Origin of the sequence: Dermabacter hominis NBRC 106157, from assembly GCF_001570785.1 — a bacterium.
GTDB classification, from domain to species: domain Bacteria; phylum Actinomycetota; class Actinomycetes; order Actinomycetales; family Dermabacteraceae; genus Dermabacter; species Dermabacter hominis.
Genome location: NZ_BCSI01000010.1, coordinates 1 through 57,671, shown reverse-complemented (window position 1 = coordinate 57,671; position 57,671 = coordinate 1). Strand labels below are relative to the sequence as shown.

General features: G+C 64.1%; 48 protein-coding genes and 1 tRNA gene. 22 read left to right on the top strand and 27 right to left on the bottom strand.

All coding sequences use genetic code 11. The annotated features are described in order from the left end of the window. Positions 1-125: 125 nt before the first annotated feature. The 5 genes from DEHOM01_RS10315 to DEHOM01_RS08345 form a co-directional block, all read right to left on the bottom strand. Complete coding sequence (locus tag DEHOM01_RS10315; RefSeq protein ID WP_061212355.1) at positions 126-1,718, bottom strand: NAD(P)/FAD-dependent oxidoreductase; 1,593 nt, start codon at positions 1,716-1,718, stop codon at positions 126-128. A gap of 7 nt (positions 1,719-1,725) precedes the next feature. After that, complete coding sequence (locus tag DEHOM01_RS10310; protein WP_061212354.1) at positions 1,726-2,091, bottom strand: oxidoreductase; 366 nt, start codon at positions 2,089-2,091, stop codon at positions 1,726-1,728. Positions 2,092-2,289: 198 nt separating this feature from the next. Further along, a tRNA-Thr gene (locus DEHOM01_RS08355) sits at positions 2,290-2,365 on the bottom strand. Between the two features lie 38 nt (positions 2,366-2,403). Beyond that, a complete protein-coding gene (locus tag DEHOM01_RS08350) occupies positions 2,404-3,216 on the bottom strand; it encodes a DsbA family protein (RefSeq protein ID WP_061212353.1) in 813 nt (270 codons plus the stop codon). A 76-nt stretch (positions 3,217-3,292) separates the two neighbouring features. After that, positions 3,293-5,353, bottom strand: a complete 2,061-nt coding sequence (locus DEHOM01_RS08345) for a protein kinase domain-containing protein (protein WP_167346669.1) — start codon at positions 5,351-5,353, stop codon at positions 3,293-3,295. A gap of 136 nt (positions 5,354-5,489) precedes the next feature. Between DEHOM01_RS08345 and DEHOM01_RS08340 the strand changes: the two genes are divergently transcribed. The 4 genes from DEHOM01_RS08340 to DEHOM01_RS08325 all read left to right on the top strand — a co-directional run bounded on the left by DEHOM01_RS08340 (position 5,490) and on the right by DEHOM01_RS08325 (position 10,507). Then, positions 5,490-5,711, top strand: a complete 222-nt coding sequence (locus DEHOM01_RS08340; protein ID WP_061212351.1) for a heavy-metal-associated domain-containing protein — start codon at positions 5,490-5,492, stop codon at positions 5,709-5,711. Between the two features lie 52 nt (positions 5,712-5,763). Beyond that, the gene (locus DEHOM01_RS08335; RefSeq protein ID WP_061212350.1) at positions 5,764-8,085 is read left to right on the top strand and encodes a heavy metal translocating P-type ATPase; all 2,322 of its coding nucleotides are present in this window, start codon (positions 5,764-5,766) and stop codon (positions 8,083-8,085) included. A gap of 61 nt (positions 8,086-8,146) precedes the next feature. After that, positions 8,147-8,812: an AIM24 family protein gene (locus DEHOM01_RS08330; RefSeq protein WP_061212349.1), complete on the top strand. Its 666-nt coding sequence runs from the start codon at positions 8,147-8,149 to the stop codon at positions 8,810-8,812. Between the two features lie 201 nt (positions 8,813-9,013). After that, the gene (locus DEHOM01_RS08325) at positions 9,014-10,507 is read left to right on the top strand and encodes an FAD-dependent oxidoreductase (RefSeq protein ID WP_061212348.1); all 1,494 of its coding nucleotides are present in this window, start codon (positions 9,014-9,016) and stop codon (positions 10,505-10,507) included. Positions 10,508-10,525: 18 nt separating this feature from the next. Here the strand turns inward: DEHOM01_RS08325 and DEHOM01_RS08320 are convergent, their stop codons facing one another. After that, a complete protein-coding gene (locus tag DEHOM01_RS08320) occupies positions 10,526-11,737 on the bottom strand; it encodes a pyridoxal phosphate-dependent aminotransferase (protein WP_061212347.1) in 1,212 nt (403 codons plus the stop codon). 197 nt (positions 11,738-11,934) lie between these two features. Between DEHOM01_RS08320 and DEHOM01_RS08315 the strand changes: the two genes are divergently transcribed. Together DEHOM01_RS08315 and DEHOM01_RS08310 are read left to right on the top strand one after the other, a co-directional pair. Further along, entirely contained in the window at positions 11,935-14,253 is a 2,319-nt protein-coding gene (locus DEHOM01_RS08315) for an alpha-galactosidase (protein ID WP_082738811.1), read from the top strand. Positions 14,254-14,383: 130 nt separating this feature from the next. Then, on the top strand, positions 14,384-16,429 hold the full coding sequence (locus DEHOM01_RS08310; RefSeq protein WP_061212346.1) for a M3 family metallopeptidase: 2,046 nt from the start codon (positions 14,384-14,386) through the stop codon (positions 16,427-16,429). Positions 16,430-16,432: 3 nt separating this feature from the next. Here DEHOM01_RS08310 and DEHOM01_RS08305 read toward each other — a convergent pair whose 3' ends face one another. Further along, positions 16,433-17,041, bottom strand: coding sequence for a DUF4126 domain-containing protein (locus DEHOM01_RS08305; RefSeq protein ID WP_061212345.1), 609 nt, complete (start codon positions 17,039-17,041; stop codon positions 16,433-16,435). 109 nt (positions 17,042-17,150) lie between these two features. On the opposite strand from DEHOM01_RS08305, the gene DEHOM01_RS08300 reads away from it, so the two are divergent. The 6 genes from DEHOM01_RS08300 to DEHOM01_RS10010 all read left to right on the top strand — a co-directional run bounded on the left by DEHOM01_RS08300 (position 17,151) and on the right by DEHOM01_RS10010 (position 23,934). Beyond that, complete coding sequence (locus DEHOM01_RS08300) at positions 17,151-17,798, top strand: hypothetical protein (protein WP_061212344.1); 648 nt, start codon at positions 17,151-17,153, stop codon at positions 17,796-17,798. Between the two features lie 209 nt (positions 17,799-18,007). Beyond that, positions 18,008-18,637, top strand: coding sequence for a DUF47 domain-containing protein (locus tag DEHOM01_RS08295; protein WP_061212343.1), 630 nt, complete (start codon positions 18,008-18,010; stop codon positions 18,635-18,637). Continuing rightward, positions 18,637-19,704, top strand: a complete 1,068-nt coding sequence (locus DEHOM01_RS08290) for an inorganic phosphate transporter (protein ID WP_061212342.1) — start codon at positions 18,637-18,639, stop codon at positions 19,702-19,704. Before DEHOM01_RS08295 ends, DEHOM01_RS08290 begins: the two co-directional genes overlap by 1 nt. Positions 19,705-19,812: 108 nt before the next feature. Further along, entirely contained in the window at positions 19,813-20,658 is an 846-nt protein-coding gene (locus DEHOM01_RS08285; RefSeq protein WP_061212341.1) for a hypothetical protein, read from the top strand. A 39-nt stretch (positions 20,659-20,697) separates the two neighbouring features. Continuing rightward, the gene (gene pgm, locus DEHOM01_RS08280) at positions 20,698-22,338 is read left to right on the top strand and encodes a phosphoglucomutase (alpha-D-glucose-1,6-bisphosphate-dependent) (RefSeq protein ID WP_061212340.1); all 1,641 of its coding nucleotides are present in this window, start codon (positions 20,698-20,700) and stop codon (positions 22,336-22,338) included. 228 nt (positions 22,339-22,566) lie between these two features. Continuing rightward, complete coding sequence (locus DEHOM01_RS10010; RefSeq protein WP_156468334.1) at positions 22,567-23,934, top strand: hypothetical protein; 1,368 nt, start codon at positions 22,567-22,569, stop codon at positions 23,932-23,934. A 46-nt stretch (positions 23,935-23,980) separates the two neighbouring features. On the opposite strand, the gene DEHOM01_RS08270 is transcribed toward DEHOM01_RS10010, so the two are convergent. Beyond that, positions 23,981-24,508, bottom strand: coding sequence for an arsenate reductase/protein-tyrosine-phosphatase family protein (locus DEHOM01_RS08270; RefSeq protein ID WP_245630694.1), 528 nt, complete (start codon positions 24,506-24,508; stop codon positions 23,981-23,983). A gap of 119 nt (positions 24,509-24,627) precedes the next feature. Between DEHOM01_RS08270 and DEHOM01_RS08265 the strand changes: the two genes are divergently transcribed. Next, a complete protein-coding gene (locus DEHOM01_RS08265; RefSeq protein ID WP_061212337.1) occupies positions 24,628-25,872 on the top strand; it encodes an App1 family protein phosphatidate phosphatase in 1,245 nt (414 codons plus the stop codon). 25 nt (positions 25,873-25,897) lie between these two features. Further along, positions 25,898-26,497, top strand: coding sequence for a hypothetical protein (locus DEHOM01_RS08260; protein WP_061212336.1), 600 nt, complete (start codon positions 25,898-25,900; stop codon positions 26,495-26,497). Between the two features lie 53 nt (positions 26,498-26,550). Here DEHOM01_RS08260 and DEHOM01_RS08255 read toward each other — a convergent pair whose 3' ends face one another. From DEHOM01_RS08255 to DEHOM01_RS08245, 3 genes are read right to left on the bottom strand one after another with little or no spacing between them, the layout of a single operon-like run. Next, complete coding sequence (locus DEHOM01_RS08255) at positions 26,551-27,333, bottom strand: amino acid ABC transporter ATP-binding protein (protein WP_061212335.1); 783 nt, start codon at positions 27,331-27,333, stop codon at positions 26,551-26,553. A 50-nt stretch (positions 27,334-27,383) separates the two neighbouring features. Beyond that, entirely contained in the window at positions 27,384-28,337 is a 954-nt protein-coding gene (locus tag DEHOM01_RS08250) for an amino acid ABC transporter permease (protein ID WP_061212334.1), read from the bottom strand. Beyond that, positions 28,334-29,296: an ABC transporter substrate-binding protein gene (locus tag DEHOM01_RS08245; RefSeq protein WP_061212333.1), complete on the bottom strand. Its 963-nt coding sequence runs from the start codon at positions 29,294-29,296 to the stop codon at positions 28,334-28,336. The genes DEHOM01_RS08250 and DEHOM01_RS08245 overlap by 4 nt, the downstream gene beginning before the upstream one ends. Positions 29,297-29,423: 127 nt before the next feature. On the opposite strand from DEHOM01_RS08245, the gene DEHOM01_RS08240 reads away from it, so the two are divergent. Next, a complete protein-coding gene (locus DEHOM01_RS08240) occupies positions 29,424-30,545 on the top strand; it encodes an aldo/keto reductase (RefSeq protein WP_061212332.1) in 1,122 nt (373 codons plus the stop codon). A 4-nt stretch (positions 30,546-30,549) separates the two neighbouring features. Here the strand turns inward: DEHOM01_RS08240 and DEHOM01_RS08235 are convergent, their stop codons facing one another. Both DEHOM01_RS08235 and DEHOM01_RS08230 read right to left on the bottom strand, forming a co-directional pair. Continuing rightward, entirely contained in the window at positions 30,550-32,544 is a 1,995-nt protein-coding gene (locus DEHOM01_RS08235) for an ABC transporter ATP-binding protein (protein WP_061212331.1), read from the bottom strand. Continuing rightward, on the bottom strand, positions 32,541-34,274 hold the full coding sequence (locus tag DEHOM01_RS08230) for an ABC transporter ATP-binding protein (protein ID WP_061212362.1): 1,734 nt from the start codon (positions 34,272-34,274) through the stop codon (positions 32,541-32,543). The genes DEHOM01_RS08235 and DEHOM01_RS08230 overlap by 4 nt, the downstream gene beginning before the upstream one ends. Positions 34,275-34,473: 199 nt before the next feature. Here DEHOM01_RS08230 and DEHOM01_RS08225 point away from each other — a divergent pair, with 199 nt between their 5' ends. Beyond that, positions 34,474-35,103, top strand: a complete 630-nt coding sequence (locus tag DEHOM01_RS08225) for a DUF6318 family protein (protein ID WP_061212330.1) — start codon at positions 34,474-34,476, stop codon at positions 35,101-35,103. 9 nt (positions 35,104-35,112) lie between these two features. Here the strand turns inward: DEHOM01_RS08225 and DEHOM01_RS08220 are convergent, their stop codons facing one another. Continuing rightward, the gene (locus DEHOM01_RS08220; protein WP_061212329.1) at positions 35,113-35,946 is read right to left on the bottom strand and encodes a class I SAM-dependent methyltransferase; all 834 of its coding nucleotides are present in this window, start codon (positions 35,944-35,946) and stop codon (positions 35,113-35,115) included. A gap of 131 nt (positions 35,947-36,077) precedes the next feature. Beyond that, complete coding sequence (locus DEHOM01_RS08215; protein WP_061212328.1) at positions 36,078-36,443, bottom strand: VOC family protein; 366 nt, start codon at positions 36,441-36,443, stop codon at positions 36,078-36,080. 88 nt (positions 36,444-36,531) lie between these two features. Between DEHOM01_RS08215 and DEHOM01_RS08210 the strand changes: the two genes are divergently transcribed. Next, the gene (locus DEHOM01_RS08210; protein WP_061212327.1) at positions 36,532-37,515 is read left to right on the top strand and encodes a helix-turn-helix transcriptional regulator; all 984 of its coding nucleotides are present in this window, start codon (positions 36,532-36,534) and stop codon (positions 37,513-37,515) included. Here the strand turns inward: DEHOM01_RS08210 and DEHOM01_RS08205 are convergent. From DEHOM01_RS08205 to DEHOM01_RS08195, 3 genes are all read right to left on the bottom strand, one after another. Continuing rightward, entirely contained in the window at positions 37,512-38,018 is a 507-nt protein-coding gene (locus DEHOM01_RS08205; protein WP_061212326.1) for a DUF456 domain-containing protein, read from the bottom strand. The genes DEHOM01_RS08210 and DEHOM01_RS08205 overlap by 4 nt on opposite strands. A gap of 91 nt (positions 38,019-38,109) precedes the next feature. Continuing rightward, entirely contained in the window at positions 38,110-41,223 is a 3,114-nt protein-coding gene (locus tag DEHOM01_RS08200; RefSeq protein ID WP_167346668.1) for an AAA family ATPase, read from the bottom strand. 4 nt (positions 41,224-41,227) lie between these two features. Beyond that, positions 41,228-42,421, bottom strand: coding sequence for an exonuclease SbcCD subunit D (locus tag DEHOM01_RS08195; protein WP_061212324.1), 1,194 nt, complete (start codon positions 42,419-42,421; stop codon positions 41,228-41,230). A 42-nt stretch (positions 42,422-42,463) separates the two neighbouring features. Between DEHOM01_RS08195 and DEHOM01_RS08190 the strand changes: the two genes are divergently transcribed. From DEHOM01_RS08190 to DEHOM01_RS10005, 3 genes are all read left to right on the top strand, one after another. Continuing rightward, positions 42,464-42,934, top strand: coding sequence for a VanZ family protein (locus DEHOM01_RS08190; RefSeq protein WP_061212323.1), 471 nt, complete (start codon positions 42,464-42,466; stop codon positions 42,932-42,934). 130 nt (positions 42,935-43,064) lie between these two features. After that, entirely contained in the window at positions 43,065-44,474 is a 1,410-nt protein-coding gene (locus tag DEHOM01_RS08185; RefSeq protein ID WP_061212322.1) for an NAD(P)/FAD-dependent oxidoreductase, read from the top strand. Between the two features lie 137 nt (positions 44,475-44,611). Further along, positions 44,612-45,802 carry a hypothetical protein gene (locus DEHOM01_RS10005; RefSeq protein WP_061212321.1) on the top strand — a complete coding sequence of 397 codons (1,191 nt, stop codon included), beginning with the start codon at positions 44,612-44,614 and terminating at the stop codon, positions 45,800-45,802. Here DEHOM01_RS10005 and DEHOM01_RS08175 read toward each other — a convergent pair. From DEHOM01_RS08175 to recR, 9 genes are all read right to left on the bottom strand, one after another. Continuing rightward, positions 45,799-46,704, bottom strand: a complete 906-nt coding sequence (locus DEHOM01_RS08175) for an SDR family oxidoreductase (RefSeq protein WP_061212320.1) — start codon at positions 46,702-46,704, stop codon at positions 45,799-45,801. The genes DEHOM01_RS10005 and DEHOM01_RS08175 overlap by 4 nt on opposite strands. A gap of 9 nt (positions 46,705-46,713) precedes the next feature. Next, positions 46,714-47,730, bottom strand: a complete 1,017-nt coding sequence (rfbB, locus tag DEHOM01_RS08170; protein WP_061212319.1) for a dTDP-glucose 4,6-dehydratase — start codon at positions 47,728-47,730, stop codon at positions 46,714-46,716. Positions 47,731-47,766: 36 nt separating this feature from the next. Continuing rightward, positions 47,767-49,101, bottom strand: coding sequence for a UDP-glucose dehydrogenase family protein (locus tag DEHOM01_RS08165; protein ID WP_061212318.1), 1,335 nt, complete (start codon positions 49,099-49,101; stop codon positions 47,767-47,769). Positions 49,102-49,292: 191 nt separating this feature from the next. Beyond that, the gene (locus DEHOM01_RS08160) at positions 49,293-49,637 is read right to left on the bottom strand and encodes a PRC-barrel domain-containing protein (RefSeq protein ID WP_061212317.1); all 345 of its coding nucleotides are present in this window, start codon (positions 49,635-49,637) and stop codon (positions 49,293-49,295) included. Between the two features lie 5 nt (positions 49,638-49,642). After that, entirely contained in the window at positions 49,643-50,311 is a 669-nt protein-coding gene (locus DEHOM01_RS08155) for a TetR/AcrR family transcriptional regulator (protein ID WP_061212316.1), read from the bottom strand. Positions 50,312-50,497: 186 nt separating this feature from the next. After that, on the bottom strand, positions 50,498-51,568 hold the full coding sequence (locus tag DEHOM01_RS08150; RefSeq protein ID WP_082738806.1) for an aspartate-semialdehyde dehydrogenase: 1,071 nt from the start codon (positions 51,566-51,568) through the stop codon (positions 50,498-50,500). Positions 51,569-51,590: 22 nt separating this feature from the next. Further along, complete coding sequence (locus DEHOM01_RS08145; RefSeq protein WP_061212315.1) at positions 51,591-52,955, bottom strand: aspartate kinase; 1,365 nt, start codon at positions 52,953-52,955, stop codon at positions 51,591-51,593. Positions 52,956-53,065: 110 nt separating this feature from the next. After that, positions 53,066-54,769, bottom strand: coding sequence for a hypothetical protein (locus tag DEHOM01_RS08140; RefSeq protein ID WP_061212314.1), 1,704 nt, complete (start codon positions 54,767-54,769; stop codon positions 53,066-53,068). 9 nt (positions 54,770-54,778) lie between these two features. Continuing rightward, complete coding sequence (recR, locus tag DEHOM01_RS08135) at positions 54,779-55,372, bottom strand: recombination mediator RecR (RefSeq protein WP_061212313.1); 594 nt, start codon at positions 55,370-55,372, stop codon at positions 54,779-54,781. A 78-nt stretch (positions 55,373-55,450) separates the two neighbouring features. Here recR and DEHOM01_RS08130 point away from each other — a divergent pair, with 78 nt between their 5' ends. Then, the gene (locus tag DEHOM01_RS08130; RefSeq protein WP_061212312.1) at positions 55,451-56,026 is read left to right on the top strand and encodes a GyrI-like domain-containing protein; all 576 of its coding nucleotides are present in this window, start codon (positions 55,451-55,453) and stop codon (positions 56,024-56,026) included. Between the two features lie 9 nt (positions 56,027-56,035). After that, complete coding sequence (locus DEHOM01_RS08125) at positions 56,036-57,544, top strand: amidase (RefSeq protein WP_061212311.1); 1,509 nt, start codon at positions 56,036-56,038, stop codon at positions 57,542-57,544. Positions 57,545-57,671 lie beyond the last annotated feature (127 nt).

The window sequence follows — 57,671 nt, the reverse complement described above, 5'->3', positions numbered from 1 at the left end:
GGCGAAAACGGGGGGATCCGCAGGCCCTACTAGGTGCAGCCAACAAGGGGCGCCGCCTCAGCAGCGCCCCCATCGTTGAGCGAATCGCCCGGGCCCCATGAAATAGGTCCCGGGGCAGCAGCGAATCAGGCCTCGAGGCCCACGCGGTACCCCGTAGCCACCGCCTGAGCAACCTTCGCCACCTTCGACACGTCACCCGCGGTACGGAACTCGATTCCCGCAGCCTCAAGCTCGGAGGCGAGTCTATTCTCGCTGCGCATGCCGATCGCGAGCACGACCGTGTCGGCATCGACGGTGAGCTGGGAACCGTCGGCCTCGAACACCGCGCCCGAGCCGGTCACCTCCACGAGACGGTGCCCCGTGTTCATGGGGACGCCGGCCTTCTTGAGCTTCGAGGTGACCGAGATGAGGTTCATGTGGAACGCGCCAGCTCCGAGCTCCGGCGCCATCTCGTACACGGCGACCTCGCCACCGTTTGCCGCAATCAGCTCAGCGGTTTCGAGGCCGGTCATGCCGGACCCCACTACAATCGCGCGGCCCGCGACCTCGCGAGTACCACCCAGAACATCGATCGCATCCACCACATTGTCGCCATCGATGCCCGGAATGTTCGGCACAACCGGGGCTGCGCCGGTCGCGACGATCACGGCGTCAGCACCGAACGCGCGCACGTCCTCAACCCCGAAACGAGTCGACAGCCGCACGTCAACGCCGGCCTTCTCAAGACGGTGGGTGTAGTTCTCGACGAGCCAGCCCATCGGGCCCTTGCCGGGCGGGTTGGTGCCGGGCACGACCTGGCCGCCGAGGGTATCCATCGCCTCGACGAGGGTGACTTTCGCGCCGCGCTTCGCGAGTGTTTCGGCAGCTTCGCAGCCCGCGGGGCCACCACCGATCACGAGAGCCGTGCGACCTTCGGCGTTGCGCTCGGGCTCGAGCGGGAACTCCGATTCGAACCCACAGCGCGGGTTGACGGCGCATTCGATGTGGCCGCCAGAGAAGAGCGCCTCGAAGCAGTACATGCAGCCAATGCAGCGCGTGATGTCAGCGTCGCGGCCCTCGATGGCCTTGATTCCCCACTGCGGGTCGGCGAGCCACGAGCGGCCCATCGCGATGAGGTCCACGAGGCCGTCGTTGAGCATTTTTTCGGCCTGCTCGGGTTCGCGGATGATCGATACGCCCATGACAGGGATGCTCACGGTGTCGCGAACGGCGCGAATGATCGGGTCGCGCCAGTTGCGCGGGGTGTTGACGGGCTCGATGACGGTGATGCCCGTTTCATAGGTGCCGGTGGACACCGAGATCAGGTCGGCGCCGTGCTCCTCGCCGACCTTCGCGATGCGCACACCGTCGGCGACTTCGTTGCCTTCGCCGGGCAGGCCGATAAGGTCGTAGCACTGCGATACCGAAAGGCGCACCGAGATCGGGAAATCGGGGCCCACGACTTCGCGCACGCCGTCGAGGATCTCGACGAGGAAGCGGCAGCGGTTCTCGAATGAGCCGCCATATTCATCCTCACGCTTGTTGGTGTGCGGAGAAAGGAATTCGTCAATGAGGTAGCCGTGGGCGCCGTGGATCTCCACGCCGTCCGCTCCGGCCTCTTTAGCGCGGCGCGCGCCGTTGATGAAGTCCTGCACGAGGCTCTTGACCTCGTCATTCTCGAGGGCGCGCACGGGGGCCTTGGTGAGCTGAGATTGAACGGCGGAAGGTCCGACGGTCACCTGCCCTTTATTGAGCTGCGGAATGCCCTTGGTTGCCGGGATGCTGGAGCTGCAGGAAGATCTTTGTGCCGCGCGCATGGACCGCCTCGATGGCTTCCGCGAGCTGCGGGACCAGTTCGTCGCGCGTGACGGACAGCTGGTTGGGAGTTCCGGGGCCGTGCTCGTCGTTGATGCGCGTGACCTCGCTGATGAGGAGGCCGCAGCCTCCTTCGGCGCGTTCGAGCCAGTACTTGAGAAGGCGCGGGCCAACCGTGCCGTCGGGATTTGCGAGGTCGCTGCCCATGGGGGTCATGACAAGGCGGTTGGGGATCTCGACGGTGTTGATCGTGAAGGGGGTGGCGAGTGTGCGCGCGGTCTGCGGTGCGGCGGTCATGGGATTCCTTCGCTGTGTGTTGAGAACCACTACTTACTTGTGACCCACACTACGCCCCTACATTTTTAGGGGCGGGGACCTTCGGAGGCTTCGCGCGCTCTCGAGTATGTCCTGGCCCCGCTCACAGTCGTTATGGCCAGAGCACACGAAAAAATCCCAGGCCTGACGACTCGAAGTCGCCCCGACCTGGGATTTTCTTGGAGCTGAAGATGGGGCTCGAACCCACGACCTGCTGTTTACAAGACAGCTGCTCTACCAACTGAGCTACTTCAGCATTGCGGCGCTCGCACTAGTGTAACGTGCGCCGCGAGTTTAGTTACCCGAATCGCTTGCGCCACCGGCATCGCTCGCACCGGGCGTGCCCGAAGCGGCCACGGCTTTCTTAAGCGCACCGGGGGTCTGCCAGGCGCCGTCGGATCCCCATTCCTTGCCGTTGATGAGCACGGCCGGGGTTGCCGGCGAGAGTTTCGCGCCGGCGGGTTCGAGCACGTCTGTCGCGTAGCGGCGGAATTTCTGGTCCTTGATGCACGACAGGGTGCTGTCCTTCGCTCCGGCCTGTTTGGCGTACGTGACGAGCTCTCTGTCGCTCAGGCCGGGGCCGCCCTCGGCCGGTTGGTTGGCGAAGAGGAGTTCGTGGAACTTCAGGAACACCTCGGGGGAATCTTCAAAGGTGCACACTGCGGCTCCGCCGGCGCGTGCGGAGTACTCCGTTGTGGACATCTTCTTGGAGAGGAAAGTGCGCACGTGGAAGTTCACGGTCGCATCGCCGCTCTCGATCATCTCGTGGAGGTCGGCGCTGTTGATCTGTTCGAAGTTGCCACAGAACGGGCACATGTAGTCGAACACGACGTCGACGACGGGTTTCGTGTCGTCTGCTTTGAAGGACAGCACGGGCTCCTCTTTGCTGATAGAGGAGGGCTGCTTGAGCGGCAGTTCAGGCTCAGGCGCGTTCGCCTTGTAGATCAGGAGGCCGATGCCGGCGACGAGTGCGAGTGCCACGACGACGATGGCAGCGATGATCGCCATGCGGGCGCGCTTGTGGCGCCTCAGCTCTTTTTCGCGCTGCTTGCGAAGCTCGATACGCTGCGCTTCGCGCACGTCCTGCGCTGACGGCTTCTCGGCCATGAATCCTCCGGAGGTGTCGAATGCGGTAAGCGGCGAATCGCCGCGTGCCAGCTTAGAGGATACGCGCGTGGATGCCTCATTTCCTCCAGGGCGAGATGTCTTCGAGGCGGAATTCACCCACGTAGGGGAAGTAGTCGATGTGTCCGCCGCGCGAGGCAATCGTGAAGCACACGGCTGCGATGAGCACGAGGAGAAGGGCGGCGAAGATCGCGGTCCACAGCCCGCTCGGTGTGGCTGCGTGCAAAAGGCGGTGGCTGCCGTAGCGCGTTGTGCGTGAGCCGATACCCCACCACAGCGACAGGGTCGTAACGCCCACGAGCACTCCCGCGTACACGGCGTAGTGCACCTCGAAGCGCGCGAGCCACACGAGTAGGGCATCGGTCGCGAGCAGAACGCCGGCCGTGACGATTACGGGGATGAGCGCTTGAAGGAGCGCCTCGAGAAGGGCACCGAAGAATCGCGGTACTGCCAAGAGCGCTATCGAAGCGGTGATCCCACCCGAGCCTTTCCCTCTGTCCTGGCCTTTTTCCTGCGCGATCCATGAACGCTGCCACGTTCTTGCAAGGGCTGTCATCAGCACGAGCAGGATGAGCGCAGCGAGCGGCACGAGTGCGCCGAAGGCGGTGAAGAGCGCCATACCGAGCAGCACGAGCGCTGTGCGGCGCTTGGGCTCGCGCAAGTGGTAGGGCAGGGGCTGCAACGGCATCGCGTACGGCTGCGCGCCGTAGGCCGGAGGGTACGGCGCCTCGGCGTAGGGGCCCTGCGGGCCGGGGGCTGCCATGGGCGCCTGCGGCGCCGGTGCCGACGGTTGCCACGTCGGCGCCGCACCCGCGTGTGGCGCGACGGGCGGTGCGGCAGGGGTCGAGATGGGGGCGAATCGGGCCGTGGGAGTTTCGTCGAGAACAGGCATGACTTGAGTGGGTTCCTCGTTGGAGACATCCCATTCATCCGTGTCGTCCCATTCATCGGTGGCGTCGTGAATTACGCCGGTGCTCTCCTCCTCTCCCCCTCCTGGCCTCGGGGGGCTGTACGGAGGTAGGGGCGCCGTTGCCTCAGCTGCGCGAGCTGCTGCAGCCGATGGTGCCGCGGCGCTCGAGCCTGCCGCTCCGGCGCCGATTGGGCCATCGAGTGTGCTGCTTTCACCTGTCTCAATCCGAGAAGTCGGGAGCTCGGCGGGGGTGGAAGGGGAAGACGGGGACGAGGAGGTTGGGTCGTAGTTCCCATACACCCATGCATCCACATCGTGCTCGAGTGCCTCGATGAGCTTCTCCGGCGGCGTGCGATCGCCAGGCTCAGGGGCAAACGCGCCCTTGAACCATTCAATGCACGGCTCCGGCAGCCCCTCGAGGTCGGGGCCAGCCATCGTGGCGAGGTTGTAGACCGTGCCGAGTCGCCCTTTGCCGAAGGGCGGGAAGCCGGTCGCGGCGTGGGCGAGCATTGCGGCCCAGGCCCACCAGTCGGCAGCGGCGTCGACGATGTTGTTGCTGATCACCTCGGGGGCAAGGTAGGAGATCGTGCCCATCATGAGCCCCGTCGAGGTCATGCGGGACTCTTCGGCGGCTTGGGCGATGCCGAAGTCGATAATGACCGGATCGACTGGATCGATGTCGAAGTCGAAGTGCGAGCCGTTCCCGGTGCGAAGCATGATGTTGCTTGGTTTGAGGTCGCGGTGCACGATCCCCTTCTCGTGAACGTCAAGAAGGGCCTTGCCGAGCGGCAAGCCGATTTCGCGTACGCATCGCAGCGGGAGGTGCCCCCAGTCGTCAATGACTTTCTGGAACGTGGGGCCCGAGATGTACTCGGTGACGAGGAAGGCGACATCGAGGTCGAATTCGGCATCGAGCACGCGAGAGACGTTCGGGTGATTGACGCGCTGAAGCGCGCGCATCTCTCGGCTCAGTCGGGCGCGGGCACGCTCGTCGCCGGCGATTTCAGGCCGAAGCACCTTGAGGGCAACGTCGAGTCCGGCCGCGTCGGTTGCGCGGTAGACGATCCCCATGCCGCCGCTACCGATGCGCTCGTGAATGGCGTATCCGGAGTCGACGAGCATTTCACGAAGGTGCGATTCGTAGAAACTGGGGCGGCGCTGGGGTGTGCGCGCGCCGAAGTTGCCACCTGAATTCGTGGGGGTACTCATGCGCCCCATGCTACCGATCCCTGAAGGCGCAGCCCTGAAGCGACCTCTCACCCCTTGAAAGATATACCCCAGGGGGGTATGTTGGTGTGTGGGGCGCACCCTGCGCTCACGAATACCCACAAATTAAGGAGCACCAATGACTACCTCCACCTTCTTCATCACGGGCCTCACGTGCGACCACTGCGTCAATGCCATCAAGGAAGAAGTCGGCGAAATCGCCGGCGTCACGAACATCGAGGTCGAACTCGTGAAGGGTGGCAAATCGACCCTCACGATCGAGGCTGACCGCCCCCTCACGAAGATCGATATCGCCTCGGAGATCGAGGAAGCTAGCGAGAGCTACGCCATCGTCGACTAACCCACCCCGCACTCACCCCACAACCGCACGCCCACTAGCCCGGAAGGACCTCATGACGAGCCCCAACCCCCGCACCGTGACCCTCGACGTGACAGGTATGACGTGCGCGAGCTGCGTCGCGCGAGTCGAAAAGAAGTTGCGGCGGGTGGGCAATGTCGACGCAGTCGTCAATCTCGCGCTCGAGCGTGCGAGCGTGCAGGTGAGCGACCCGTCGATCACCGACGCCCAGCTCGTCGAAGCCGTCGAAAAGGGCGGCTATGGGGCGCACGTACGAGAGGCGGCACCCGGGGCCACCGAAGCGGCCAGCGTTGACACGGGCGCCGAAGAACGCGCCGCGCGCGACAAGCGCGACACGCTAATCCGCATGGTCCTCGCAGCCATCCTCTCGGCGCCAATTTTCCTCATCTCAATGATCCCGGCGTTGCAGTTCCCCGGCTGGCAGTGGGCGATGCTCATTCTCGCGACGCCGGTCGTGTTCTACTGCGGCGCGCCATTCCACCGCGCTACCTGGGTGAACATCAAGCACGGCGGCTTCACGATGGACACGCTCGTCACGATGGGAACGTTTGCCGCGTACCTGTGGTCACTCTGGGCGCTCGTCTTCGGCGGCGCCGGCGAGATCGGGATGCGCATGGACATGAGTCTCGGCGCCGCCTTCAGCCGCAATCACCACGGCGCTCACGAAATCTACTTCGAGTCGGCGGCGGTCATCACGACCCTCGTGCTCGTGGGGCGCTATGCGCAGGCCCGCGCCATCCACCTGTCGAGCGCAGCTATCCGTTCGCTGCTTGACCTCGGCGCGAAGAATGCCACCATCGTCGAACTTCAGTCCGACGGCAGCACCGCCGAAGTCGAGGTTCCCATCGGCGCGGTGCGGGTCGGCGATGTTTTCGTCGTGAGGCCCGGGGAGAAGGTCGCGACAGACGGCGTGATCCTCGAGGGCTCCTCCGCCATCGACCGCTCGATGCTCACGGGCGAAAGCATCCCCGAGGACGTCGCCCCCGGAACCGAGGTCACGGGCGCCACCGTCAACACTACAGGCCGGCTCCTTGTGCGCGCCACGCGCGTGGGCGCCGACACCGAGCTTGCCCACATCGCGAAAATGGTCGAGGACGCGCAAGCTTCCAAAGCTCCCGTGCAGCAGCTCGTCGACAAGGTCGCGAGCATCTTCGTTCCCATCGTCATCGTGCTCGCGATCCTCACGCTCGTCGCGTGGCTCGCACTCGGGGGCACCACGGAACAGGCCTTCACCGCGGCCGTCGCCGTCCTCATCATCGCATGCCCGTGTGCGCTCGGCCTCGCGACCCCCACGGCCATCATGGTGGGCACGGGCCGCGGAGCCGAACTCGGCATCCTCATTCGCTCCGCAAGCACACTCGAGGCTTCGCGCGACATCGCGTCGATCGTTCTCGACAAGACCGGCACGCTCACGAGCGGCGCGATGCGCGTGCATTCCGTGACACCCGCCGAAGGCTGGAGCGAAGCAAACGTCCGCGCGCTTGCGGGGGCCGCCGAATCCGGTTCGGAGCATCCGATCGCGCGGGCAATCGTGGAAGCGGCTGGCAGCAGCAGCGATGCCCTCACGCTCGAGGACGCCCAGGCGCACGTCGGTCGGGGGCTCACGGCGCGCGTGAGCGGGACGCTCGATGAGAACAAGGGGCCGTGGGAGGTCGAGATTACTGCGGTGTCCGACGCTCGCCAGGCCACCGTCGGAGGTGAAAAGCCCGCCCCGGAAAGCCTGCCCGCCCCTCTCGCCGCTTCCCTCCGCGAAGCCGAGCAGGCGGGTCACACGACCTCCCTCGTGCGCGTCAACGGCGAGGTTGCGGGGCTCGTGCGCGTGAGCGACACCGTGAAGCCCGAAGCGACGAAGGTCGTTGAGGAGATTCGCGCGCTCGGCATCGAGCCCGTCATGGCGACCGGCGACAACCCTGCCGCGGCCGAGCACATTGCGCGCGAAGTCGGCATCGAGAAGGTTCACGCCTCGCTTACCCCCGCGGCAAAACTCGACCTCGTGAAGTCTCTTCGCGGCGAAGGGGCAAGCGTCGCGATGGTGGGCGACGGCATCAACGACACCGCAGCGCTCGCCGAGGCGGACCTCGGCTTCGCCATGGGTACGGGCACCGATGCCGCGATGAACTCGGGCGACATCGTGCTCACGGGCGGCGATATCGCGCAGATTCCCACCGCGATTCGGCTTTCGCGCGCGAGCGTGCGCACGATTCGCTGGAACTTGTTCTGGGCGTTCATCTACAACGTCATCGCGATCCCGCTCGCGATGGTCGGCCTCCTCGGCCCCGTGATCGCGGCCGCGGCGATGGCGTTTTCAAGCGTTTTCGTGGTGAGCAATTCGCTGCAGCTCAAGCGGTTCCAATAACAATTGTTCTGTTCTCATGATCTCCAGGAAAATAGGAGCCAGCTCACCCTAGGGTGAAGCCATGAGATCTGAACTCTTTTCACCCGAACACCAGGAAGTCCAGACCAACGACCGCTGGGCCCTTCAGTCCAAGCGAATGCTGCGCTGCCGCCTCGATCCCGGCGCACCCGAAATCGTCTCCTCCGCCGGCGCCATGGTCGCCTACCAGGGCGAGATGAAGTTCAAGTACCAGGGCTCGGGCGGCGGCATGAAGCTCGTCAAGAAGCTGGCCACCGGCGAGGGCGCCAACATGATGCGCACCACCGGCAACGGCGAAATCTTCTTCGCCAAGAATGGCTCGCAGATCTTCCTCATCCAGCTCGAGGGAGAAGCCCTCTCCCTCAACACCTCGAAGATGCTCGCTTTCGACTCGAGCATCGAGTGGGACATCAAGATGATCGGCGGCGGCCTCGGCGCGGGCCTCGTCGCGGGCGGCTTCACGAACCTGTTCCTCCAGGGGCACGGCATGGTCGCGATCGCCTCGCACGGTGAGCCGCTCCTGCTCGACTGCTCGCAGCAGCCCACGTACGTGGATCCGCAGGCTGTCGTGTGCTGGTCGGCAAACCTCCAGCCGCAGATCAAGAACGATTTTAACGCCGGTGCACTCATTGGCCGCGGCTCGGGCGAAGCCTTCCAGCTCGCGTTCCACGGTCCCGGCTTTGTGATTGTGCAGCCGGCCGAATACTAAAAACACCATCCACTCTTGAGGGTGTAGAAAGGCGGCTCGGTGCCCCCGCAGCGGGGCGTGCCGAGCCGCCTTTCTACACCCTCGGTTTTCCTTCGTGGAGGTTCCGACGGCACCTGAGCGTTCGTCGGGCCGCACGCTGCTCACACTTTCTCGCCCAGGGCGAGCTTTAACGCTAGGCTCGAGTATCGAAAAGCCCGAAGCATGAACACGCACCGGGCGTACCCGCCAAGCTCAAGGACCTCCGTGACCAGCACCTTCACCGACATCCCGTTCCGCATCGCCGTGATTGGCTCCGGCCCGGCCGGCGTGTATGCGGCGGAGACGTTCAACAAGACGCCGCACGTCAAGAAGGGCCGGCTCGCAATCGAGGTCGATATTTTCGATGCGCTACCCACGCCGTTCGGCCTCATTCGCTACGGAGTCGCCCCCGACCATCCGCGCATCAAGGGCATCACGACAGCACTTCACCGCATCCTCGACCGTCGCGACATGCGCTTCTTCGGCAACGTCGCGTTCGGCACGGATCTGACCCTCGAGGACCTGCGCGAACGCTACGACGCGATCATTTTCGCCACGGGAGCACTCAAGGACGCCCAACTCGACATCCCCGGGATCGACCTCGAGGGCAGCTTCGGCGCTGCCGACTTCGTCGCGTGGTACGACTCGAACCCCGACTATCCGCGCGAATGGCGACTCGATGCCGAATCCGTTGCCGTGATCGGTAACGGCAACGTCGCGCTCGATGTCTCGCGAATGCTCGCCAAAAGCGCCGACGAGCTCCTTGCGACCGAGATCGCCGACAACGTCTACGAAGGCCTCAAAGCCTCACGGATCACCGACGTACATGTCTTTGGCCGCCGCGGCCCCGCCCAGGCGAAGTTCTCCCCGCTCGAAACGCGCGAGCTCGCCCACCCGAAAGGCGTGCAGGTGATCCTCGACGAGCGCGATTTCGCGCAGATCAGCGACGAGGAATGGGAGCGCATCCGCGCCGATAAGCGCATCGATCAGGTCGTGAGCACGTTCGAGGGCTGGCTCGAAGCTCAGAAGGAGCTCGAGGCGAGCGGCGCTGAGCCCACGGACCGCGATGGCGGCGAGGTCAAGCGTCGGCTCCACCTCCATTTCTGGCACCGGCCCACCGAGGTGCTCGGCGAGGACGGCCGCGTGACGGGCATGCGATTCGAGCGCACCCGGCTCGCCGACGACGGCACACTCGAGGGCACAGGCGAGGTGGTCGAGTATGACGTCCAGCAGGTCTACCGCGCCGTCGGCTATTTCGGCTCGGAGTTGCCCGGGGTTCCCTATGACCCGGTGCGCGGCGTTATCCACAACGACGAGGGCCGTGTCACGACCGCCGAGGGCGCTGTTGTGCCCGCGTGCTATGCGAACGGCTGGATCAAGCGTGGGCCCGTTGGGCTGATCGGTGCAACGAAATCGGACGCAATCGAGACCGTCACCCACATGATCGAAGACATCGAGGAAGGCGTGCTCGAGCCGTGCCCGGATCGCGACCCCGACTCGATTGTTCGCCTGCTCGATGAGCGCGGCATCCGCTACGTCGATTGGGACGGGTGGCTGCGCCTTCACGACCACGAGATCCAGGCGGGTGCGAAGCGGAAGGATTCCGACGGTAACGCACGCCCATCGCTCAAGGAGATCGACCGCGAGCAGATGATCCGGATCGCGCGCGGCGAATAAGCGGCGCGCCACACGCCGCTAGCGGCGGATGCTCGCGAGGTAGTCGGCGATTCGGTCGATCGCGTTCTCGAGCACGTCCACGTCGGGCAGGGTCACGACGCGGAAGTGGTCGTGTGTGGGGATGTTGAATCCCGTGCCTTTTGTGATGAGGATTTTCTTCTGGCGAAGCAGGCCGAGCGCGAATTCCTCGTCGTCCTCGATCTTGTACATGTCGAGGTCGACCTTCGGGAACATGTAGAGCGCCCCCCTCGCCTTGTTGACGCTTACGCCGGGGATCCGTGCGAGGGCCTCATAGGCGACATCGCGCTGCTCACGCAGCCGACCACCCGGGGCCACGAGGTCATTGATCGTTTGATAGCCGCCGAGCGCCGTGGGGATCACGTGCTGCGCGGGGGCGTTGGCGCATAGCCGCATGTTCGAGAGCATGTCGAGGCCTTCGATGAAGCCTTTGGCATGGTCTTTCGGCCCGTACAGCACCATCCAGCCGGCACGGAAACCCGCAACCCGGTAGGCCTTGGACAGGCCGTTGTAGGTGATCGTGAAGAGGTCGGGGGCGAGCGAGGCGATCGAGGTGTGGGTCGCGTCATCGTAGAGGATCTTGTCGTAGATCTCGTCGGCGAGGATCATGAGCCCGTGTTTGCGGGCGATGTCGACGATGCCCGTGAGGTTCTCTTTCGTGTACACCGCACCGGTGGGGTTATTGGGGTTGATGACGACGATGGCTTTGGTGCGGGGCGTGACCTTGTCGGCGATGTCGGTGAGGTCGGGCAACCAGTCGTTGTCTTCGTCGAGGCGGTAGTGCACGGGAGTGCCGCCCGCGAGGGTGACGCACGCGGTCCACAGCGGGTAGTCGGGCATGGGGATGAGCACCTCGTCGCCGTCGTTGACGAGTGCTTGGGCGGTGAGCTGGATCAGCTCGCTCACTCCGTTGCCGAGGTAGATGTCGTCGAGGTGGAGCCCTGGCAGGCCGCGGGTCTGGTAGTGCTGGGCGACGGCACGACGGGCCGCGACGATGCCTTTGGAGTCGGTGTAGCCCTGGGAGACGTGGGCCTGGCGAATGAAGTCGACGAGGATCTCGTCGGGCGTTTCGAAGCCGAACGGCGCGGGGTTGCCGATGTTGAGCTTGAGAATGCGGTGACCCTCGTTCTCCATGCGCGCGGCCTCGTCGAGGACCGGCCCGCGGATGTCGTAGAGGACGTTCTGTAGCTTCGCCGCCTGCGTGAATTCCATGGGCTGAGTGTACTCCCTGGCCTCCGCGGTCAATCTCCACACGCTCTGCGCTTCCTCGACGTCGACACCGGACCAGGATCCCCGAGGCTGCCCCTGCCCGTCATCTTCTCCGCCCTGACAGCGGAGGTGGACGCGAATTTATTTTGGTGCGAAAATAAGTGGGTCACGGACGCCCCCGAGCACAAAGGACCTCCTTCATGCCACTCGCCCGCACCGCCCACGCCACCGCTGCTTCGCGTTCTTTCCGCGCGCTGCGCTCCTGTGCCACTCGCGCGCTCGAAACCGAACGCGCGCTCTACCTGAGCCGCGCGGGCGTGAGCATTGTCCTCGACCTGACCGAGGGGCGGATGCCCGCAGTCGCCTATTGGGGCTCCGACCTCGGCGACCTCACCCGCGACGAGCTCGACCTCATCCTCGACGCTGCAACGGTCGCCCCGAACCAGAACGCCCTCGACATTCCCCCACGCACGGGCCTCCTCCCCCAGGATGCCGACGGTTGGCTCGGCGAGCCCGGCCTCCTTGGCGGGCGCGACAACGGCTCCGGCTTCGCCCCGCGACTCGGCCTTGTGGCGCACACGCTACGGCAGAACGTGCCCGACGGTTCCGGAGAAAAAGACGTCCTCTCCCTCACGCTCGAGGATGCCGCCCTCGGTCTCGAAGTCGTGCTCACCCTCGAACTACTGAACTCTGGACTCGTGCGCATGCGCGGCACGCTCACCAATCACGGAGAGGGAAACTACCTGCTGCAGTCGTTCACGATGGCGCTCCCGGTGCCGTCGGAAGCGAACGAAATCCTTGATTTTGCTGGCCGCTGGACCCGCGAGCGCGAACCTCAGCGCTTGCCCGTGCGCGTGGGCCAACACCTGCGCGAGAATCGCCGCGGGCGCACCGGGGCCGATTCGGCGTTCCTCATGCATGTGGGCGAGCGGGGCTTCACCTACTCGTCCGGCGAGGTATGGGCGCTGCACACGGGCTTTTCGGGCCAGCACCGTCATGTCGTGGAGCGTACGAGTGCGGGAGAGACAATCCTTGCGGGCGGCGAAGGGCTGTTCGCCGGCGAGGTCGTGCTCGCGCACGGCGAGAGCTACGAGTCGCCTGACGTCTACGCGAGCCACGGCGTGGGTCTCGACGAGGTCGCGCAGCGCTTCCACGCGTGGCTGCGCTCGCGCGAGAACCACGTGGACACGCACCGCCCCGTCACCTTGAACGTGTGGGAGGCCGTCTACTTCGATCATGACCTCGACCGTCTCAAGGATCTCGCGGATCGCGCCGCGGAGCTCGGTGTTGAGCGCTACGTGCTCGACGATGGCTGGTTTGGCGATCGCCGTGACGACTACGCGGGCCTCGGCGACTGGGTTGTCAGCACGGACGTGTGGCCGAACGGGCTCACGCCGCTCATCGAGCACGTCAAGGGCCACGGCATGCAGTTTGGCCTGTGGTTCGAGCCGGAGATGGTCAACGAGGACTCGGCCGTGGCGCGCGAGCATCCCGAGTGGATCATGGGCACGACGATGCAGCGGCTGCCCGAGCAGTCGCGTCACCAGCAGGTCCTCAACCTCGCGATTCCCGAGGCCTACGCGCATGTGCGCGATCAGATGGTCCAGGTCCTCGAGGCCAACGACATCGACTACATCAAGTGGGATCACAATCGCGACCTCATCGAAGCGGGCTTTCGCGAAACCGGCCAGCCCGCGACTCACGCGCAGACCCTCGCCACCTATCGCCTCCTCGATGAGCTGAAGGAACGCTTCCCGGGCCTCGAGATCGAATCGTGCTCATCGGGTGGTGCGCGCGTGGACCTCGGCGTTCTTGAGCGCACGGACCGCGTGTGGGTATCGGACTGCATTGATCCGCTTGAGCGCCAAATGATGAACCGCTGGACGAACCAGCTGATCCCTCTGGAGCTCATGGGCTCGCACGTCGCCTCGGGCGCCTCCCACACGACTGGCCGCCTCCACTCGATTGGCTACCGCGCCGCGACCGCGCTTTTCGGGCATTTCGGCATCGAATGGGATCTGCGGCTTGCCACCGACGAGGAGATGGCGGAGCTTCGCGAGTGGGTGCAGCTGTATAAGGACGTGCGCGATCTTCTTTTCACGGGCGATCGGGTACGCGTGGATCTTGGGGACGACTCGGTCGCGCTCCACGGTGTCGTCGCGCGCGATGCCTCCCGAGCACTCTTTGCCTTCACGGCTCTCTCACGAAGCGACGCTAACCAGACGGGTCGCCTCTACTTCCCGGGTCTCGACGACGATGCGCGCTACAGGCTCGAGGTCCTCGTGCCGGGAGCGAAGCCCTCGGGTTACGTCCCCTCGCCCGTCATGAGCAGCGCTTCGGGCTTCCTCGCGCCCACACCGGGCAATGCGCGCGAGTACGAGCGTCTCAACGCCGAATTCAGGGCCCGGGGCGTCACGGATCAGGTGCTGAGCGGTAGGGCGTGGGCGAGCGTCGGAATCACCACCCCGATCCTGAACCCTGAAAACACGGTGCTGCTGCGCCTCACGCGCGTGAGCTGACGGCCGCCACACTCCATGTCTTCCCCTTCACGCGTCCGCCCCACCTGGCTGTATCCGGCGGGGCGGACGGAGGCGTTTTGGACTGTGGTACACCGGTGCGCGGCGGGTAGGCGTTCGGTACGGTTACCGCATGAGTGAAGAAGCAACAGCGACGTCCAATCCGCTCCTCGAGGCCTCAAGCCTCCCCTACAACCTTCCCGACTTCGCCGCGATTCGCGACGAACACTACCTGCCTGCGATCGAGCAGGGCATTCGCGAAGCGCGCGAGGCCTACGCTTCGATCGCGAACGACACCTCGGAGCCCACCTTCGAGAACGTCGTCGCGGTGCTCGATCAACCGAGCCGCACCCTGAACCGCGCCGCGACCGTGTTCTACAACATCGCGAGCGCCGACGGCACCGAACCGCTCCTTGAGATCGAGTCGAAGGTGTCCGAACTCCTCACGGAGCTCGATAACGAGCTGCACCTCAACCCGCAGATCTTCGAACGCCTCAACGCCGTGTACGAGACCCGCGAGGAGGCGGGGCTCGACGCCGAGCAGGTGCGGCTCACAGAGAAGTTCCATCAGCGTTTCACACTCGCGGGCGCGGCCCTGAGCGAGGAGCAGCGCGAAGAGCTCGCGAAGCTCAACCTCGAAATTTCGAAGGCGCAAACGGAGTTCAGCCAACAGATCACGCGGGACATGAATGCCGCGGCTCTTCACCTCACGAGCGAGGAGGAACTGGCGGGGCTGAGCGAAGATTCAAAGGCCGCCGCCGCCCGCGCCGCGAAGGAAGCCGGCCGCGAAGGCTGGCTGCTCACCTTCATTCTCCCGACGAACCAGCCGGCGCTCAGTTCCCTCACGAACCGCGACGTGCGCAAGCGCCTCTACGAAGCAAGCGTCGAGCGCGGCGACCGCACGTGGCAGATGGCCGCAGAGATCGCGGCGCTGCGCGCCCGCAAGGCGGCGATGCTCGGCTTCGAGGACTTCGCCTCGCTCGCCGTTGCCGATCGCACGGCCCGGACCGCAGCGGCCGTCGATGAACTGTTCGCGAAGACGAGCGCACCCGCGATGGCGAACGCCAACCGCGAGGCCGAAAAGATCGCGGCCCGCGCAAAGCAGGATGGCATCGACACTCTCGAGCCGTGGGACTGGGCCTTCTACAGCGACAAGGTCAAGGCCGAAGAGTTCAGCGTGGATACCGCGGCACTTCGCCCGTACTTCGCGCTTGATCGCGTTGTTGAGGACGGCGTGTTCTACGCCGCCGAAAAGCTCTATGGCATCACCTTTAAGCGCCGCGAAGACCTCGTGGGTTATCACCCCGAGGTCAAGGTCTGGGAGGTCTTCGACGCGAGCGGCGAGGGGCTCGGCCTGTTCCTCGGCGACTACTTCACGCGCGAGACGAAGCGCGGTGGCGCCTGGATGAACAACATTGTCGATCAGTCGCTCGCGGAGGGCACGAAGCCCGTCGTCGTCAACAACCTCAACATCAGCGCACCCGCCGATGGCGATGTGGCGCTCGTGTCCCTCGACGAAGTGAGCACGCTCTTCCACGAGTTCGGCCACGCTCTCCACGGCCTCTTCTCGAACGTCGCGTACGAGACCCTCTCGGGCCTCAGCGTCGAGCGCGACATCGTCGAGTACCCGAGCCAGGTCAACGAGATGTGGATGTTCCACCCGGAGATCCTGCCGAACTACGCCAAGCACGTCGAAACCGGAGAGGTTGTGCCGCAGGAGCTCATCGATGCCGTGACAGCCTCGCAGCAGTGGGGCGAGGGCTTCGGCACGGTCGAGTATCTGCGCGCCGCCGCACTCGACTGGGCGTGGCACCGCCTCCCCGCCTCCCTCGAGGCCGAGCCGATCGAGGATCCGGTCGTGTTCGAGCAGGCCTCGCTCGAGGACGCGGGCCTCATGCATCCACTCGTCGAGTCGCGCTACCGCACGAGCTATCTCAACCACACGTTCTCGGGCGGCTACGCGGCCGGCTACTACTCATATCTGTGGGCTGAGGTGTTCGACGCGGACACGGTCGCCTGGTACGAAGAGAACGGCGGGCTCACGCGCGAGAACGGCGACAAGTTCCGCGCCCACGTGCTCTCGATCGGCGCAACGCGCCCGATCCCCGAAGCCTTCAAGGATATGACGGGTCGCGAGGCCCAGTATGAGCCGCTGCTCAAGCGGCGCGGTCTGATCTAGTCGCTAGTTCACATCAGGGGCGGCGCCTTCGGGTGCCGCCCTTTTCGTTGCGGCACGGCGTCCACGCCATCGACGCACGAACCGCACGAGCACGACGATCGCAACCACCGCCGCGATCAGGATGAAAACCGCGGCGATGCCCGCAAGGATCGGCAGCAGCACCGCGAGAATCGAGAGGATCACGGCAGCAATATCCTCGATCACGCTTACGACCACGTTCGAGACCGGCTCGGGCGAAACATTGACCGCCGCGCGCGTCGCAGCTTTCGCGCCGTGCGTGCCAAGTGCCGCGAACGTGCCCACAGCCGCGTAGACCACCGCGGTCGTCGTGTCCGTCTCCCCGCCAAGCAGGAAGCCGATCGCGCCGCCGGCCACGGGCCGCACAAAGCTGTTGATGCCATCCCACACCGAATCGAGAAACTGCACCTTATCCGCGAGGAAATCCACGATCACAAGAATCGCGGCAATCACCAGAACGTCGGTGCGCTGCATCACCTGGGGAATCTCCTGCACCTCGAGAAAGCGCCCCGCAAGACCGAGCACGAGCAGCATGAGGTACGGGCGCACTCCGCTCACCACGCCGGAGCTAAGGGTCATCATGAAGGCTTCCACGGCGTTCTCCTTCGGGTGGGGCCAAGGGGATGGGGTCCGACGGCTGCCGGCAACCGTCGGAACTACCGTACCCAAAGGCGGTGCGAGCCGTCGCGGGTAGTGTTGACGCATGGCACAGTTTAGGCGTCCAGCATCTCTGTCCCCCCAGCGTCAAGAGGCGATCGAGGGAGGTGTCGATCCTGCCCTCAAGAATCAGGCGGCGCACGAGAGCGCTGCGGCGCTCCTGCGGGAGACGCGCGAGAATGCCCGCCCCGAGGTTGTCGAGCGCGTGCTGAGACTCGTTGAGCGGGAGGGCCTCGAAGATCTCGCTGCGCTGTGGTCCGGGGCGGAGCCGGCCTCGCTTCCGGGCGCCCTGTGGCGACTGTACGTCCTGCACACGTGGGTTCAGCGCGATACCGACGAGGTCCGGCGCCTGTTCGAGCTTGGTCAATCCACGGCGCCGGGCCTCACCTACCTCGTAGGGTTTAGCGATCCGCCCACGATCGATTCGATGCGCGTGACGCTCGATGCGATTCTCTCGGGCGCATTCACGGGCGATCTTTCGGTGGCGCTCTCGCGCGCGGCGGCCGTCGCGATGCTCGCCGCTTACGGATCGGCCCACGCCGCCGACTCCCCCGCCTCTCGCACCGAACTCGCACGTTCATTCGGGACCCCCGCGACACCCGAGGAGCTCACCAAGCGCGCCGATCGCCTCCTCAAAACCGGCGAGGCACTCAACGAGGCAGCCCGATCAGCAGCGGCCGGCACGCTCGCGTAGCACTCAATTCGCGGGGTTGAAGCACACGCCCCCTTCACTGTTAGGCTTGTGTGCGCGCCGGGCCGCGGTGGCCCCGGGCTCCAACATTTGCCGCTACGAGCGGCCTTCGCGCCGACAGGCGCCCCCGGTCCGGCGCTTCACACCTCTTCGTGAGGTGTTCGACCCTCTCCACGCCCGATTTCGTTACGTTCGAGCGGTACCCTGAGGCTATGCCGCTGTTTTCCCCTCCTCGCGAAAAATCCGTGTATCACATCTTCACGGACCTCGCGCAATGCGTGCAGGTCAGCGCAGAGACCCTGGCGGAGAGTCTCGCCCTCGAAGGAGAGGGCCGGTCCTCGGCATTCGACCGCCTCCAAACGCACATGATCGATGCGGCCGAACTCAACCACAGGATCGCGAACAGGCTCGCCACAAGCCTCGTCACGCCGTTCCAGGCCGATGCCCTTCACGGCGTCGCCGCCGCCATGAAACTGTGCGTGAGCGAGATGGAGCGCACGGCTGATCTCACGCAACGACTCAACGTGGGTAGGCTCCCGAATCGACTTCTCGAGATCCTCTCGATCATCGAGCGCGCATCGGAACTCGTCGTGCAGTGCGCGTGGCAACTGGACAAACCGCAGCAGCTTTCAGGATTCGACGAAGATATGCGGCGCCTCACGACCCATGCCTCTGAGCATTCCCGCACGGCCATCGCCGAGCTGTGGGACGGTTGCGCGAACCCTTCGGACTTCGCCGCAACCGCGCGCACGCGCGAAGTGATCGCCGCACTCGAGCGCGTGCTGCTCGCTTTCCAGAATCTTTCGCACTGCGTCGATTTGTTGCGAGTCAAGGACGTCTGATGCTCACCTGGAGCATCGTTGCCCTTTCGATCGTGTGGGCGTTCACGAACGGCGCCCAAGATGCCTCAAACGCGGTGACGACCACGATCGTCACGCGAGTACTTCCCGAGCGCGTCGCCCTTACCTACGCGGCAATCATGAACGGCGCGGGGGCGATGTTTGGCCTCGTGAGCATGATGTTTTTACAGTCCTCACTCGTGGAGATCGTGGGCGTCCCGGGAGCCCTTCTCGATCAACCCGACGCCCTCGGGACCGCACTCGCCTGCGGAATCATCACCGCGATCGCGTGCCTGATCGTGGGGTGGTGGCGCGGCATTCCTCTCTCGGGGTGGGTCACGACTCTCGCCGCGCTTGCCGGCGCATTCGCGGGTGCCCTCGGCGACGTGCGCCAGCTCAGCCCGATCGCTGTCGTGTTTATCCCGGTGCTGATCGGCCCCCTCGTCGGTTTTGCCTTGAGTTTCGCCCTGACGCGAGCCGTAAGCGGGTTGCAGTCCAAGCGACACCTGACGACGCAAACCGTTCGCTGGACGCAAACAGTCACCGCGGGGCTCGTCGCCTTCGGGCACGGGCTGAGCAATATCCGCCTGCCACTCGCGATCGTCGTCGTGGCGCTCGCGGGGCTCGGGCAATCCGGTGCGATCGGCTCCCACACGCACGGCCCGGAGTCCGACGGTTCCCTCGGCCACCTCCTTTCTTCCCACGCGGGATTGGCCGCCCTTCCGCTGTGGATCGCGGTGCTTCTTTCGGGAGCGATGGCCCTTGGCACTTTCGTGGGCGGGCGCGAAATCGTGCGAACACTAGGCCGGCGCCTGACGGACCTCACAGTGAGCCAGGGCCTCGCGGCAGAGACCTCAACCGCCCTCCTGCTCTACGGTGCGAGCGTGTGGCTTAGATTCCCCCTGTCCTCGTCGTTTACGCTCGTCGGCTCCATCGTGGGGTCGTCGCTAGCCGCCTCGAAAAGGTCGGTTTCCTGGCATGTGCTCGGACGGATCGCGCTGTGGTGGGCACTCACACCGCTCGCGTGCGCGGCGCTCGGGTGGGGTTCAGCCTTTGTCGCGCTCGCGTGAGCATCGCACGCTTTTCCAACTAGGCGTAAAGGCAACCTTGTAGGCTTGAACGTGCAGCGCATCACCTTCGTGATCGCGGTCCCTACTTAGACTTTCCTGGAGGCACACGTGTCCGATTCCTTCAACGGCAACAATCGCCCGCGTCCCACCTACGGGCAAAGCGCCAACGAGGCACCCAACCAGTACAACTCGTATGGTCAGCCGAGCGCTTCCGGGCCGCAGGGCTCGAACCCGTACCAGAGCGCACCCGAGTACTCGCAAAGCGGCCAGCAGTTCCAGCCGCAGAATCAGTACTCGCAGCCCCAGTACGCACCGCAGGCTCAACAGGGCGCCTTCGGGGGCTACGGCACTCCCTATGGCTACGGTGGCGCGGCCGTGAAGCCGAAGCAAAAGCCCATCGGCATCATCCTGACGCTCATCGGCGTCTTTCTCCTGATCGTTTCCGCGGTTCTCTTCGGCGTTGCGGTGTGGCGCACCGGTTCGGGTTTTGTGAGCGAGATGGGCGATCTTTCGAAGCTCGACAAGGCCAACAGCGAGTTCGCCGATGGCAAGGCCACCTACGACTTCGAGGTCGACGGCCTTGAAGTAATGGTCGTCTACATTCCGAAAGTCGACGCTGAGAATGCCACGTGCAAGGCCGTGCTCGAGGACGGAACCGAGCTTCAAGCCGAAGCGGATTCGTCGGACTCCGAGTCCCTCACCATTGACGGGCAGGAGTACGTCACCTATAAAGACTCGTTCATAGCGAACAACGTCGAGGGCAAAGGCACGCTCACGTGTGAAGGCGTGAGTGCACCCGTGTCCGTCATCGGCCCGATCAACCCGCTCAACATGGTCGGCGCTGGGATCGGCTGGGGCCTCGGCTCCCTCGTGTGCGGCCTCATCGGCGGCCTGCTCTTCTTCGTGGGCATCATCGTCATGATCGTCCGCGCGATCGGCCGCAGCAGGAATTAAGAGAGCCCACGCGGGCACAAAGGAAGCGAGGAGTTTTCCATGGTTCACGAACGGGCGGGGAAGCTCCCGCTCCCTTCCGATCTGATCGACCCGGCCGCGGTTGTCAATGCCTACTATTCGCGACAGCCGGATCCAGCGAACCCCGATCAAGCGGTGAGCTTCGGAACCTCCGGGCACCGCGGCAGCTCTCTCGATACGGCGTTCAATGAGGGCCACATCGCGGCGACCACGCAGGCGATCATCGAGTACCGCGCGGGGCAAGGGATCCGCGGCCCACTCTTCATGGGCCGCGACACCCACGTGCTGAGCAAGCCCGCGTTCGACACCGCCCTCGAGGTGCTCGTGGGCAACGGCGTCACCGTACTCATTGACTCGGGCGATGGGTACACGCCTACGCCGGCCGTTTCACACGCGATTCTCGTGCACAATCGAGGCAAGAGCACGAGCGATGAGTCGCGCGCCGATGGCATCGTCGTAACGCCGAGCCACAACCCCCCACGCGATGGCGGCTTCAAGTACAACCCGCCGCACGGTGGGCCCGCGGGCACCGACGCGACGTCCTGGATCGCTAATCGTGCGAACGAGATCCTCACGGGCGGGCTTCGCGAGGTACGCCGCGTCAGTGCGGCGAAGGCGGTTGAGGGCGCCGGGCGCTACGACTTCACGACGACTTACGTCGAGGATCTTCCTTCCGTTGTGAACCTCGAGGCTATCGCGAAAGCAGGGGTGCGAATCGGCGCCGATCCTCTCGGTGGCGCGGCCGTTGAATACTGGGCCCGCATCGCCGAGCGTCACGGGCTCGACCTCACGGTTGTCAACCCCAAGGTCGATCCGACGTTCTCGTTCATGACACTTGATGCCGACGGCATCATCCGCATGGACTGTTCGAGCCCGTGGGCAATGGCCTCGGTTCTCGAGCAGCGCGAAAAGTTTGATATCGCAACGGGTAACGATACGGATTCTGATCGCCACGGCATCGTCACGCCACAGGGCGGTCTCATGAACCCCAACCACTACCTCGCGGTTGCCATCACATACCTGTTCAATAACCGCCCCGAATGGCCGAGCAACGCCAAGATCGGCAAGACCCTCGTCTCGAGTTCCCTCATTGACCGCGTCGGCGCAAAGATCGGCCGCGAGGTGCTCGAGGTTCCCGTGGGCTTCAAGTGGTTCGTGCCCGGGCTGCTCGACTCGTCAGTGGGCTTCGGCGGCGAGGAAAGCGCGGGGGCGTCGTTCCTGCGCATGAACGGCGATGTGTGGACGACCGACAAGGACGGCATCATCCTCGCCCTGCTCGCCTCAGAAATCACGGCCGTCACGGGCAAAAACCCGCACGAGCACCTTTGCGATCTCGTTGACGAATTCGGCGCGAGCGCCTACGCGCGAATCTCCGCGCCCGCCGATCGGGAGGCGAAGGCGAAACTCAAGAACCTCTCTCCCGAGGCGGTCAGTGCCACGAGCGTCGCAGGCGAAGAGATCACGGCGATCATGACGAGTGCCCCTTCGGGTGACCCCATCGGTGGTCTCAAGGTCACGACTGAGAACGCATGGTTCGCGGCGCGCCCGTCGGGCACCGAGGACATCTACAAGATCTACGCCGAATCTTTCAAGGGCGAAGATCACCTCAAGAGCGTCCAGGCCGCTGCCAAGGACGTTGTCGATGCCGCTTTGAGCGAATAGTCCCTTTTCAGAGACTGTTTTTGCAGAAAATTGGGAGTGTCCGGGTGAACGGGCACTCCCAATTTTGTGACGAAGCGGTGACGATTCATGCACCGATCGGTCTAGTTTTTCTTACAAAACGATAACAGGGGTGACACCGACACTTACTGGCGCGTACTCTAGACACCGTTGCGCGATTCTCGCACCGCCATTTTCGCGCTCTACACCGCTCTTTCCCCGGGAGACTGCATGTCCATTTCACGAACCGGCGCGCGCCGCACAGCGCACCACGCGCCGGCACGCAGTCTCCCATCGCGGCATCGCCGTCTCGCCGCGCGCGCGGGCGCGATCGCGTTGGCACTTTCACTGTCGGGAATCCCGGCAGCGCCTTTAGCCTTCGCGGCGGGCGATTCTACGCAACCGTCGGCACCTTCTGCCTCTGACAGCCCCACGAGCGGCGCTGAGCCGGCTCAGCCCGATGCCCCCAAGTGCGTTGTGCCGGGCGAGGAATACTTCTTTTTCGCGGGCTTCCGCTGGGTGAAGTGGTGGATCGAGCACCCGGGTGAGGATCCGTGCTTTATCTGGGCCCCCGCGCCCGAGCCCGAACCAGAACCGTCACCGGATCCCACGGAACAGCCCGCCCCGGAGCCGGAACCCACCACGGAACCCACGGAGCAGCCAGCCCCGGAGCCGGAACCCATCCCGGAACCTGAACCCACCGTGGATCCCACGGACGCACCATCGCCCGAACCAGAACCATCGCCGGCTCCTACGGAACAACCCGCCCCGGAGCCGACACCCACCATGGATCCCACGGACGCACCATCGCCCGAGCCCGAACCGGAAGCATCGCCGGAGCCCACGGAGCAACCTGCCCCGGAGCCAGCACCCACCACGGACCCCACGGACGCACCATCGCCCGAGCCCGAACCGGAAGCATCGCCGGAGCCGTCGGCGGAGCCCGCCCCACAGCCGAACCTGGAGCCCGCTCCTGCACCGTCGGAAGCGCCGTCACCCGCGCCTGCATCGGAGCCCGCCCCGCAGCCGAGCCCTAAGCCTGAGCCTGAACCCAAGCCCGAGCCTGAACCCAAGCCCGAGCCCGAGCCCGAGCAACTTCCTACGGACGCCCCGGCCGTCGCCTCCTCACCGCACGAGCGCCCCGAGTCTCTTGCACCGGATCTCGCGCCCGAGCACACCACTGAATCCGAAGTCAATGCCGGGTCCGCACCGGCGGCCGAACCCCCACTCGACTCCCCCGCGCCGCTGCTCGTGCCCGAACAGGAGAATTCGGGACTCGCTCTCGCGCCGGCTCCGACGAGCCAACAAACTGAGATCCCCGCCCTCACCGTTCCCACGACCGAGGAATCGCAAACCGCCCCACCTGGCGTTCGCCTCAACCCCACGCAGGCCCCCACCGACGGTTCAACTCCGCCAGCAGATGACGTTCTCGGTACGGACGAAGAGAAGGTCGACACGATTCTTTCCGTGTGGACCAACCCCGATGGCAGCGCCCTCGGCACGCTCAAAACCATCCTCGCGAGTACGGTCGCGGTAGGCGTTGGTGTTGCCGGCAGTCTTGGTGCCCTCACGCTCAGGGCGCGAGCAAAGCGACCGTAGAGGCCCGCGAGTCAGCCTTGTTCAGGCAAAGGCAGGGCGATCCGACCTAGGCGATCTCGCCGCGCTCACGAAGGCGCGACTTGATGAATAGCAGAATCGACGGGACCGCGCGCTCCATCTTGAGCACGGTGCGGTCGAAAAACTTCTGACTCTCGTAGAACGGATCGGGAACCTCGAGATCCTCGGGCTCAGCAACTGCCGGCTTCGCCGGATCGAATTCACCCCACATGTGAAGCGTGGGCGGCTCGACGCCTTCGGGAATCGCCTCGAGTTTGCGCGTCATTTCCGCGAGGTGTTTCGTGCTCATCGTGAGCACGAGGTCCCATTCGCCGAGCTGGTGGACGAGAACGGTGCGGGCTGCATGCGCATCCGGGCTATAGCCAGCGCGCTCGAGGGCAAGGACGATGCGATCGTCCATGGGGAACCCTTCGGATTCGTACGTGGTTCCCGCGCTTTCAACCTCGACGAGACCCGCGAGACCGGCCTGCTCGAGGCCGGTCTTGAGCATGACGGCGGCCGCGGGCGAACGGCAGATGTTCGCCGTGCACACTGTCAACACTCGGTACTTGCTCACGCCCCTATCTTGCCGCATTTTCGGCGCGAGCGTTAAGGGTCGTACCCGGCGCGTCAACTAGTATGGGGTGGCTCCCGCCGGGGGTCTTTGCCGCGATCTGAAGTGCATGGAGGTGCGCGTTGGGTTCACACGCGTTCTCGCGACTGGATCGTCCCCATTGGTCGGCGCGCCTCGAAGACAAAAAGAACACCGCAGTCGCACGCGTGTTGCGCACCCTCGGCTACGAGGCGCGCGTCCAGCCGTATACCGCGTATGGCTCCCCCACAAAAGTACGCGTGCTCGGGCGCGTTCTCTTCGCGGGCGCCGGTACGCGCCCGGATCATTTCGATCCTCCGGTCTACGACATGCGCTCGCTTGCGCGGCGCGGCTTTCGGAATTTCACGTCGCAGATCGACCCGCACGTTCGAGTTACGGTCACCGTGAGCACCGCCAAGGGCCCACAGGTCTTTGAGACGTACGCTGACCGCTCCGGCATTATCGACGAGATCATTGCCGTAGAGCTCGCCCCCGGCATCCACGAGCTCTCCCTCAGCACCGATGGCACAAACACCGTCACGGCGAACGTCCACGTTTTCGATGATGAGGCGCAAGAAATCGCGGTCGTCAGCGACATCGACGACACGGTCCTCATCACGCTCCTGCCCCGCCCCCTCATCGCCGGGTGGAACGCCTTCGTGATCTCCCAGGCCTCCCGCCGCATCGTTCCCGGGATGGCCGTTTTCTACCAGCAGCTTCGCCGCCACTACGGTGAGAACACCCCGTTCATATACCTCTCGACGGGAGCGTGGAACGTCGCGCCCGTGCTCGAACGCTTCCTTTTCAAGAACGGGTACCCTGCCGGCCCGCTTCTCCTCACCGACTGGGGCCCCACCAATACGGGCTTCTTCCGCTCGGGCACACGCCACAAGCTCACGACTCTCGCCGCCCTGCGCGAGATGTTCCCGAATACGCGCTGGCTCCTCGTGGGCGACGACGGTCAGCACGACCCCTCGATCTACGGAAGCGTGGTCGATGAGCATCCGGAGTCGGTCGCCGCGGTAGCGATCCGCGAACTCACCGACGACGAGCAGGACCTCGCTCACGGTGCCGAACGCCCCCTCGCATCGATTGGCGCCCTCGCGCGCGCCCTCGTGGATGCCGTACCGAAGGTGTGGCGCAGCACGATTGGTCGAAACGGTTCCGACGATCGCCCGGCAACCGTCGGGCCTTCCTCAAACGTTGAGGCCAGCGCCAGCTCCACGCACGCGCCCGGGACTGCTCTCGAGAGCGTGCACGAGCGCCAGGGGGTGCCGTGGGTCAGCGCACCCGATGGTTTTGGCCTTATCCGGGCGGCGCGCGCAATCGGGATCCTCGGCCACCACTAAAATCAGGGTGGAGAGAGGGGCAGGCATGGGCGAGAGGACCTTTACCGTCCGCTACGACGATGGCGGTCTCGCCGACGCCGCGAGTCCGCGCGAGGCGCGCGCCCGCCGCTACTGGCAGGCCCTCCTCGCGTTTTGTGGGCGGCACGTGACCGCGCTCGTCGCGCTCCTCATCGCGGGAGTTCTCGCGGACATCGCCTTGAAGAAGGCGTTCGGTATCCACATCTTTTTCATTTCGCTCGTCACTTCGGGAACGGTTTTTGCCCTCCTCGGGTATGTGTTCTATCGAGACGGTCGCAACCTCTACGATCGAGTGTTTCTTTCGCGTCGCGAGAACCCGCCAGGTCCGCCCCTGGCGCCAACGGGCGCGGAGGCCTACGAGTGGGGTCGTGCGATCGACGGTGTTGGACTGTGGATTGACCCCGAATATCTCGGCCTCGTCGCAGACCCGGGACAGTACGAGACCTACCCGTGGAGCGATGTGCGTCTCGACGAGGCCAAGTTCCGCGGGATTGGCAGGAGCGATTTGATCGTTCACTTGCCTCACCGCCACTTGCGCTACAGCGGCGACAAGCTTGGAGTGACCGCGGCAGACATCATCGCGCGTGCCTCGAGCCTCGCGCGCTAGCGCACAAGTGCCGAGGCTCCCTCTCGCGTAGTCACAGGGGTGTCGCGCCGCCCCTACAGCACGCTCGCGAGGAATGCCTTGAGCCGCTCCGAGCGCGGGTTATCGAGGATCTCGCTCGGCGGCCCAGCCTCGACCGCCTTACCGCCATCCATGAACACGACGTGGTCGGCAACCTCGCGCGCGAAGGCGATCTCGTGCGTCACGACGACCATGGTCTGGCCCTCGGCCGCAAGATCCTTGAGGACCTGGAGCACTTCGGCAACGAGTTCGGGGTCAAGTGCCGATGTCGGCTCGTCGAACAGCATGATCTCGGGCTCCATCGCGAGGGCCCGCGCGATTGCGACGCGCTGCTGCTGCCCGCCTGAGAGCTCGCTCGGGTAGTGGTCGGCGCGGTCGCCGAGGCCGACACGTTCGAGAAGCTCAAGCGATCGCGCACGCGCCTCACCTTTCGACATGCCCCGCACGTGGATTGGCGCTTCGCTCACGTTCTCGAGGGCCGTCATGTGAGGGAACAGGTTGAAGCGCTGGAACACCATCGAGATGCGGGAGCGCTGCGCGGCGATGTCCTTTTCGGAGAGTTTTTGCCAGCGACCGTCGGCAAGCGGTTCCGGGGCGTACCCCTGCAGTTCTCCGTCGATCAGGACTTTCCCACCCGTGGGTTCCTCGAGTTGGTTGATGCAGCGTAGGAGCGTGGATTTACCCGAGCCCGAGGGTCCGATGAGCACGCACACGTCCCCGTCGCCCACCTCGAGGTCAACGCCCCGTAGGACGTGCAGGTCCCCGAATGCCTTGTGAATGTTCTCGAGCCGAACCTTCGGCTCTGCGGCCTTGCTCATGTCACCTTCCTCGCCACTGTTTTCTGTTCTTGCCACATGTGCCCCTGCGCTCACAGCTCAACCTCCGGCAGCGGGTCCTTCGGGGTTGTGCCGGCCGCGTTCACGGATGTCTGGCGCGAGGCTCGTTTGCCGGGGCGCACCGCGGCGCGATCGTCGAAGCCGCGGCCGAAGTAGCGCTCGATGTAGTACTGGCCCACCATGAGCACACTCGTCACGGCGAGGTACCACAGCGCTGCGACGATGAGCATCGGCACGGGCTTGAACAGAAGGTTCGCGATCGAGTTCGATGCGTAGGTGAGATCGAGCGTGAACGGCACCGCGAGGACGAGCGAGGTCGTCTTGAGCATTCCGATCGTTTCGTTGCCAAGCGGCGGGATAATTACGCGCATGGCCTGCGGAAGCACGATCCTGCGCAGGATGAGCGAGTTCTTCATGCCGAGGGATTTCGCGGCCTCGCTTTGGCCACGCTCGACGCTCGTGAGGCCCGCGCGCATGATTTCCGCGAGGTAGGCGCCTTCGTTGAGGCCGAGTGCGACCGTGGCTGCCCAGAACGCGGTAAAGAAATCTCGCGTCGAGAAGCTGAAGAGTTCGGGCCCGAACGGCACACCGATCACGACCTTCGGAATGATCACCGTGATGAGACCCCAGAACACGAGCTGCGTGTAGACGGGCACGCCGCGGAACACGAAGATGTACGCCCACGAGACGCCGCGCAGAACGGGGTTGGAGCTCAAGCGCATGATCGCGGCGGTGAGGGCGATGATGGTGCCAATGATCATCGACACGAGCGTGAGCAGCAGGGTCCAACCAACGCCGCGAACGACCTTCACGTCGAAGAGGTAGGTCCCAACGACGTCCCATTCAAAGACCTCATTGCCTGCGGCGAAGACAATGAGCCACGCGCTGAGGAGCGCGGTGATGACCGCGGCGATCCATGTTCCTGGCCTCGGGGCCCGCTTCGCGCGGATCCGGTTCGGGATCGGGGTATCGATACTCGTGTTCATGCCTTTTTGACCTCTGCTTTCTCGATAAGCCCCGCGTCGTTGCCCCACGCGCTCATGATGGTGCGCAGGGCTCCCGTGTCGATGAGGTGTTGCACGGCAGCGCGCAGCGCTTCCGCGAGTTGATCCTCGCCCTTTTTGACGACGATCCCATTGAGTGCCGATTCCTCGACGTCGCCTACCTGTTCGAGGCTCCCGCGCGAACGAGCGATCGCGTAGCTCGTGACGGGTGAGTCGGCAATGAGCACATCGGCCTTACCGCCCGCGACGTTCGTGACGGCGTCGGAGTTATTGGCGTAGGCGAGGACGTCGACGGGGCGTTGACCTTCGGCGCGGCACTGCTCATCGGCGGCGAGAGCGATTTCCTCCTGGTAGGAGCCAACCTGCACCGCGGAGCGTTTGCCGCACAGTTTGTGCGGGTCGATGGAGTAGGGGTTGCCTTTCTTGACCGCGTAGGAGATGCCGGCTTCGAAGTAGCTCACCATCGTCACGGTTTGGAGCCGTTCCTCGTTGACCGTGAATCCGGAGATTCCCACGTCGTACTTGCTTCCCACCGCGGGAATGATCTGGGAGAACACCGCCGATTCGGTGCGGGTTTTGAGCCCGAACACGATGCCGAGTGCAGTGAGCAGGTCGATGTCGTAGCCGACTGCCTTGCCGTTGCTAAGGAATTCGCCGGGCGCATAGCTCAGTTCGGCACCGTTGACGAGTTCGCCTCGCGCGCGGATCTCTTCGGGAAGGAGCGCGGCGATGTCCTCCTGGTACTCGATCCCGCTGAAGTCCACTTCGGGGATGAGGCTCGCTTCAGCCGCCAGCTCTTCGGAAGCACGCGTGCACGCGCCGAGGCTTGGGGCTAGGGCGCTTGCCACGAGAGCGGCGGGGAGGGCTCGCAGGAATGTGCGCCTGGAGGTTCCGACGGTTGCCGCACTGGCGTCGGATCCACATTCACCGGTTTGAATCATTTTGCAATAGTATGCATGGCTATGCGTTCGATGCAAGGCGTCCACAGTGTGACATACAGCGGGGTCGAAAGCCTCGGTGACGGGCATTACACTGGGATCACAAGCATCTCTCGGCAAGGAGGCCACCATGAACGAGAGCACCCCCACGAGCCGCGCAACCATGAATGAAGAAAGCTACGGGCATTTCCGCCGGCTCGGCACTTCGGGGCTTCTGCTCCCGCCGATCTCCCTCGGGTTCTGGCACAACTTTGGACGCGAACGCTTCGAAGGCGGCTTTGAACACGACGTTCGTGAACGCCCCAAAGCAGACTTCTCGCGTCAGCGCGAGATCGTGCACTACGCGTTCGATCACGGCATCACCCACTTCGACCTCGCCAACAACTACGGCCCGCCCGCGGGCAGCGCCGAAGAAGTCTTCGGTGAAATTCTCCGCAAAGACCTCGCAGCCCACCGCGATGAAATCCTCGTGACCACCAAGGCAGGCTTTCGCATGTGGCCCGGGCCGTACGGCGACGGCGGCAGCAGGAAGTACCTGCTCGCCTCACTCGATCAATCGCTCACGCGCCTCGGCCTCGACTACGTCGACATCTTCTACCACCATCGCCAAGACGACTCGACCCCGCTTGAGGAGTCGATGGGGGCACTCGCGCACGCCGTCAAGAGCGGCAAGGCGCTCTACGCGGGCATCTCAAACTACTCCCCCGAGAAAACCCGCGAAGCGGCAACGATGCTGCGCACGATGGGTGTTCCGCTCGTTGTCAACCAGGCGAGCTACTCGATGCTCACCCGCACCCCCGAGGAGAGCGCGAGCGGGCATGCAGAAGATTCGCTCCTCGGCGTATGCGAGCGGCTCGGCATCGGGGTCGTCGCGTTTTCTCCGCTCTCGCAAGGGCTGCTCACGAACCGCTACCTCACGGGCATTCCCGAGAGGTCACGCGCCGCGCAGAACGTGTTCCTCGGGGAAGACGTCGCGAAGGATCCCCGCTACCTCGAGAAGGTGCGCGCGCTCAGCCGCGTCGCCGACGACCGCGGGCAGAGCCTCGCGCAAATGGCCCTCGCATGGGTTCTGCGTAAGCGCGTCGTGACGTCCGCGATCGTCGGGGCGTCGAGCGTGCAGCAGCTGCGTGCGAACATCGCCGCCGCACGAACCATCGTGCGCGCGGGCGAGAGCGTTCCGGCAACACACTTCAGCGACGACGAGATCGCGAGGATCGAGGCGATCCTCGCCGATCCCGTTCCAGAAGACTGAGCATCTAGCCGTCCTGGGCAGAAGCCTGCAGCTCCTGCCCAGGACTGCTCTCACTCTCGCTGATCGCACCCTCGAACTGCGAGCGATACAGCCGCGCGTAGGCGCCGCCCGCCGCGAGAAGCTCGTCGTGGGTACCTTGCTCGACGATGTCGCCGTGTTCCATCACGAGAATCACGTCGGCGTCGCGAATCGTCGAAAGTCGGTGGGCGATCACGAATGAGGTGCGCCCCTCGCGCAGGGTGTTCATCGCGTTCTGCACGAGGACCTCGGTGCGAGTATCGACACTTGAGGTCGCCTCATCGAGAATGAGCAGCTCGGGCCGCGCGAGGAAGGCACGCGCGATCGTGAGAAGCTGCTTTTCACCGGCAGACACGCTCGAACCTTCGTCGTCGATGATCGTGTCGTACCCCTCGGGAAGGTGCTGCACGAAGTCATGCACGTGAGTGGCTTTGGCGGCTTCAAGCACCTCCTCGTCGCTCGCATCGAGGCGGCCGTAGCGGATGTTCTCGCGGATCGTGCCTTTGAACAGCCACGTATCCTGCAGCACCATCCCGGTGCGGCTACGGAGTTCATCGCGCGTCATCTCGCGCGTATCCACGCCGTCAATCGTGATCGTGCCACCGTCGATCTCGTAAAAGCGCATGATGAGGTTGACGAGAGTCGTTTTGCCCGCCCCCGTGGGGCCCACGATCGCAACAGTCATCCCGGGGCTCGCCACGAGTGACAAATCAGAAATGAGAGGCTTCTCGGGCGAGTAGGAAAAGCGCACGTGCTCGAACCGCACCTCGCCACGACCGGGCGATACGGCCTCGGCTTTGGGCCGGCGAGCGTCGGACCCCTCCCCCGGGCTTTCCGGGACCTGCTCCTCGGCATCCAAAAACTCGAAAATGCGCTCGGCCGACGCAACGCCCGACTGAAGCTGCGTGGCCATCGACGCGAGCTGCGACACGGGCTGCGTGAACTGGCGCGAATACTGGATGAAGGCCTGCACATCACCGAGCGTGAGCTGCCCCGAGACGACCTTGAGGCCACCCACGAGCGCCACTGCCGCGTAGGACAGGTTCCCCGCAAACATCATGAACGGCATGATGAGCGAACTGACTACCTGCGCACCAAAACTCGCGCGATACATCTCGGCGTTCTTCTTCTCGAAGCTCGCGCGCAGATCGCCCTGGCGACCAAAAACCGACACGATCTCGTGGCCGGAGAACGCTTCCTCAACCTCCGAGTTCACCTCACCCGTCGCATCCCACTGCTCCCCAAAGAGTTTCTGGGCGCGCTTGCCGATCACCGCGGTAATGACAAGCGCGAGCGGGATCACGATGAGCGCCACGAGCGTGAGAATCGGCGAGATCACGAACATCATGATGATCGTGCCGAGCACCGTGAGGCCCGAGGTAATGATGCCGCCGAGAGTGTTGTTGAGTGTGTTTTGCAGGTTATCCACGTCGTTTGTCACGCGCGACAAGAGGTCCCCGCGCCGACGCGAATCGAAGTAGCTGAGAGGCACGCGGTGCAGCTTCTCTTCGACGTCGCGGCGGAGCCGGTAGATGCTGCGGTACACCACGCGAATAAGCATGCGCGTTTCGAGCCACGTGAAGAATGCCGCGAGCACGTACAGGATCGTGACGGTGAGCAGAACCGTGTTGAGCGCGCCAAAGTCGATCCCGTGACCGGGATTCAAATCCATGCCCGAGACCATGTCCGCAAGCTGCTCTTGGCCACTTGCGCGCAATCCGGCGACGACCTGTTCCTTCGTGACGCCAGCCGGCAACCGCTTCGAGACGACGCCGTTGAAGATGATGTCGGTTGCGCGGCCGAGAATCTTCGGGCCGATCACGCTCAGGATCACCGAGAGGACGCCGATCGCCATCGCGCCGAGCAACATCGTCTTTTCGACCATGAGTTCGCGAAGAAGCCGCTTCAGCGACGGCCCGAAGTTCCGCGATTTTTGACCGGGCCGCAGGCCCCGCTCGCTCTGCTTCTTGTCCTCGCTCATTGCTTCGCCTCTTCCTCAAACTCTGAAGCCGCACCTTGCGAGGCGACGATCTCCTGGTAGGTCTCGTTCGTCGCGAGGAGCTCCTCGTGCGTACCGCGCCCGGCTATCCGGCCGTGATCGAGCACGAGGATCAGATCGGCGCTCGTGATGGTCGAGACGCGCTGGGCGACGATCACCATGAGAGCCTCGCGTGTTTCGGGCTTCAGGGCCGAGCGCAGCCGGGCATCGGTCTGCAGGTCGAGCGCGCTGAAGGAGTCGTCGAAAAGGTAAATGTCGGGCTTCGACAGGAGCGCCCGCGCGATCGAGAGGCGCTGGCGCTGACCGCCCGACACGTTTGAGCCGCCCTGGGCGATCGGGGAATCGAGCCCCTCGGGCATCTCGGCAACGAAGTCGCGGGCCTGCGCAATCGTGAGGGCATGCCACACCTCTTCGTCGCTCGCCTCCGGTCGACCAAACCTCACATTTGAGGCGACCGTTCCGCTAAAAAGATACGGGCGTTGCGGCACGTAACCGAGGCGACCGTGAAGCAACTCAGGCGCCGCCTCACGCACATCCACACCGTTGACCTTGACGGCGCCGTCCGTCACGTCGAAGAGCCGCGAGATGAGGCCGAGTAGCGTGGTTTTGCCCGAGCCTGTTCCGCCGATGATCGCCACCGTTTGCCCCGCGTGGGCCTTGAACGAAATGCCCTCGAGCACGGGCCGCTCCGCGCCCGGATACGCGAACGTAACGTCGTCGAATTCGAGCTCGGCGCGCTCACTTACACGCGGGTCCCCCGGTTGAACGGCGACCTCAGGAGCAGGAAGCACCACCGAACTGTGCGTATCGAGCACCTCCGTGATGCGCTCTGCGGAGACCATCGCACGCGGAATCATCATCGTCATGAACGTCGCCATCATGACCGCAATGAGGATCTGGATGAGGTAGGAAATAAACGCGACGATCGAACCGACCTGCATCTCGCCGCGGTCGATTGGGCCCGCCGCCGCGAGCAGCACGAGCACCGAGCTAAACGACAGCAGAAACATGATGATCGGGTTGATAAACGCGATCAGGTGCCCCACCCGTCGATTGATCTGCGTGAAGCGCTCGTTCGACACCTCAAAACGATCCCGCTCGTAGGGCTCGCGGACGAATGCACGCACCACGCGAATGCCCGTGATCTGCTCGCGAAGAATGAGATTGAGCTCGTCAATCCTCTCCTGCATCTCGCGAAACAGGGGCGCCGCACGCAGCACGATGACGCCGATCGCGATGAGCATGAGCGGCACCATGACCGCGATCAGCCACGCAAGTTGCGCCTCTTGCTGGAGCGCGAGAACGACACCGCCGATGCCGGTGATCGGCGCGGACACGAGGAACATGAGGCCGAAGAACGACAGGTTTTGAAGCTGTTGCACATCGTTCGTGTTGCGCGTAATGAGCGAAGCGGGAGTGAAGTGGCTGATTTCTTTCGCGCTGAAGGACTGCACGCGATTGAACACATCGGTGCGCACGTCCCGCGCAAGCCTCATCGCCACCCGACCCGCGAAGTAGTTCGCGGCGCAGAGGGCGAGAATATTGGCAAGGCTGACGAGAAGCATCCAGCCGGCAAGGCGCCAAATCGCGTCGATATCGCCCTTGGCGATGCCGAGATCGATGATGTCAGCGTTGAGCGTGGGCAGGTAGAGGGCGGCAAGCTGCGCCGCAGCTTCGAACACCACGACGAGCACGAGAGAAAGCCACGACATTTTCGCGTAGCGCCAGAGGAGTCTCAAGAGGGTCACGAGAGAGAAGAACCTTTCGTGCTCGTGCGGGTAAGGAGAGGCCGACGCCTGCCACGCCCGCAGTGACAATGCCAAAAGGATATAACCAATGCTGCTTCGCGACTAAGGTGATCGCTCACGGCCGATTCTGCCGTCCGCCGAGGGGCTGTATTAGCCTTGAGCGGTGAGTAAAACGACCCAGCGCATCGTCGTCCTGATCTTCGCTCTTGCCCTCATTATCCCCGCGGGGCTCGTGGGGATCGGGCAGTTCACGCAAAACGATCAGGACGGTCGGCAGGTGGCCGACTCCGCGCAAGACACGCGCGCAAAGGTCGATCCCGCGACCCAGCCAAAGCCGACGAACACCACGGAACCATCGCGCGCGGACTTCCCGGGTATCGACGACGAAACCGAGGCGGGAGCAAAAGCAGCCACCACATATCTCTTTGCCGTGTACGCCTACATGATCGGCACCGGTGACACGAGCGCGTGGCGCGAACTCATGGACCCGTCGTGCGAGGAGTGTACGCGCTTTGCTGACAATGCGGAGCAGCTTCATGCCGCCGGAGGCTGGATCGTAGGCGGCGAGATCACCCTCAGCGACGAGAAGGTGACGCTCACGAAGGGCAACGGTGCGAGTGATGGAGCCTCGACGACTGCGAAGGTCGACGCGACGTTCCACGAGGCCGCCGCAAAGCTCATCGATGACCCGACGCGCGAGCCCGCAACGCGCGGGGCGTCGCAGGGGAAGTTTTCCGTAGGTCTTCGTTTCGTTGACGGCCACTGGCGCGTGACGTCGATGGCGGTTGGTTAAGACAGCCGGTCAGACGGGCCTGTACAGAAAGAGGTCCGTGCGGTACGGCATCGCGACCCGGCTACCGGGGTTGTGGCCGAGGTGCTCGTGGAGGTACCAGTCGAGATTGTCGAGGACCTTCGCTCGGGTCTTTTCCGAAGCGGTGAGGTAGTAGCTGCGGGTCGTCGCAAGCCGTACGAAGTCCCACGTGGGGCGCTCATCTACCCAGTGTTCAACGTGACGCTTGACGAGCGTGAACCCTTCGCCCACGTCGGGGCGAAAACCCTCGCGCTGGACGTCGCCCGCGTGGGCAATCCGCGAATATCGATGCACCCACGGCACGCTCACATCGAGCGTGTTCCACACGAGAGCGAGCACACCGCCTGGCGCGAGAATCCTGCGAACTTCGGCGCTGACCGCATCCCGCTCGAACCAGTGCCACGCTTGCGCGGCAGTCACGAGATCCGCGCTTCCCGCCTCAAGAGTGGTAGCCTCTGCCGGCGCCACGCACGCCTCGAACCGCTGCGCCACCTGGCCCGCGAGCGCCTTCGCGCGCGCGACCTCGAGCATCGTCTCGCTCGTATCGAGCGCAGTGACGCGACAGCCTCGCTCAGCGAGAGCGAGCGAAAGCTTTCCCGTTCCGGCCCCTAGGTCAACCACGCGGGGGCGTGCAGCGGTTCCGACGGCTGCCACGATCAGGTCGAGAGCTTCAGCCGGGTACCCGGGCCTCAACTCGTCGTAGCCGTCGCCCTCGCCTAAAAACCCCTTCGCGAGTTCCACTTTGCGCTCCCGCGATCCATAGCGCGGTTCATCCCGGCCCGAAATGTTGGGGATCGGGCCGGGAGTGCTTCGCCTGTCGTTCATGGTCACGAAAGACCACCCTAGCCGCGGCTCTTGATGCTCCGCGTGATGGTCTGCAGATTTAGCAAGGTTAACGGCACAACCGCCACACGGCGGCGAGCTCGTGCCCGCCGCCGATGGCGCCTCCATTCGGGCTAGTCGACGGGGCTGACCCGCACGAGGTTGTGGTCGGGGTCGGCTATAACGAAAGTGCGACCAAAGACGTCGTCGTGCGGTTCCTCGATCACGTGCACCCCTTTCGTGACCCATTCCTCGTAGACGTCGTCGATGGCAGAGGCAGGACCGGGAATCATGAGCCCGATTTCGTTCGTGCGCGGTGTTGCTGATGCGAGATTTTCGTCGTGACCGGTCCAGATTGCGAAAAGCACGCCGGGCGCGACCTCAAAAGCGACGTACCGCGGGCTGGTGAAGGTGGGTTCGATTTCGAACAGGCGACTATAGAAATCGGTGGATCGCTCGACGTCGCTGACGTAGGTCAGAAACAGATTCGGGGCCGGCATGGGTCTCTCCTTATGTCAGTGGATCAGGGAGCCCCATATAATCAGGCATAGACGACACCTGCTGTCATGTTTTCTTTAAGGATTGGGAATGAAGTCGTCCCGCTTGTTGTCCATCCTGCTGCTACTGCAAACCCACGAACGAATGACCAGTCAAGAACTGGCTCGCCGTCTCGAGGTATCTTCACGCACGATCCTGCGTGACATCACGGCGTTGTCGGCTGCTGGGGTGCCGATCTACACCGAGCGGGGCCGGGGCGGAGCCATCGTGCTGGATCACCGGGCCCGGCTCGACATCTCACGCCTCGATCCACATGAACTGCAGCTGCTTTCCGTCGCAGGACTAGATGAGGGTCTTCTTGAGCAGATCGGGCTCCATGCTGTACATGTCAGAACCCAGCAGAAGCTGACCGCTGTTGCGGCGCGTAAGCAAACCTCCGCCGCTCTGCCCTTGCCCGAGGTCCTCCACGTCGACCCCTCTGGATGGCTCACGGCCGAGCAGGAACTCGACGTGGCCGACCTTCTCACCGCTGCTCGAAATAGACAACGCATCCGCCTCCGATATCGACGCAGCGGCGAGAGCAGCGGGCAGTGGGTTGTCGCGGACCCTTACGGTCTCGTGAACAAAGCCGGATCCTGGTATCTAGTGGCTGACGTCGCCTCACAACCCCGCATGTTTAACACCAGCCGCATTGAGACCCGCGAGCTACTTACGGATTCCGCAGTGCTACGACCGGACTGCGATCTGCGCTCAGTGTGGCAAGAATTGCTGACCAGTTTTCAGTCGGCGCCTGGTATCGAGGTGCACGCACAGCTGCGCTCGACCCGCCTAGATCTGGCCCGACGAATCCTTAGAGGGCGAATGATCCGTATCGACGGCTCCGAGGACGAGTGGACTCATATCGTCGTCCACTATCCAGACGTTGAATCGGTTCGGCAGCTCCTCCAATTCGGAGACCACATTCGGATCTTAAGACCAGCCGCAGCGGTGGTTCGATTCCGCGAGATCGCGGCCCAGATCGTGCAGTTTCACTCAGCACAAAGCACTGCCGATCATCGCCGCCGCGATCGCTAACCAGCCCTCGAGAAGAGGTGGATGCCAAGCGCGACGATGAACACTGTTCCGCTCGCCATCGCGAGCAGGAGTTCTACGAGAATGCCAATCCCGAGGGTTTTCAAGGTGGAGAGCGTCGAATTGAGAGCGTCGTGGAACTCGCGCTTGCGGCTCAGCTCTACGAGGAAGAAGCCGAGAATGAACCCGATGAGGAGGCCCGGGCCGGGGATGAGAAACAGGCCGAGGATCGCGCAGCCGATCGCGACGAAGATCGCCCACGTGGGCACTTCGCTCTGTTTGAGCTTCCGCCCTGTGAGCACGTAGCTGCTCGCCATACCCGCGATCGAAAACATCGCGACCAGCGCGAACGCAACCCAGCCCGTCCAGCCACCGATCCCTATGGCCCATACGAGCATTCCGATAAGGATGAGGAATGACCCGGGAAGCACGGGCAGCACGATGCCCGTGATACCTACCGCGAAGGCGAGCGCGGCGATGATGGTCACGATGATGTCCACAGGCACGGTGTTCTCCTTAGTGCGTGGCGGGCAAGGGGCAGTTGGGACGCCGCTGGCGGAGGCAACAGTCTATAGAGAATCGCGCAGGCACCGCCCGCTACACACTCACGCTGATGCGCGAGGTGCCGTCGGACTTTCTTTCCACGTGCACCTTCTCCGCGATCTGTGTTTTGAGTTCGGCGACGTGGGAGATGATTCCCACCGTGCGACCGTGGGCGGCAAGTTGGCGGATCTCGGCGATCACACCCTCGAGTTTTTCCGGGTCGAGCGTGCCGAAGCCTTCGTCGATAAAGAGGGTGTTCATCTGCACCCCGCCGTTTTCTCCGCTCACGACGTCGGCGAGGCCGAGCGCGAGTGCGAGTGACACATAGAAGGTTTCACCGCCCGAGAGGGTCGAGGGCGAGCGAGAGGAATCATTGCGCAAGTCGAGCATGTCGAGGTCGAGCCCAACGTGCTTGCGGCCTGTTTTCTCGGGTGGCGCAAGGCGGATCTCGTAGATCCCACCCGAGAGAGCCGATAGCCGCGCATTCGCGGCCTCGATGACCTTCTCGAAGCGGCGCATGACCGCGAACGTCGACAGGGTCAGACGTGCTTTCGCATCGCTCGAGTTTCCCGTCGCGATATTCGCGAGGCGAAGTATTTCGCTTTGACGCGCCGAGCGTTTCTCGTGCGCGGCGGCAAGCGCCGTGAAATCTGTGCGTGCGCGTTTCACACGCTCGAGCTCTTTCGCGCGAGTCGCGTGGGTTCCCGCGGCTTCCGTGTGCGCATCGCGGGTCTCGCGCACGCGCGCTGCCGCGGTCTCGAGAGCATCGGCTGCATCTCGCTGAGCTTCTTCGCTCGCATCAATGCCCTCGAGGCGGCCGTCCGCGCGGGCATCCTCGATGAGCGCGGTGAGCGAAGAATGCTCCTTCACTGTGTCCTCGAGCGATTGTCTACGGTCGGGGGCAAGACGCGCCTGAACCACATTTTCTATAGCGTCAAAGCCGCTGCCCTCGAGTGCTTCGTTGAGGTGCGTTTGAGCCCGCTCATGCACGGAGCGAGCCTCCAGGGCTTTGTCGAGCAGTTTTGCGTGTGCACGTGCAGCCTCCCCCTCCGTCAGGAGCGAGAGGCGGAGCGCCGCGATGCTCTCGTGCGAGCCTTCGTGGTCCGTGAGCTCCTGAGCAATGGCCGCGCGGGTCTCGGTGAGAGCTTTCTCGAGGTGCTGAGCTTCGAGGGCGGCACGCTCGGCGGCGAGCGCCTCCTTGTGTGCTTCGCGTTCGAGTGAGGCCGTTCGCTCGTCGAACCGCGAAATCTCGGTTTTCACTCGCTCACGCTCGCCCTCGGCTTCGCGCGCACGCTCCTCCTCGCGGGCAAGCGCAACGCCCTCGCTCTTCAAGCGTTCGATGAGTTCAGGGAGCTGCTCCTGGAACTTCGCGAGATCCTCCTCGACGCTCTCCCCCCACGCCCGCTCGAGGGCATCAATATGGAGTGCCTTGGTGGCAGCTGCCGATGCCCGCGCCTCGCTCAGGCCCTGTTCGGCCTCCACTCGCGTGCGTTCGGCCGCCGCAATGCGCTCTTGGCTCACGAGCTCATCGTCGGTGTGCGCGGGGGCCGGGTGCTCACACGCCCCGCACACGGGGCATGCCTGGCCGTCCTCGAGATCCGCCGCGAGCTCGAAGGCGATCGCGTCGAGGCGTTTGCGCCGAAGGCGTGCCTCCTCCTCACTCGCGCGCTTGAGGGCCGCGAGCATGTCGCGTTCATGCTGCGCGCGCGACGAGTACGTTTCGAGGGTCGCGCTCGCCTCCTTCGCGGTACGCTCGCGCGCGGCATGGGACTCACGCTTTTCTTTGAGGGCTCCGAGGCTCGAGGCCCTCTCGGTCGCCTCGCGAAGCTTCTCGGTGAGCGCTTCGCGTTCCGACGGCCGCTCGTTCAGCAGCGTCGCCTTCTCTTTCGACGCTTCCGCCGCTCGTTCAGCCTCGCGAGCAGCCTCTTTCGCCTCGGTCGCACGTCGAGGTAGCGCTACTTCCTCCTTTTCGAGGCTCGCGAGCGCAGCAGCCGCGCCCAGTGCACTTTCGCTTCGCTGATGGTTGTTGTCGCTTAGCGCTCCCCACTGGGAGACCTGCCCGCGTTCGGCTTCGGGAAGCGCCGTCGCGGCGGCGTCCAGCGCTGCCGCCGCACTCTTTTCATGCGCGTGGGCGTAGAACGGTTTTTCGGCGCGTTCGTGAGAGGCAAGGCTTTCGCGGGCTTTGCGCGCCGCCCCTTCAATCGAAGTTCGTTTCCTCTCGTGGGCGTCGAGCTGGGCTTTGCGAGCGAGCAAATCGTGGCGTTCGGTGGCTTTTTTCGCGGCTTCCTCCGCCTCGTTCGAGGCCGCCTGCGCCATGTCCAGGATGCGCATGGCTTCGCGACAGGCGGCTTCAGAGGAATTCTCGAGCTCCTCGCCAATGGCCCTCGCACGCTCGAGACCCGCCGGGGTGAAATCCCGGGTATCGGTGAGCGCCTGCATGCGTTGCTCATCGCTGACCGATGCCGCCTCGAGGACCCGCTGGAGGGCCGCGCCGAGTTCCGCTTTTGAGGCTTCGACGTCGCGCTGAGCCTCGCGTCTGAGTTCGCCGAATGATTGCTCGATCTGCTCGTACAGCTGAGTCTGGAAGATCCGTTCGAGCACAGTCTTGCGTTCGCTCGTGTCAGCTTTGAGGAACCGGGCGAACTCCCCCTGAGGGAGCACGACCGTTTGGGTGAACTGCGCATGCGTGAGGCCGAGCAAGTCCTGAATCTCCCGGCCAACGTCGGCCGGTCGGTTGGCGATCGGCTCGATCTCTTCCGCGCGTTCGGTGCCGACGATCGCCTCACCCAGCGCTTCGGGCGAGGCAAGCCGCCAGAGCTTCGCGCTCTGGTTCTCATGCACGGGAGCGCCTTTTCCGCGCAGGCGAGCGCGCTCGTAGGCGGGGGTACGCCGAACCCGGTAGATCCCTCGTGGGACCTCGAAAAAGAGGTCCACGACGCTCGGCCGCGTATTGGGCATGAAGTCGCTTCGCACCCGCGCATCGCTCGATCCGCCGCCCGCGACATTGCCGTAGAGGGCAAAGACGGTCGCATCGATGACGGTGGACTTTCCCGAACCCGTGGCACCTTCGAGGAGAAAGAGGCCGCTCGCGCCGAGCGCATCGAAATCGAGTTCGACTTTCTCCCTGAACGGCCCGATGCCCTCGAAACTCAAATGGTGAAGTTTCATGGGTTCAGGAGGCCTTTCGCTGTGCGTGCGACTCGGTGAGATCGGCACGTGCGCGCGCATCGGCGAGCACCTGCTCAATGATGTCTCGTTGCACGGCGTTCGGTTCGGCACCCGTGACGTAGTCGAAGAATTCCGAGATGACCTCCGCCGGTGAAGCCTCGCGCGTCACAACCGGCGCGGCACTAGATTCCGTTTCGCGCGTGGACCGGAACTCCGTAAAGAGGAGATGTGGAAGTTCCGCGCTCAGGATCTGCTGAAGGTGCGCGGGGCGAATTTCCTCCCGCACGATCGCGTGGACCCAATCCTCCGAATAGTTCGGGGCACTATCGAGAATCTCTTTGAGAGAGCCGTCCAGTTCGATGAGCCGGCGGCGCACGGGGGTGGGAATACGTTCCACCTCGACCAACCCCGAGGAGTCCATCTCGACAAGAAGAACGGCTTTGGTGTGGTGGCGCTCCGAGAACGAGAAGGCCAGTGGGCTTCCCGAGTACCACGCGGCGGGCCGCTCGCCAGGGACAAGCGCACTCATGTTTTGGCAGCCGTGGAGGTGGCCGAGCGCGACGTAGTCGACCCCCGCAAACACGCCACCGGGAACAGACGCCACACCGCCCACGCTCAGGTCGCGTTCGGAATCCGAGCCGTCCCCGCCCGCAACGAAGGTGTGGGCAAGCACGACGCTTCGCGGATGCCCGAGAGTCTCGAGTTTTGCGCGGACTCGATCCATCGCCTGCACCGTAACGTCTTCGTGCGTGCGAGGAAGCGGGTCCCCACCCTTGGGAGCGAGGCTGTAGCGCGCAAGATCCGGATCAAGGAAGGGCAGCCCGAAAAAGAGCACCTCACCGTGCTCATCGGCTACCGAAACCGGGTGCTCGATCCCTTCGACATCCGCGAGAATGTGAATGCCTGGCCGCATGAGTTTTGCGCCAAAGCCGAGCCGCACCGCCGAATCGTGGTTGCCTGGCGTGAGGATCACCGTGGTTTCTTCCGCGAGCGCTGCGAGTGACTCGTGCAGAAGCTCAACCGCCTCGACGGGCGGGACCGAACGATCGTAGATATCGCCGGCGATCACGAGAGCGTGCGCTCCGGTTTCACGGACCTTCGCCAGAAGGAAATCCTGGAACTCCCGCTGGTATTCGTGCAGGTTCTCACCGTGCAAGGTGCGCCCGAGGTGCCAATCCGACGTGTGAAGAATTTTCATGCTTTCACTCTAAGAGGAGGGTGGGACATTTAAACTCACCTCATGACGTCCGCGCCTTTCTTCGCCTTCGTAGCCGCTCTCGCAAATGCCGTGTTCTTTCTGCCCAAAGTTCCCGAAGCCGCCGAGCCGGTTGCCTCCCTCCCCGGCGCGGATAAATTGGGGCACATCCTCGTGTTTACTTTCACGACCTGGGCGTTTTCACGACTTCTATGTCTCGAAGACTCGCGGGCTCTCTCGTGGTCCCCTCGTGCTGAGAATGGCGCGCACCAGCGTGGGAACACGAGGCTTGGGACAGTTTTCGGGGTCGTGAAGGTCCGACACCTGCTCATTCTCATTGCCGTCCTCTTCCTGTGGGGCGCCGCGATCGAAGTCCTGCAATCGTTCATGCCCGCGCGCTCAGCAGATGTCACCGACGCGATTGCCGACGCATGCGGAATCGCCCTCGGCGTCGGAGCGCTGTGGATCGAACTCGCGCTCGCCCAGCGTTCCCGCGCACGCCGCACCGCAGGATAACGACTGCGACATGATCGCGAGCCTCACGACAGTCGCGCGGCTCACAGGATGTGGAGCTTTCTTTCACGTCACCGATTTACCGTTATGGGCGGCCATAGCCGAGTCGCATCACTGAAGGACCAGATCGTTCATGCCCCTGCTCCCCGCGTTCTATCGCAAAACCGTGCCCGCCAAAGATGGCGCAAGTTGGCCCCATGTCGTGATCGTTGGCGGCGGCTTCGCCGGCGCCCACCTCGTGCTTGCCCTGCGCGATGCACGCGTGCGGGTGACGCTCATCGATCGGAACGTGTACAAGACTTTCCAGCCGCTCCTCTATCAGGTTGCGACCGCGGGCCTCAACTCTGGCGACGTCACGATGTTCCTGCGCGGGCTCTCCCTCCACGCCCCCAACATGCGCTTTCGCCAGGGCGAGGTCACGGGGATTGACACCGACGATCAGGTCGTGAAGCTTTCCGACGGAGGCTCGGTGCGCTACGACCACCTCGTCTTGGCAAATGGCGCCACCACGAACTATTTCGGCACCCCGGGTGCGGAAGAGTTCGCGATGCCGATGTACACCCGCTCGCAGGCTCTCGAGATCCGCGAGAGGATCTTCGCAGAGCTCGAGCGCGCCACGCAGCTCACGGAGATGAGCTTCACCGACCGCCTCGCCATTTCGATTGTGGGCGGTGGCCCCACGGGCGTGGAAATCGCGGGGGCACTCGCTGATTTCCGCATTAGCGAGCTCGATGTGCTCTACCCCGAGGTGGACCCGGGAACGCTCGAGATTTCCCTTATTCAACGCGGCGACGAACTCCTCAAGGCCTTCGAGCCTCAGCATCGCGAGTATGCGGCGCGCGAGCTTGAAAAGCGCGGCGTGACGCTGCGCCTTGGCCAGGGTGTCGAGGAGGTCGGCTACGACTTCGTGCGCCTCGCCGACGGCAGTTACGTCGAATCAGACATCACGATCTGGGCCGCCGGGGTAAGCGTGTCGACATCCGTAAACACGTGGGGTTTCCCGCAGGGGCGCGGGGGCCGAATCGATGTCGATCCCACCCTTCGCGTCAAGGGCTATGACAACGTGTGGGCCGCGGGTGATATCGCCGGTGGCGATGATCCACAGCCGCAACTCGCCCAACCCGCCGTGCAAATGGGCCAGCATGTGGCGCGTGCGATCAAGGCGCTCGTCGAGGGCGATGAGGCCGCTGCACAAAAGCCGTTCCACTACAACGACCTGGGGGCGATGGCGACGATCGGTCGGCGTGCCGCTATCGCGGAACTGCCCGGAGGCGTGAATCTTCAGGGCTCGATCGGGTGGCTCGCATGGCTGGGCGTGCACGTCTCGAAGTTGCTCGGTACACGCAATCGCCGTTCGGTTGCCGCGAACCTCCTGTATCTCTACAACGGCACGGGCATTTCCCGTGTGCCGAACCCCGTCGTGGGTGACGTGGATTCGCTCGGAGCTCGCAGGGCCTTTCGGGAAAATGCGCCGATTCGCCGGTTCGGCTACCGGGCCGGCAAACGGTTCAAGGATCCGGGCAGGCCGCGCATGCGCCGCTAGGGTGATGCCCCGGGTTTTACACGGGTTTTAAGCGCGCTACACGCTTAACGGTTGTTTCGTGGCCTATCGTGAGGTGGAGCGCGGTGAATCTTCCGCGTGGAATCTCTATCGCTCGCCTGACCACGAGGACGCACTCCATGGCCCAGCCCCGCACGACTGCGCTTCGCCGCCGCCTGGGCGGTGTCGTCGTAGGAGCGAGTGTGCTCGCCTCGGCAATCGCGATCTCGGGTACGGCGCCGTTTGAGACGGTAAGCGCTTTTGCTGTCGACACCACCTGCACACCGGGAACCGTCACCCTTTCCGAAGCGAAGGTCGAAAAGGGAAAGGCGTTTACGGCACTCGTATGCGGCCTCAAGGAAGGCACGCAGGTGCAAGGCGAATACCGCCGCGCCGATCCAGCCGTCGAAGTCGAAGCGACCGCAACCCCCGCCGAAGGCAAGCCCGTCGAGCTCCCGCCGCTCGGTTATTCGCGCGACACCGCGATTGTGGACGCCAGCGGGCGTGCAAGCGTAACCTTCGTCATCGCAGAGCCCGGAAATTACACGGTCACTGTCGCGCCACTCGAGGGCGGCACAAAGTCTAGCGCGCAGGTCACCATCACCGAGCCGGCTGAGCCGACGCCAACCCCGACTCCTGAACCGACGCCAACGCCCGATCCCACCAAGCAGCCCTCGCCAAGCCCAACGGAACAGCCCAAGCCAAGCCCCACGGATCAACCCGATCCAACCCCCACGCCGACGCCGGATCCCAAACCAACTGCGGAGCCTACCGCCACCCCGAAGCCGGATCCCACGAAGGAACCTGCGCCTTCACCAACGGAACCGGCGTCCCCATCCTCGCCAGCGCGCCCTTCCCCTCGCCCTGAAACGGAAGCGCCGCTCCCCGCCGATCCGAGCGACAGCCCCGGCAGCACCGAACCCTCGACGACGCCCTCTCGCGAACAAACGGGTGAGCCCGAAGGATCGTCAACCGAAGCTGGCGGATCGAGGTTCGTGCGCTCTCGCCCCTCCGCCATGTCCCGCATTCCCCAGCGAAGCGGCTACGGACGCTCAGCCGACTTCGGCGCCGTGGGAAGCGACTATTCGAAACTCAGCCACCACGGCACGAGTGGCAACGGCGATGCTGGCGGCATCGTCAGACCAGGCCCAACCCCGAGCCCGACGCCCGGTCAACCTCAAGAGGAGCCGGAGAAGGGCTCCACCCAGCTCATCACCGATCCTTCACGGCAACCGCTCGGCCTATCGGTCGCATGGCTCATCGGCGGTGTGATTGCGGGCCTCGGCCTCGCGGCTACGGGCGCGATCGTGCTAATGCGCCGCAATAGCTAGGCCAGGTACGCGGCGAGCGCCTCGAACTGATCGCGCGGGTGAAAGCCCGCCTCGGTAATTTTGCTCAGGTCGAGCGCGGAATTAATGGGGCGAAGCGCGATGCCCTTGTGTGTATCGAGGTATTCGGCACTTGAGACGCTTTGAACGTTCTCCGGGTCGTGCCCCGTGAGCTCGTACACTCTCTGCGCAATCTCGAACCACGAGGTGATATCGCCCGAGTTCGTCACGTTATAGGTGCCGAACGGCACCCGGGTGCGCAGCACAAAATCGATCGCACGCGCGATTTCATCCGTAAAGGTCAATCGTCCAAACTGGTCGTTCACGACCGAGGGCGAGTCGCCGTTGGTGGCGTGTTCGCGCATCGTCGCGACAAAGTTCTTACCCTCGCCGACAACCCAGCTCGTGCGGAGAATGTAGTGCGTATCGAGAGTCGAGACCGCGGCATCACCGGCCGCTTTCGTCTGTCCGTAGACACCGAGTGGGGCGAAGCCTTCCTCCTCCGTGTGGAACGCGACCGAACCGTCGAACACGTAGTCACTCGAGATGTGCACAAGCACGGCGCCCGCCTCACGCGCGGCCGAGACCAGAAGTGCAACGCCCTTGGCGTTCACCGCCCAGGCTTCGCGGCGCCCTTCGGCACTTTCCGCGCCGTCTTTATCGGTGTAGCCCGCGGCGTTCACGATCACCCTGTAGGGCGAGAAATCAAAGGCGGCGATGGAGTCATGGGCGCCGACATCGAGGACCTCGCGGTCCACGAAATCAACGTCGTCGCGACCGAGCCACAAACCCTGGAGAGCTCGCCCCAGTTGTCCCGCGGCACCCACTACGAGGGTCCGCTCGGGCGAGGAGGCCGCTTCTTGCCATTCGCGTTCGGCAGGCGGGGATGCAAAGTCGTGGGACACGGGCATTCCTTACTGTTCGTTTTTCGCGTATGTCGCTTCAGTTGCGGCCTTTGAGGCGCGCCACCACTGTTCGTTCTCGCGATACCACTCAATCGTCTCGCGGATACCGGCATCAAAGTCGCGGTGGCGAGGGCGCCACCCGAGTTCGTCCTCGAGCCTTCGTGCGTCGAGCGCGTAGCGCACGTCGTGCCCGGGACGGTCGGCCACAAAGTCGATGTCGTCTCCGTCGCGCCCGAAGGCCTCGAGAATGACCCGCGCAACCTCGCGGTTACTTCTCTCGCACTTCGCGCCCACCAGGTACGTCTCACCGATGCGGCCCCGCTCGAGGATAGCAAGAACGGCCGAAGAGTGGTCGTCAACATGAATCCAGTCGCGAACGTTCGCGCCGTCACCGAAGAGGCGCGGCCGCACTCCATCAAGGAGATTCGTGATTTGCCGGGGAATGAACTTCTCAACGTGCTGGCGAGGCCCATAGTTATTCGAGCAAATCGAGATGGTTGACCTTACTCCGAAGCTGCGTGTCCAGGCGCGTACGAGAAGATCGCTCGAGGCTTTCGTCGCGCTATAGGGAGAGCTTGGCCGGTAAGGGGATTCTTCCGTGAACCGCCGCTCAACCTCGAGCGGTAGATCGCCGTAGACCTCGTCGGTAGAGACGTGGTGGAGACGCACGCCGAACTCGCGCACCGCTTCAAGCAGGGCAAAAGTGCCCACAATGTTCGAGCGCACGAACACGGCCGGGTCGCTCAGCGATCGATCGTTGTGGGACTCGGCAGCAAAGTGCACAACCGCATCTGTTTCAGGATCGAGGCTTTCTACAAGCGCACGAGTGGCTTCACGATCAGCGACATCGCCAACAACGAGATGCACGCGATCCTCAGGAAGGCCCTCGAGGTTTGCTTCATTACCCGCGTACGTCAAAGCATCAAGAACTGTCACCGAATAATCGGTGTGCGTGACGACATAGTGCACGAAATTCGAACCGACGAATCCCGCACCACCGGTCACGATCAAGTGTGCAGCACCCATAGCCGTTAGTGTGCCACGACGAGGAACGCGAGGCTGTTAGGCGAGCCTCCCGGCCCTCTCCCCACGCCCAAGCGCCATGATCGTAAAGCCGGCCTCGCGCCAGCGGGCCAGATCGAAGACCCCGCGTCCGTCGATCACCGCACGCTCGGCCACGAGCTCCGCGACACGAGCAGGATCAAGGTCGCGGTACACCTGCCACTCCGTCGCGAGGATGAGCAAGCGCGCGCCGCTCATGGCTTCCTCGAGATCGTCCACGAGGCTCAACTCCTCGTAGCGGCCTCGCACGACCGCGAGAGCCTGCGGATCCGTGATGCGCACATCCGCACCGTGACGTGCGAGGGAAAGAGCGATGTCGATCGCGGGCGAATCACGCACGTCATCGCTATAGGGCTTGAACGCGGCGCCGAGAACAGTAATGGGCACACCCGTCAGATCCCCGTTGAAATACTCGAGGGCGAGCTCCACGGGGCGCGCGCGACGCTTCTGATTGATGCGATCAACGTTGCGGAGAAACTCGAAGGACTCCCCCACCCCATGCTCCTCCGCGCTCGCAATGAAGGCCCGCACGTCTTTAGGGAGACACCCGCCGCCGAAGCCGATGCCGGCTTTGAGGAAGCGTCGGCCAATGCGCTCATCGAGACCGATCGCTTCGGCAACCTCGACAACGTCGGCGCCCGTCGCCTCACACATCTCCGCGACCGCGTTGACGAAACTGATCTTCGTTGCGAGGAACGCATTCGCGCTCACCTTCACGAGCTCGGCACTCTCGTACCCGTACACAAGGCGAGGCGTGCCGGCCTCGAGGATCGAGGCGTACACCTCGTCGAGATGCGTGATGGAAAACTTCTGCTCCTCATGCACGCCGTACACGAGGCGATCCGGACCGAGAGTATCTTTCACCGCGTACCCCTCGCGCAAAAACTCCGGATTCCACGCGAGTTCGACGTTCGGAAGATCCGCAAAAGCCTCGCTGAGGCCGCGCGCTGTTCCGACGGGCACGGTCGACTTGCCCACCACAAGGATCCTGTCGCGCGTTGATCCTGCAAGAACTTCCCCAAGGCCTCTGCGTACAGCATGGAGGGCGGTGAGATCCGCGGAGCCGTCGGACCCCTGCGGCGTGCCCACGCACACAAAGTGCACGTCGCACTCGCGCACATCCGCAAGATCCGTCGAGAAATGGAGATTTCCGCGCTCGAGAGCTGCGGAGAGTTTTTCGGGGAAACTGGGCTCGAAAAATGGCGCTTCACCGCGCTCAAGCTTGGCAATCCTCTCGGTATCCACATCGATCCCCACGACATCGTGCCCCAGTTCCGCCATGCATACCGCGTGAACTGCGCCAAGATATCCGAGCCCAATAACCGAGATTTTCATATGTATCCTTGCGACGAATCAGTAAGCGAATCTTTGACGACGAAAAACCGTCATTGATTCGACCCTACCGACCGCACACTCACACCCTGGCCCGGGTTACCGAGAATTCACCGCGTACTTTCAGCCGTTCACGCGCCCGTTAACAACGTCTGGTTTCCGACGGTCGCCGCGACCACTCGAGCCCACACCAATCAATCGTGCGGCGACGAATGCGGGTCGGCGATCACGGCCGACTCGTAGTATTCGCGCAACTGCTCTTCTTGCGTGAACGTCAAATGGCCGAGCCCGTTCGCGCGCGGGGCCTCCTCGAGAATTTCGCGCCGAACCGCGGTTCTGGGGCCGCTTTCATCAAGGTCAATATATTCGTAGGGAATATAGATTTCACGCGTGCCAAAAGGCCCGAGTGCAATTGTCACAAAAGAGATTTTTTGAGTGCGATCATTGAGGAAAATTTCGCACACTTTGCCGAGGCGCCCGCCGGAGGCATCGCGCACGAGAGCGTTGCGGAGTCGATCAAGCTCAACCTCGGTCGCCATACACGCTACTTTCCACTCGTCGGGGTAAACGGATCAGCCTCGCGCAGCGGGATCACAAACATGCGCAAGAAAATCGAGAGGTCATGGTCATAGAGGCCATCGCCCATGAGGGCATCGCGCATGAAGACCCCCGTCCACATCGCGACGATCGAGCGGGCAATCCACTCGGGGCTCGCACCTTCGTCGAGCCAGCCCTTTTCTTCGTACATCTCAAAGAGGGCGGTGAGCTTCTCTTCTGCCATCGTCTGCATTCCCACGATCGCTTCGTGACCGGGGTGATCTTTTTCGACAGCCTCGGCCCTCACGACGGCGAACATGACGGACTGGTACTGCCGCACCGCATCCCAGTCACGAATCGCCGCGGGCTCTTGCGCCGTCTCGACAAAGTCATCGATCAGCTCTTCAAAATGGTGTGCCACGCGCTCGAGGACCGCCTGGAGCAAGGTTTCCTTACGGGAAAAATGATGGAGCATACCCGGGTGGGAGATTCCCACGCGCTCGGAAATATCGCGAAGCGACGTGCCACGGTAGCCGTACGTGGAGAACAGGAGCGTCGCTTCCTCGAGGATGACCTCGCGGGTACGCTCTCCGCGTGCCCGCGTGAGGTTGACTCTGGCGCCGTGATCCGGCGATGGATCGGCCGTGCGACGGGCTGCTCGGCGATCGGGGGTCATGGGCAACACTCCTAGGCTCTGTGACGGCGCGTGAGCCTTGTGGCTGCTACGCACGCTCGCCCGCACAACACTGTAGGGCCACGACCTGCATGTACGCTAAGTTACCGCGATGAGCATGGGGGTGGATTCACGGGCGAATACCAATATTTCCAGCAGTTACTCCCAGTATGTCACAGCTTCGAGGCTTCAGCCCGCAAGCCGCTCGCATATCTGCACCGCGTTGAGGGCCGCGCCCTTGCGAAGATTGTCCGAAGACACGAAGAAGACAAGCCCGCGACCGTCCGGAACCGCCTGATCGCTGCGGAACCGCCCCACGAATGTACCGTCGCGCCCTGCAGCAAGGCGCGACGTAGGCACATCAACGAGCTCGACGCCCACCTGGGCTCGGACCGCTTCCTCGGCTTCGTCCACGGTGATCGGCCGCTCAAACTCAGCGTGGATGCTGAGCGAATGCCCCGTGAACACCCCGATGCGCACGCACGTGCCCGACACACGGAGATCCGGAAGATCGAGAATGCGCCGGGACTCATTGCGGAGTTTTTGCTCTTCATCGGTTTCGAGCGAACCGTCGTCCACAAGCGCCCCCGCGAACGGGACCGCGTTGAACGCGATCGGAGCTGGATACACGCACGGCGCCGGCTCAGCATCGACTCGACCATCGAGGGCAAGCGACTCAAGATCATTCACGTAGGCACGCGTTTGGCTCGCAAGCTCGTCGACGCCTTTGAGGCCGCTGCCGGACACAGCCTGGTAGGTCGCAACCGTGAGGCGCTCGAGCCCGGCGCGCTCGTGAAGAGCTTTGAGGGCCGGCATCGCCGCCATCGTCGTGCAGTTCGGGTTCGCAATAATGCCTTTGGGCGCTTTCTCGGCACACTCTCCGTTCACTTCGGCGACAACGAGTGGGACCTCCGGGTCCTTGCGCCACGCGGAACTGTTGTCGATCACGGTTGCACCGACGCGTGCAAACACGGGAGCGAGACGCTTCGAGGTCGCGCCACCCGCGCTGAACAACGCGATATCGACCGTATTGCCCTCACCTTCAAGCACTGCGGTCTCGGCGTTTTCTACCACGAGGTCCTCGCCATTGACACGCATATGCGTACCCGCCGAACGCTCGGACGCAAAAAGGCGGATTCGCGAGTGTCGCACGCGACGCTCTTCGAGAAGCGTGAGCATGACACGGCCCACCTGGCCCGTTGCGCCCACGACAGCAATGACTGGCCCCGACGGGTCCTTGTCCATAACCTTTTCGCCCATTGCCCTCTCCTTTCGGCCGCGCTCAGCGACCCGTTCCGGCGTAAATGATGGCTTCACCCTCGCCGTCGAGGCCGAAAGCCGTGTGGAGCACGCGCACAGCCTGGTCGAGCTCGTCGACGCGAGTCACGACGCTGATGCGGATCTCCGAGGTCGAAATCATCGAGATATTGATCCCCGCGTTCGACAGCGCGCGGAATGCCGTCGCGGACACGCCGGGGTTCGACTTCATGCCCGCGCCAATGATCGACACCTTGCCGATCTGGCTGGTGTACCGCAACTCGCGGTAGCCGATCTCGCTTCGCGCTGCCTCGAGCGCACGAGTGGCAGCCTCGGCGTGCGCCTCGGGAATTGTGAACGAAATCGCGACTGTACCGTCGACAGTTGAGACGTTCTGGACGATCATGTCGACATGCGCGCCGACGGACGCGACGAGTTCGAAAATTGCCGCGGCTTTCCCGGGCGTATCGGGGACCTCGACGAGGGTCACCATACCCTCGCTGCGGTCGTGGGCGATGCCCGTGATCATCGGGGCCTCATGGCCCCCTTCTGTCAGGAATGCCACGGGGGCCTCCTCCTTCGTAGGTGAAACGTCGCAGGCGCCCGCGAGTGCGCCAAGGCGGGTAAGGTCGGGGTCGATCGGGAAGTCCCGATCGGGATCCTCGCAAATCACGGTGCCGATGCGGCCGCTGTGGCTCGAACGCACGTGGAGTGGAACCTCGAAACGACGCGCGTATTCGACACATCGAAGGGCGAGAATCTTCGCTCCGGCAGCGGCCATTTCCAGCATCTCCTCGGAGCTGATCTCGGGGATGCGGCATGCGCTCGACACGATGCGCGGATCGGCGGTAAAGATTCCATCCACGTCGCTATAGATCTCGCACACGTCTGCCTCGAGCGCTGCCGCGAGGGCGACGGCGGTGGTGTCGCTCCCGCCGCGACCGAGAGTCGTGATTTCCTTCGTCGTGCGCGACACCCCTTGAAAGCCCGCGACGATGGCGACGTGACCGTTGTCGAGCGCGCTGCGGATACGCCCGGGGGTCACGTCGATGATGTGGGCGCCGCCGTGAAGCTCGTCGGTAATCATGCCCGCCTGCGAGCCCGTGTATGCCCGCGCGCTCACGCCGTTGGCGTTGAGGGCCATCGAGAGCACCGCCATCGAGATGCGTTCGCCCGCCGTGAGCAGCATGTCGAGTTCGCGGGCGGGCGGCTGCGCGGTCACTTCTTGGGCGAGGTCGATGAGTTCATCGGTCATGTCTCCCATCGCCGAGACGACGACCACGACTTCGTGGCCCGCCTTCGCGTACAGGGCGATGCGCGCGGCGACACGCTTGATCGCGGCGGCATCCTCAACGGAGGATCCGCCAAATTTTTGTACGACAAGCGCCATGGGCGAGTTTCCCTTTCGCGCGCGGGGTTACCGCGGTAGTGGCATGAATGCGGGTGGTGCCATTGTGACAGGCGAGGCCGCAGGGATGAGTGCAGCGCGCCCGTTGCGTCTCACACTGTGAGGCGTCCCGCGTGCAGCTCCTCGAGACTCTCCGGGATATCGTGCTCGCCTTTGATCGTGGGAGGCTCAACCGTGGCGGGCGTCACCTGTTCTTCGCCGAGCCCAAAGTCGGGCAACACACCGGTCCTCGAGGCCGCCTTGGCGATTTGCTCGAGCGTCGCGTCTTTCGGTAGACCAAGCTTCATCGCCTGGCGTTCGCGCAGAGCCGCCCTCACGCGCGGATCGTCCGCGAGATCCGTCCGTGTGCCGCGCTGAGGTGCAATGGCTGAAAACGGCACCTCTCTGCGCATGTACCAGCCCGCTGGGCCGTAGACGATCGTGCGCAGGTCAATCGCCATCGCGCGGTAGGTGGCGATCATCCCCAATGCGCTCGCCGCGAATCCCGAGATCCCAAGAACCCATAGGTGCACCGGGCCCGCGAGGTCTGCGTCACCAGTCATCTGGAGCACGACGAGCAACGCGATGAGGCACACGGCTTCCACTGCGGCGAGACCAAGGGTTGTCACCCACACGACGCCCCGTTCCCATCGATTCACGGCCATGCGCTCAGTAATCGTGGGATAGGTGCGCTGATCCCGAACCCCCCGCTTTGATGGCGGGATGAGGTGGAAAAGGGAGAGCACGAGCGGTGGCAGCCACGCGAAGGCGCTCAGCCATGCAATGAGCAGCATGAGTGCCGCGATGCGCGTCGTGAGGGAAAAATCCGTCGCACCGGAGATGTCGCCAACGCCGCCATCGAGCGTAAAAAGCTGCCCGAAATCGGCAAAGTAGTAAAACGGCACTACCAGCACAGCAACGATCAGGACCTGCCACCAGCGGTACCGAGCGATAGTGCGAAACGACTGCGCCACGACGCGCGGGTTTGCGGTGAACCTATTGCGCGGCAGATGCCGACGATCCTGCGCAAACAGAACGCGCGTGTAATGACCGTAGCTATCCGTGCCGATCGCAGCCTGGCGCCTCACCTCCAGCTCGCTGAGTCCCGGCAGCTTCAGAGGGTTCGAGGCACGCGCGAGTCCAGCCGCAAGAGGCGCACTCAACAGCGCAATAACAAGCATCTGGAGATACCCCGACACGACGATGTAGGAAAAATCGGCGAGGATGAAGGTATTACCGGGAAGCGCGGTAAGGATCATCGAAAGGACGATCACTGCGAGCTCGGGCCACAGGATCCACTTCGCAAACGACCAGCCGATCGCCCTTCGAAACTCCTTCTCCGTGAGGTACTCGCGGGGGCGTAGTCGCGCAACCGACCGCAAACCGAGCGCCGCAGCCCCCAGACCGGCGAGAGCGCCAAAGGGCGCCGACCCAAAAGCGATGAACAGCACGACGCCCGGCGACGCGCCGAGTCCGTTGAGGAGTGACGCCACGAAAGATGGCTCGGCGAGCGCGAGAATCGGCAAAAACGAAAACAGCGGGGTCAGCGAACCGAGAAACACCATCGCGAGCGCCCCCCAACTGACAAACCCCACGATTGCCATCCACACCCAAATCTTCCGGCCCGCGGCCGCGCGTATCGACCGCGCGGATTCACACAAGACTTCCTCGGGAAGGTCGACGACGTCGTCTCCCGTGGGCAGCCTTTCCGGCTCAGGCAAGCCGACAAGCGGCGGAAGTGGCTGCGCCGAAGGCCCGGCAAGCGTCGGAATCCCCATGCCCTGGCCCGGCATTCCCGGGTGAACGCCCTGCACCATCGAAACCCCCTAGAAAGTGCGCCGCCCCGCGAACGCGCGGCCAAGAGTCATCTCATCAGCGTAATCAAGGTCCCCGCCAACCGGAAGGCCCGACGCCAGACGTGTGACCTCGACTCCGGAATCCGCAAGCGCGCGCGCGATGTAGCTGCTCGTAGCTTCGCCCTGAACGTTCGGGTCCAACGCGAGGATCACTTCGGTGATGTCTCCTTGCGAGACGCGATCCTGAAGTTCCTGAATACGCAAGTCCGCCGGGCCGACTCCCCCGATTGGGTCGATCGCGCCGCCGAGCACGTGGTAGCGACCCCGATACTCGCGAAGCCGCTCGATCGCAAAAACATCGCGGGGCTCCTCCACAACGCACAGAAGCTCACCGTTGCGACGCTCGTCGAGGCATATCGCGCACCGTTCTTCCTCTGCGATATTGCCGCACACCTCGCAAAAGCGGATGCGCTTTTTCACCTCGGTGAGGGTCGAGGCTAGCCGCTCGATCGACGCGCTCTCCGCACCGAGCACGTAAAACGCGATGCGCTGCGCCGACTTGGGGCCCACCCCGGGGAGCATCCCGAGTTCGTCGATCAGATCCTGCACGATTCCCTGAAACACACCTAAACTCTATGGCACGGGTGAGACAAATAAACTCGTAAACTCGCCCCACGCCCGTTCTCAACGCGAAAGCACACCATGACCATCCACACGACTCCCGGCGGAAGCGATGTCGAAAACGGCCGCGGCTACACGACACTCACCGTGCTCGATCAGCCCTCCGTGCCGCTCGCCGCCGTCCGCGTCAACGACCTTGCGATGGACGCACTCGGAGACTATGCGAGCGTGGTTGCCGATGTTCTGCCCGCGGCGCTCGAGCGCGAAGGCGCCGAGATCACCGGGCACCTGGTTGTCGTGTTTTACCGCGTTGGCGGCATTGATAGCGCTCACGCGAAGAGCGATGTCGCTATCGGTTTCCCGATCGAACGTCCACTTTCGAGGGATATCGACGTGAGCTCCGACGCTTGCCCGGGCGACACTGCACTCCAGGCAAGTACCGTCACCCTCCCCGAGGGGCGCATCGCTGCTCTTTCGCACAACGGCCCCTACAGCACGCGCGACGACTCGTGGAATGCCCTGCTCACAACTCTGACGGACCGCGGGCTCGAGCCCACGCCGCCGTTTTGGGAAGTGTCGATTCCCGTTGCCGAGCAGGACACGGTCGTGACAACCTCACGCACCGATCTTTTCGCACCGCTTGCCCCGCTGAACTAGGAGAGGGCCATGCTTGCGGACGGTCTAGACGACCCCCTCGATTTCAGCGCCGTTCGACTCGCGCGGGCCTACCGCGACGGGGAGCTCACGCCGAGCGTCCACGTCGAGCGTGCACTCGAGCGCGCCCATGAACGCGGCGCGAAGGTCGGGGCGTTTTCGTGTGTTACCGATGATCGTGCCCGCACGCAAGCCGAGCGTGCCGAGGCGATGCTGCGTGCAGAACGCTCTGCGGGCAGGGCGCCAGCGCCTCTCCTCGCCGGCATTCCCCTGCCGATCAAGGACCTCGTCGAAGTCGAGGGGCTGCCATTCGAGGCCGGCTCCCCCGCTCTCGCAGGAAACATTTCGACTCGCACCGATGGCATCGCCGAGGATCTCATTGCCGCCGGCACCCTCACGCTCGGGAAAACCACGACGAGCGAGTTCGGGATGAGCGTGTTTAGCGAATCGCCACTCGGAGCGGCCCGCACCCCGTGGGATGTACGGCGCACCGCGGGCGGCTCGAGCGGCGGCGCCGGTGCAGCCGTCGCGTGCGGCATCGCGCCACTCGCCCACGGCAACGACGCCGGCGGAAGCGTGCGTGTGCCCGCTGCCTGCAATGGCGTTCTCGGCATGGTGACCTCGCGTGGAACGGTAAGCGCCGGACCACACGGCCTCGACGGACCGGGACTCGCGCGCCACGGGATGCTCGCGCGCACGGTCGCGGATCTCGCCCTCGGCGTCGATCTCATCGCCCACGCACGGCCAGGCGATGCATTCGCGGGCCCGCGGCCCACACGGGGCGCGGGCTGCGGCGCAACCTCTTCAGTCGAGGCGTCGCTCGCTGCGCTCGATGCGCGAGAGGTTTCACCCCTCAGGATCGGTGTGCTCACCTCGCCCATGGTCGCCGAGGTAGAGCTCGCGGCCTCCTCTCTCGACGCCGTCGTGCGTGCCCGCTCGCTGCTCGAGGCCCTCGGGCACACAACCATCGAGATCCCCGCACCGATGACACCGGAGGATTGGCAAACGTTTATGCCCGTGTGGGCCGTGGGAGCAGCGTCGATTCCGCTGCCCTACGGTCCGGCCGGGAGCGCCGAGGCCCGCGCCGGGGAGGAGGCAGCGGGCGTTGGGGCACTCACGCGCTGGCTACGCGGCATCGGCGCCGAGGTCACCGGGCTGGAGTATGCCGCCGCGATCGCGTGCATTCAGAAACTCACGCGTCGCATGGCCGAGGCGTGGGAGAGCTTCGACGCGATCCTCACGCCGATGCTGTCCGAGCCGCCCGTTCGCGCGGATCGCATCCCCGGCGACCCGCGCGAAGACTTCGATTTTCAATCGCGCTTCACGCCGTTCACGAGTGTGTGGAATATGAATGGGTTCGCCGCCATGAGTGTGCCCCTGCATCGCACAGTGGTCGACGGAATCGAACTGCCCGTAGGCGTCCACCTCGGGGGAACTCGGCCGGGAGCCGAGACCACTCTTCTCAGTATCGCCGCGCAGCTCGAGGCCCTCGACCCCTGGCCCCTACTCGTCGCACCCTGAAAAGCCCAGGCCCGGCTCGCCCCCTGCCGCCGATCCTGCTCACATCCCGGCCCGGCTCGCCCCTGCCGCTACTCCTGCTCACATCCCGGCACTGCCCTGTGCCCTGCCAGCCGGGCTTTACCCTTTC

Excerpts from the sequence above, each read along its gene's own strand:
- DEHOM01_RS08295 (WP_061212343.1), top strand. The coding sequence starts at position 18,008 with ATGCCGCTGTTTTCCCCTCCTCGCGAAAAATCCGTGTATCACATCTTC.
- DEHOM01_RS08260 (WP_061212336.1), top strand. The coding sequence starts at position 25,898 with ATGGGCGAGAGGACCTTTACCGTCCGCTACGACGATGGCGGTCTCGCC.
- DEHOM01_RS08240 (WP_061212332.1), top strand. The coding sequence starts at position 29,424 with ATGAACGAGAGCACCCCCACGAGCCGCGCAACCATGAATGAAGAAAGC.
- DEHOM01_RS10310 (WP_061212354.1), bottom strand. The coding sequence starts at position 2,091 with ATGACCGCCGCACCGCAGACCGCGCGCACACTCGCCACCCCCTTCACG.
- DEHOM01_RS08335 (WP_061212350.1), top strand. The coding sequence starts at position 5,764 with ATGACGAGCCCCAACCCCCGCACCGTGACCCTCGACGTGACAGGTATG.
- DEHOM01_RS08145 (WP_061212315.1), bottom strand. The coding sequence starts at position 52,955 with ATGGCGCTTGTCGTACAAAAATTTGGCGGATCCTCCGTTGAGGATGCC.
- DEHOM01_RS08150 (WP_082738806.1), bottom strand. The coding sequence starts at position 51,568 with ATGGGCGAAAAGGTTATGGACAAGGACCCGTCGGGGCCAGTCATTGCT.
- rfbB (WP_061212319.1), bottom strand. The coding sequence starts at position 47,730 with ATGGGTGCTGCACACTTGATCGTGACCGGTGGTGCGGGATTCGTCGGT.
- DEHOM01_RS08255 (WP_061212335.1), bottom strand. The coding sequence starts at position 27,333 with ATGAGCAAGGCCGCAGAGCCGAAGGTTCGGCTCGAGAACATTCACAAG.
- DEHOM01_RS08210 (WP_061212327.1), top strand. The coding sequence starts at position 36,532 with ATGAAGTCGTCCCGCTTGTTGTCCATCCTGCTGCTACTGCAAACCCAC.
- DEHOM01_RS08155 (WP_061212316.1), bottom strand. The coding sequence starts at position 50,311 with ATGACCCCCGATCGCCGAGCAGCCCGTCGCACGGCCGATCCATCGCCG.
- DEHOM01_RS08215 (WP_061212328.1), bottom strand. The coding sequence starts at position 36,443 with ATGCCGGCCCCGAATCTGTTTCTGACCTACGTCAGCGACGTCGAGCGA.
- DEHOM01_RS08310 (WP_061212346.1), top strand. The coding sequence starts at position 14,384 with ATGAGTGAAGAAGCAACAGCGACGTCCAATCCGCTCCTCGAGGCCTCA.
- DEHOM01_RS10010 (WP_156468334.1), top strand. The coding sequence starts at position 22,567 with ATGTCCATTTCACGAACCGGCGCGCGCCGCACAGCGCACCACGCGCCG.
- DEHOM01_RS08325 (WP_061212348.1), top strand. The coding sequence starts at position 9,014 with ATGAACACGCACCGGGCGTACCCGCCAAGCTCAAGGACCTCCGTGACC.
- DEHOM01_RS08230 (WP_061212362.1), bottom strand. The coding sequence starts at position 34,274 with ATGTCGTGGCTTTCTCTCGTGCTCGTCGTGGTGTTCGAAGCTGCGGCG.
- DEHOM01_RS08140 (WP_061212314.1), bottom strand. The coding sequence starts at position 54,769 with ATGGTGCAGGGCGTTCACCCGGGAATGCCGGGCCAGGGCATGGGGATT.
- DEHOM01_RS08250 (WP_061212334.1), bottom strand. The coding sequence starts at position 28,337 with ATGAACACGAGTATCGATACCCCGATCCCGAACCGGATCCGCGCGAAG.
- DEHOM01_RS08235 (WP_061212331.1), bottom strand. The coding sequence starts at position 32,544 with ATGAGCGAGGACAAGAAGCAGAGCGAGCGGGGCCTGCGGCCCGGTCAA.
- DEHOM01_RS08340 (WP_061212351.1), top strand. The coding sequence starts at position 5,490 with ATGACTACCTCCACCTTCTTCATCACGGGCCTCACGTGCGACCACTGC.
- DEHOM01_RS08320 (WP_061212347.1), bottom strand. The coding sequence starts at position 11,737 with ATGGAATTCACGCAGGCGGCGAAGCTACAGAACGTCCTCTACGACATC.
- DEHOM01_RS08300 (WP_061212344.1), top strand. The coding sequence starts at position 17,151 with ATGGCACAGTTTAGGCGTCCAGCATCTCTGTCCCCCCAGCGTCAAGAG.
- DEHOM01_RS08345 (WP_167346669.1), bottom strand. The coding sequence starts at position 5,353 with ATGAGTACCCCCACGAATTCAGGTGGCAACTTCGGCGCGCGCACACCC.
- DEHOM01_RS08165 (WP_061212318.1), bottom strand. The coding sequence starts at position 49,101 with ATGAAAATCTCGGTTATTGGGCTCGGATATCTTGGCGCAGTTCACGCG.
- pgm (WP_061212340.1), top strand. The coding sequence starts at position 20,698 with ATGGTTCACGAACGGGCGGGGAAGCTCCCGCTCCCTTCCGATCTGATC.
- DEHOM01_RS08350 (WP_061212353.1), bottom strand. The coding sequence starts at position 3,216 with ATGGCCGAGAAGCCGTCAGCGCAGGACGTGCGCGAAGCGCAGCGTATC.
- DEHOM01_RS08185 (WP_061212322.1), top strand. The coding sequence starts at position 43,065 with ATGCCCCTGCTCCCCGCGTTCTATCGCAAAACCGTGCCCGCCAAAGAT.
- DEHOM01_RS08195 (WP_061212324.1), bottom strand. The coding sequence starts at position 42,421 with ATGAAAATTCTTCACACGTCGGATTGGCACCTCGGGCGCACCTTGCAC.
- DEHOM01_RS08130 (WP_061212312.1), top strand. The coding sequence starts at position 55,451 with ATGACCATCCACACGACTCCCGGCGGAAGCGATGTCGAAAACGGCCGC.
- DEHOM01_RS08290 (WP_061212342.1), top strand. The coding sequence starts at position 18,637 with ATGCTCACCTGGAGCATCGTTGCCCTTTCGATCGTGTGGGCGTTCACG.
- DEHOM01_RS08200 (WP_167346668.1), bottom strand. The coding sequence starts at position 41,223 with ATGAAACTTCACCATTTGAGTTTCGAGGGCATCGGGCCGTTCAGGGAG.
- DEHOM01_RS08220 (WP_061212329.1), bottom strand. The coding sequence starts at position 35,946 with ATGAACGACAGGCGAAGCACTCCCGGCCCGATCCCCAACATTTCGGGC.
- DEHOM01_RS08245 (WP_061212333.1), bottom strand. The coding sequence starts at position 29,296 with ATGATTCAAACCGGTGAATGTGGATCCGACGCCAGTGCGGCAACCGTC.
- DEHOM01_RS08125 (WP_061212311.1), top strand. The coding sequence starts at position 56,036 with ATGCTTGCGGACGGTCTAGACGACCCCCTCGATTTCAGCGCCGTTCGA.
- DEHOM01_RS08315 (WP_082738811.1), top strand. The coding sequence starts at position 11,935 with ATGCCACTCGCCCGCACCGCCCACGCCACCGCTGCTTCGCGTTCTTTC.
- DEHOM01_RS08160 (WP_061212317.1), bottom strand. The coding sequence starts at position 49,637 with ATGGCGACCGAGGTTGAGCTTGATCGACTCCGCAACGCTCTCGTGCGC.
- DEHOM01_RS10005 (WP_061212321.1), top strand. The coding sequence starts at position 44,612 with ATGGCCCAGCCCCGCACGACTGCGCTTCGCCGCCGCCTGGGCGGTGTC.
- DEHOM01_RS08190 (WP_061212323.1), top strand. The coding sequence starts at position 42,464 with ATGACGTCCGCGCCTTTCTTCGCCTTCGTAGCCGCTCTCGCAAATGCC.
- DEHOM01_RS08330 (WP_061212349.1), top strand. The coding sequence starts at position 8,147 with ATGAGATCTGAACTCTTTTCACCCGAACACCAGGAAGTCCAGACCAAC.